The organism is Paenirhodobacter populi, from assembly GCF_004022215.1.
In the GTDB taxonomy this organism is placed as follows: Bacteria; Pseudomonadota; Alphaproteobacteria; order Rhodobacterales; family Rhodobacteraceae; genus Rhodobacter; species Rhodobacter populi.
In genome coordinates, this window is the sequence record NZ_SAUZ01000028.1 from 1 (window position 1) to 48,626 (window position 48,626).

Sequence of the window (48,626 nt, forward strand, 5' to 3'; positions counted from 1 at the left end):
TCAGCCTTTCGCGCATCGCGTCGATCAGATGTTCGTGCTCCCATCGGGTGATGCGGCGTTCCGTCCCGGTGGTGCACCGGCCCTGCAACGGGCAGGTCTGGCATTCGTTGATCCAGTATCGTCGGACTTGAACACCGCGCTCCTCGGTGGTGTAGCGGTAGATTGAGTTCCTCGCCCGCCGGGCAGACATAGACGTCGCGTGCAGCGTCATAGGCGAAATCGGCCTTCATATACATGCCCTTGGCCGCATTGCCCGAGGTGGCTGGGCGCGGCACGGTCGTGGTGATGCCTGCCTCATGGCAGGCGAGGATCCCGGGGCCGCTGAAGTAACCCTTGTCGGCGATGGCATGCAGGTCTTCGCGCCGAAGCGCATCCTTGGCCGCGATCGCCATCGGGCTGAGCTGGTCGCGGTCGAAGCCCTGATTGGTGACCTCGTGCGTGACGATGATATGGCTCCCGGTATCGACGGCGGTCTGCACATTGTAACCGACCATCCCGCTGTGCCGGGCGCTGGTCGCCATGGCGCGGGCGTCCGGATCGGTCAGGGAAATCTGCCCGTCCGGGGTATCCTCCAAGGCCCTGTCCACTGCCTTCAGCCGCGCGATCTCCTGCCGGATACGGCCATATCTGCGGGCCAGGTGCAGCACTTTCCCAATGCGGGCCTCGCCCTCTTCCTGCCGGTCAATGCGCACCATCTCGTTGATATAGCGCTCTACATCGGCCTCCAGATGGGCGAGGCGGCTGGCGATCTTGTTCTTCGTGAAGTTGCGGTCACGGTTGTTCACCGCTTTGAACTTGCTGCCGTCGATGGCGACGCAATCGCCCCGCAGCACGCCGATCCGGCGGCACAGCTCCACGAATTGCGCGCAGGTCCTGCGGATCGCGCGGCCATTCGTGCGGCGGAATTCGGCGATGGTCTTGTGGTCCGGCACCAGCCTGCCGATCAGCCACATCACCTCGACATTGCGCCCCGCCTCGCGTTCCAGCCTGCGGCTCGACGGGATCCGGTTCAGATAGTCATAGATGAACAACTTCAGCAAAATAGCAGGGTGATACCCAGGCCGACCGGTGCGTGCCGAGGTCGAGCGCACGAAACCGATGTCTGCCAGATCAAGCGCATCGACGAACAGATCGACGACGCGAACAAGATCTCCTCGCCGATCCAGTCTTCCAGGCGTTCCGGAAAAAGCACCGTCTGGCTGCGCTGGATGCCCTCGATGAAACCGGCCATGCTGATCTCCCGCTACCGAGAAAGCATAGCATGCCAACGAGTTTTGACACAGCCTCGGCCGCGCCTTCCGCTGCGCCCGCAAGGGCTGCTACATGCTGCGGCCCGCCTGAATGACTCAGATGGGCTCAAGGTAACGCAGTTGGACCTACGGACGCATCAGGAGGTCAGATATTACGCTGTCCTTTGCTGCTCTGCAGGATCATCTGGCGCAGCCGAGGATCGCGCTGACGTCCAGATGCGTCTCGATATGATCGGCGAGGGCGTCGAGTGTGTCTTCGACCAGCGCCGCATGCGCCAGCCCGGACAGGGGCACGCCGAGTGCGGCGAGATAGGCGCAGCGGAAGGTGTCGGCGGTGAAGAGGCCGTGGAGGTAGCTACCCTCGACCCGGCCATCGGGGGAGCGCGCGCCTTCGGGCATGGGGCCGATATGGGCGAAGGGACGGGCGCGGTCCGGGCCTTCGGTCTGGCCGATATGGATCTCGTAGCCTTCCACCGGCTCGCCGGTGGCGGCGTGGGTCGCGCGGGTCCGGGTCAGGCGCTTGTCGGGGGTCATCACCGTGGTCACGTCGAGAAGGCCGAGGCCGGGGCTTTCGCCGGGCGGGCCCTCGATCCCCTCGGGGTCGGCGATGGTGCGGCCGAGCATCTGGTAGCCGCCACAGATGCCCAGCACGCGCTCGCCGCGCCGGTGATGGGCGAGAATGTCGATGTCCCAGCCCTGCGCGCGCAGGAACGCCAGATCGCCGCGCGTCGATTTCGTGCCGGGCAGGATGACCAGCCGCGCATCGCCGGGCAGGGCATGGCCCGGCGGCACCATCACCAGCTCCACCCCCGGCTCCGCCCGCAGCGGGTCGAGATCGTCGAAATTCGCGATCCGCGACAGCATGGGCACGGCGATCTTCGCGCCGCCCGTGCGGGGACCGGAGGCGAGGTCGAGCGCATCCTCGGCCGGCAGCAGATGCGCCTGCGCGAACCACGGCAGGACGCCGAAGCCGCGCCAGCCGGTGCGGGCCTGAATGAAGCGGTAGCCGTCATCGAAGAGCCGCGGATCGCCGCGGAACTTGTTGATCAGGAACCCGGCCACCATCGCGGCATCCTCGGGCGCCAGAACCGCCTGCGTGCCGATCATCTGCGCGATGACGCCGCCCCGGTCGATGTCGCCCGCGAGGATCACCGGCACATGCGCCGCCCGCGCGAAGCCCATGTTGGCGATGTCGCCCGCCCGCAGGTTCACCTCGGCCGGCGATCCCGCGCCTTCGACGATCACCAGATCATGCCGGGCGGCGAGGCGGGCGAAACTCTCCAGAACCGCGCCCATCAGTTGCGGCTTCAGCGCCGCGTAATCGGCGGCGCGGGTGGTGGTCAGCCGCCGCCCCTGCACGATGACCTGCGCGCCGGTCTCGCTTTCCGGTTTCAGCAGCACGGGGTTCATGTCCGTCACGGGCATCAGCCCCGCCGCGCGGGCCTGCAGGGCCTGCGCGCGGCCGATCTCGCCCCCGTCCTCGGTCACGGCGGCGTTGTTCGACATGTTCTGCGGCTTGAACGGCGCGACCGACAGCCCGCGCCGCCGCGCCGCCCGGCACAGCCCCGCGACGAGCAGCGATTTCCCGACGTTCGAGCCGGTGCCCTGGATCATCAGCGCCGTCATGCCGTCCCTTTCCCGATGTTTCCGGAATAGCCGATGACGGCGGAACGGTCCATCGGGCTTGCCCGCCGGGCCGGGGAAAGATACCTCGGGGGAACACAAGCCGCAGGAAGGCGCGATGGGCGGATTCGTCTCCTTTGTATCCTCGGGTCCGGGCGATCCGGAGCTGATCACCCTGAAAGCGGTGGACAGGCTCGCGCGCGCCGATGTGGTGCTGTTCGACGATCTGGCCTCGGGTCCGGTGCTGGGGCATGCGGGGAGGGCGGCGGAGCTGATCGGCGTCGGCAAGCGGGCAGGGCGGCCCTCGGCCAAGCAGGACCATGTGAACGCCCTGCTGGTCGAACATGCCCGCGCCGGGCGACGGGTGGTGCGGCTGAAATCCGGCGATGCCGGGATCTTCGGCCGGCTGGAGGAGGAATTGCACGCCGTCACGGCGGCGGGCATCGCGCATGAGATCGTGCCCGGCGTGCCCTCGGCCTGCGCGGCGGCGGCGGCGGCCGGGATTCCGCTGACGCGGCGGATGACCTCGCGCCGGGTACAGTTCATCACCGGCGCCGATGTGACGGGCGGGCTGCCCGGCGACGTGAACTGGGCGGCGCTCGCCGATCCGGCGGCGACGACCGTGGTCTTCATGGGGCAGCGCACCTTCACCCGGCTGGCGGAGGGGCTGATCGCCCATGGCCTGTCGCCGGAAACCCCCGCGCTGCTGGCCGAGGCGGTGGGCCATCCCGAACAGGCGCTGATCCGCGCGACGATCGCCGGGCTGGCGCGCCGGCTGGATGGTGCGAAGGCCGAACATCCGGCGCTGATCCTCTATGGGGCGCTGGCCTTCGACGGGCTGGCCTGACGATTGGCAAAGCCTTGCCGATGCGCTCAGGGGCATGTGCATCGCCCCGCTTCCCCGTCGGCAAGATCGCGCGTATAGTCCGCCGCAAGAAAACCGAGGTGGGTGGGGACAGATGCGGAAATTCACCGGGGCGATCACCCTGGGGCTGGCCTTTGCGCTGGTCCCGGTCGCGGGGCTAGAGGCGCGGGCAGAGGGACTGGTCCTGTCTGGCGCCTCGAGCAAATCCCGCGCGACGCTGTTTCGCAATCAGACCAAGCTGTTGGATACGCGGTTCGCGCCGCAATACGATGCCTCGAACCGGCTGAAGCCGCCGTCGGACAAGGTCGAGCTTGCGACGGCGGTGCCCGCCGCGCGCTACAGCGGCAAATACAAGGGCAAATACCTTGGCACGGCGAAGACCGCGGCGGCAAAGCATGGCGTGCCCGAGGATCTGTTCCTGCGCCTCGTGCAACAGGAAAGCGGCTGGAATCCGGGCGCGGTCTCGCCCAAGGGCGCGCGGGGCCTTGCGCAGCTCATGCCGGAAACGGCGGCGCTTCTGGGCGTGGATCCCGGCGATCCGCTGCAGAACCTCGAAGGCGGGGCGCGCTACCTGCGGATGATGTATGAACGCTATGGCAACTGGCGGCTGGCGCTGGCGGCCTATAACGCCGGGCCGGGCGCGGTCGATCAGCACAACGGCGTGCCGCCCTATGCCGAGACGGTGAATTACGTGAAGGTCGTTTTCGGCGGCTGAGGGGGCGCTTGGCGCGCCCCCCGGCGCTCAGGGCAGGATGCGGGTGTATTTCGTCCCGGCCAGCGAGGCTCCCGCGATCAGCCCGGATTGCCCGAAGACCAGCGCGATCACCGGCGCCATCGTCGTCGTCGTATCGGTGCCGATCGCGCCACCCCGGTCGGGCAGGGCATAGCGCGCATCGGCGCCCAGTTGCCAGCCATCGGCGCGGCGGAAATCGGCCAGCGCATCGGGCGTCATGAAGAACAGCGCATGCGCATATTGCTGCGCGCCGATCTGGAACCCGATCGAGGCCGAGGCCGCCGAATAGTAATCCACCGTCACGTCGTTGATGCGCAGCGCGCCCTGCCCATAGGCACCGCCGATGCCAAAGCTCGCCTCGGTCATCAGCGGCATGTAAAGCACGCCCGACGCCTTGTTGATCAGATCCTGCGTGCCGGGATAGCGGCTCAGCAGGTAGCTGCGCGTCGCATCGACGCGGGCGTCGATCTGCGCGCCGCGTCCCGATCCAAGGCCGTTGCCGCAGGCCGCAAGACCAAGACCGGCACCGCCCAAGGCAAGAAGGGTTCGTCTGGAAATCTGTGTCATCCGCTCGCTCCGCACTGGGTTCGGGCCTTGTTCCGGCCCGTTACTCTCATCATGATCTATAGGCGGGGTTTTGCCACCTGTCACTTGTTCCCGCCCCACGCCGCGCCGTCGGCGGCGGTCTGCCGCCGATAGGACGCGCCGTCAGCCGAAGTCGCGGGCGATGAGGCGCGCGGCCTCCGGCGCGAAATAGGTCAGCACGCCGTCGCAGCCCGCCCGGCGGAAGGCCATCAGGCTTTCGAGGATCGTCTCCTCGCGCTTCAGCCAGCCGTTGTTGATCGCGCCCGCCAGCATCGCATATTCGCCGGACACCTGATAGGCATAGGTCGGCACGCCGAAGGCGTCCTTCACCCGGCGGCAGACATCCAGATAGGGCAGGCCGGGCTTCACCATCACCATGTCGGCGCCTTCCGAGAGGTCGCGCGCGACCAGACGCAACGCCTCGTCGCTGTTCGCGGGGTTCATCTGATAGGTCTTCTTGTCGCCGACGAGCTTGCCCGAGGCCCCCACCGCATCGCGGAACGGCCCATAGAAGACCGAGGCGTATTTGGCCGAATAGCTCATGATCGTGGTGTTCTGGAAGCCGTCGGTTTCCAGCATGTCGCGCAGCGCGGCGATGCGGCCGTCCATCATGTCGGAAGGCCCGAGGATATCGGCCCCCGCCTCCGCCTGCGCGCGGCCCATCTTCACCAGCGCCTCGACCGTCTCGTCGTTGACGATCACGCCGTCCCGCACCAGCCCGTCATGGCCATTGGCGTTGTAGGGGTCGAGCGCGATATCCGTCATGATCGCCACCTCGGGCACGGCGGCCTTGACGGCGCGGATCACCCGGTTGGTGATGTTGTCGGGGCTCCAGGCCTCGGCGCAATCCTCGGTCCGGCCGGCGGGATCGGTGAAGGGGAACAGGCAGATCGCCGGAATGCCGAGCGTCGCGGCCTCTTCGGCGGCGCGGACGGCGCCCTCGACGGTCTTGCGCACGACGCCGGGCATCGAGGCCACCTCGACATCCGCGCCCGGCACGTCGGTGACGAAGATCGGCCAGATCAGATCCTTGACCGAGAGCCGGTTTTCCTGTGCCAGATCGCGCAATGCCGCGGAGCTGCGCATCCGGCGCAGGCGGGTGACCGGAAAGGACGGGATGATCGGCTGCATGGCATATCTCCTTTGGCTGCCCTTCGATGCCACCGATCGGCACCGCGCTCAACCCTTCAAAATCCCGCGACGCGGCTTCCCCGCCCGCATCCTTCCCCGGATATCCCACCGCGCGCGGGCGGTTTCACCCCGGCGACCGATCGGCTAGGGTGCGCCAAAACGGACCGGGCCATGCTGAATTTCATCCTCGACCTCATCGACATGCGCTCGTTCTCGAGCCTCTGGTACTGGATCGCGGTCGTGGTGACCTGGTCCATGGCCTCGCATCGGGTGCTGGGCGTGCCCTGGGACGCGGTGCTGCGCGCGCGCCGCCGGGGCGGGGCGGCGGCGGATGACTTCGTGGCGCTGACGCGGCTGAACCTGCGCCGGCTCTCGGCGCTCGGGCGCGAGTCGGGCGTCGGGCTGACGGTGGCGGCAAGCGGCCTTGCGACGGCCCTGATCGTGCTGGGCTTCGGCTACGGGTTCGAGCTGGCGCAGGCGCTGGCCTTCCTCGTGCTGCCGAGGATGGCGGTCGCGGGGCTGAGCCTGCGGCGCGCCGCGCGCCTCGAGCGCGTGGCCGAGGCGGGGATCACCCCCTCCGATCTGGTCGCCGCGCTGATGCGGCACCGGCTGCTGGTGCAGGCGATCGGCTTCGTTTCGCTCGCGGTGACGGCGCTGTGGGGGATGGCGCATCTGATCCGTCCCTATCTGTGACGATCGGTCTCTCGCCAAAAACTCCGTTTCTGCCGTCGTTTTTCCCTAAATATCCCGGGGGAGCCCGGAACGGGCGGGGGCAGCGCCCCCTGCCACCCCATCCGCCCGCGCCCCCGGCCCTGAGTTCCGCACCCCAACCCGCCATCGGGGCTTGACAGCGCGGCCGGGCCGGATACCTCGGAACGCATGGATCACTTTCTTCTTTCCGGCGCCCCCGAGGGCTATGATGCGAAACTTCTGGGCAAGGAACTGGCGCGCGGGCGTCCGGTGATCCACATCGCCCGCGACGACCGGCGGCTGGAGGCGATGCGCGCCGCGCTGGCCTTCTTCGCGCCCGAGGCGGTGGTGCTGTCCTTCCCGGCCTGGGACTGCCTGCCCTATGATCGTGTCTCGCCGAACCCCGAGATCGCGGCGACGCGGATGGCGACGCTGGCGGCGCTCACGGCGGGTGTGCCGGGGCCGTTCGTGCTGCTGACCACGCTCAACGCCGCGATGCAGAAGGTGCCCGCCCGCGATGTCGTCGGCGCGTCGAGCTTCACCGCCAAGGTCGGCGGACCGATCCACGAAAAACGCCTGCGCGAGTTTCTGGCGCGGATGGGCTTCTCGCCGGTGTCGACGGTGGCGGAGCCCGGCGATTATGCGGTGCGTGGCGGCATCATCGACATCTATCCGCCGGGAGAGACGGGGCCGGTGCGGCTCGACCTGTTCGGCGACGTGCTGGATGGCGCGCGTCGGTTCGACCCGGAAACGCAGCGCACCACCGAAAAGCTGAAACATGTCGAATTCGCACCCGTCAGCGAGGTGATCCTCGACGAACCCTCGATCACCCGGTTCCGGCAGAATTACCGTATCGAATTCGGCGCGGGCGGGACGGACGATCCCTTGTATGAAGCCGTCTCGGCCGGGCGCAAGCATGCGGGGATGGAACACTGGCTGGGCTTTTTCCACGAACGGCTGGAAACGTTGTTCGATTATCTGCCCGACGCCTCGGTGATGATCGACGATCAGATCGAGCCGCAGCGGATTTCCCGCTGGGAAGGGATCGTCGATCAATACGACACGCGGCGCGAGGCGATGCTGCGCAAGGACCGGGTGGATACGGTCTACAAACCCGCGCCGCCCGGCCTGCTGTATCTGGACGAGGCGGGATGGAAAGCGGCGCTGGCGCCGCATCGGGTGCTGCGGTTGCAGGTCCTGCCAGCCCCCCCGGGCCCGGGTATCCTGAATGCCGAAGCCCGCATCGGCCGCAATTTCGCGCCGGAACGACAGCTTGAGAATGTGAGCCTTTTCGGCGCGTTGAGGGATCATATTCAGAAACGACTTGAACATGGACCGGTGGTGATCGCCAGCTGGTCCGAAGGCGCGCGCGAACGGTTGAAGGGGTTGCTTGAGGACGAAGGCATGACCTCGCCCCGGACGATCCGCGACGCGCGCGAGATCGGCGGGATCGGCCTTGCCATCTGGGCGCTGGACCACGGCTTCGAGGCCGAGGGGCTGACCGTCATTTCCGAACAGGACGTGCTGGGCGACCGGCTGATTTCGCGACCCAAGAAGAAGCGCAAGGCCGACAACTTCCTGACCGAGGCGCAAAGCCTGACCCCCGGCGATCTGGTGGTCCATGTCGATCACGGGGTCGGGCGTTACAAGGGGCTGGAGACGGTCGAGGCGCTTGGCGCGCCGCTCGATTGCGTTTTGTTGGAATATGCGGGCGGCGACCGGCTGTATCTGCCGGTGACGAACATCGAACTCCTCAGCCGTTACGGGCATGAGGAAGGGCTGCTCGACAAGCTTGGTGGCGGGGCGTGGCAGGCGAAGAAGGCGAAGCTGAAGGAACGCATCCGCCTGATCGCCGACAAGCTCATGCGGATCGCCGCCGAACGCCATCTGCGCGCCGCGCCGATCCTTGAGGCGCCGCATCACGAATGGGAATCCTTCGCCGCCCGCTTCCCCTATACGGAAACCGACGATCAGATGTCGGCGATCGAGGATGTGGTGAACGACCTTGCCTCGGGCACGCCGATGGATCGGCTGGTGGTGGGCGACGTGGGGTTCGGCAAGACCGAGGTGGCGATGCGCGCGGCCTTTGTCGCCGCCGTTTCCGGCATGCAGGTGGCGGTGATCGCGCCCACCACGCTGCTGGCGCGGCAGCACTACAAGACCTTCGCCGAACGTTTCCGCGGCACGGCGCTGAACGTGCGGCCGCTGTCGCGCTTCGTCTCGGCCAAGGATGCCGCGAAGACCCGCGAGGGGCTGGCCGACGGCACCGTCGATATCGTCATCGGCACCCATGCGGTGCTGGCGAAGTCGGTGCGGTTCCGCAACCTCGGCCTGCTGGTGATCGACGAGGAGCAGCATTTCGGCGTGAACCACAAGGAGCGGCTGAAGGAACTGCGTTCGGAAATCCACGTCCTCACGCTGACCGCGACGCCGATTCCGCGCACGCTCCAGCTCAGCCTGACCGGGGTGCGCGACCTGTCGATCATCGGCACGCCGCCCGTCGACCGGCTGGCGATCCGCACCTATGTCAGCGAATTCGACGCGGTGACGATCCGCGAGGCCTTGCTGCGCGAACGCTATCGCGGTGGGCAGTCCTTCTACGTCGTGCCGCGCATCACCGATCTGGCCGAGGTGGAGGCGTTCCTCAAAACCCATGTGCCCGAGGTCAGCTATGTCGTCGCCCATGGGCAGATGGCGGCGGGGGAACTCGATGACCGGATGAACGCCTTCTACGACGGCAAATACGATGTGCTGCTGGCCACCAGCATCGTCGAGTCGGGGCTGGATATTCCGACTGCCAACACGATGATCATCCATCGCGCCGATATGTTCGGGCTGAGCCAGCTTTACCAGATCCGGGGGCGCGTGGGCCGGTCCAAGGCGCGGGCCTATTGCTACCTGACGACCAAGCCGCGGATGCCGCTGACCCCGCAGGCGGTCAAGCGGCTGCGGCTTCTGGGCAGCCTCGACAATCTGGGGGCGGGGTTCAGCCTCGCCTCGCAGGATCTGGACCTGCGCGGCGCCGGAAACCTGCTGGGGGAGGAACAGTCGGGCCATATCCGCGAGGTCGGCTACGAACTCTATCAGGCGATGCTGGAAGAAACGATCGCCCGGCTGAGGTCCGGCGACCTGACCGATCTGGCCGAGGATGGCGAATGGTCGCCGCAGATCAACCTTGGCGTGCCGGTGATGATCCCCGAAAGCTATATCGCCGATCTGGATGTGCGGCTTGGCCTCTACCGGCGGCTGTCCGGGCTGGTGACGAAGGTCGAGCTGGAAGGCTTCGCGGCCGAGCTGATCGACCGCTTCGGCCCCTTGCCGAAAGAGGTGAACACCCTGCTGCTGGTGGTGCGGATCAAGGGGATGGCGAAGCGTGCCCATATCGCGCGGCTGGACGCCGGGCCGAAGGGCGCGACGATCCAGTTCCATCTGGACAAATTCCCGAATCCGGCCGGGCTTGTCGAATTCCTGCAGGCGCAGCGCGGGCAGGCGAAGATCAACGGTAACAAGGTCTTCGTCGCGCGCGACTGGGGATCCGATGCGGAACGGATCAAGGGCGCCTTCGCCATCGCCCGGGACCTTGCGGAAAAGGTGATCGAGGCGAAGAAGGCGAAGGCCTGAGGCCTATTCCTCGCCCGGTTGCGTGGTGCGGCCGAGGATCCACCAGGCGATGGTCGAACAGATCAGCGCGGCGACGACCAAAGGCATCGGCGTGCCCCGGAACATCAGCCCGACCGGCGCCGCGATCACCACGGCACCAATCGTCGAGATCGCCGCGATGACCGAGGCGGCCATTCCCGCCAGATGCCCCATCTTCTGCATCGCCATCGCGTTCAGGTTGCCGAAGGTGACCCCGGCCATGAAGAACACCGACACGTTCCACAGGAAGATCAGCCAGAACCAGCCCGGCCCGACGATATGGCCAAGCAGCAGCAGCGCCAGCATCCCGGCCGAGACGACCATCTGCATCAGATAGGCGGCGCGCGAAATCCGGTGCATGCCGAGCCGCATCACGAAGCGCGCGTTGAACGCCGAGGCGGAGCCCGCGAGGATCGCTCCGAAGCCGAACCAGTAGGGGAAGGTGTCCGTCACCCCGAAGGCCGCGAACAGCTGCGGCGCCGAGGACAGCAGCGCGAACATCTGCCCGAAGCCGAGCGCGATCACCAGCGTGTAGAGCACCACATCGCGGTTCGACAGGACCTCGCGCGCGCCGGCCAGAAGCTGCGCCGGGATCAGCGGGCGGCGGCGGGCGTCGGGCAGGGTCTCGGGCTGGCGCAGGCCCATCCAGCTGACCAGCACGATGCCGAACACCACGAAGGCGCCGAACACCCCGCGCCAGCCGAATTGCAGCGCCAGCAGGCCGCCGATCGTCGGCGCGATGGCCGGGATCAGGATGAAGAACATCATCACGAAGGAGGTGATCTTGGCCATGTCCGACCCCGCATACAGATCGCGGATCAGCGCCATGGAAACGATTCGCCCGGCCGAGGCGCCGATGCCCTGAATGAAACGGGCAAGGAGCAGCATCTCGAGGCTCTTCGACCAGACCGCCAGCAGCGCGCCCACGACATAGATCGCCAAGCCCCCGGCCAGCGTCGACTTGCGCCCGATCGCGTCCGAGACGGGACCGGCGAAGAAGGTACCGAGCCCCATCCCCATCATGAAAATGGTCAGCACGAGCTGCGCGCGGTTCACGTCCTGCGGCGAGAGTTCCCGCGCGATCACGGGCAGCGAGGGCAGCATCGCGTCGATGGAAAAGGCGACGAGCGCCATCATGAAAGCCAGAAGCGCCACGAATTCGGGAAGCGGCAGGCGCTTGGCCTCCGGCGGGTAGGTCGGTGGTGTCACGGGGATACAGCCTTCAGAGTTTCGGCGCGAACATATAGCTCCGGCGGCAAAATACCAGCGCCCTTAGCGGGCTTTGGCACACAGGGGGATGTTCACCGTTGCGAAGGATGCCGGGCCGGGGCGGTATCGGCGGGGGCGAAGGGGGGCGCTGCCCCCTCTTTGCGCTGGCGCGCAAATTCACCCCCGGGATATTTATGGAAAGATGATGGGAGAAGCAGTGTCTTGGGAGGGGTGTTCGGAACGCCGACGGGGCCGGGTCAGGGGGCGGGTGTGATGTCCGGTGGGCGCATGGGGGCGCCGCCGGTCCCCGCACCGCGCTGGCCGCGGTCTATATTCGCCGGCTTCTGCCGCAGGCGGGTGCCAGCCTTGCCGAGGCGCGCGAGGGCGCCGCGGAACTTTATGCCCTGACGGACGGGGAAACCGGATGTGCCGGTGTTCAGACCGGACAAGATCGACCCGTCGGCTGGCGGCGGCGCGGTCCGCAGCCATACTGCGGTGCTTGTCCCGGGGCGGATGCGGCGGGTGTCGCGGGATGTGGGAGGCGCTTTTCCCGCATTGGGAAAAGCGCCGTGGCGATGGGATGCGGGAAAGGATTCCGCGCGTTCAGTGCGTTGTCGGGGGCGGGGTTTGTGCCTGTGCTTGTGCCTGCGCCAGATCGTCGATCACCTGGAGCCAGAAATCCGTCGTCTGCGCGCCTTCGACCACATATTGGTTGCCGATGATGAAGGTCGGCACCGCCTTCAACCCGCGCGCGCGGGCATGGGCTTCGCGCTCGGCCACCGTGTCGCGGTCGGCGTCGGAGGCCAGAAGCCGCGCGACCAGCGCCCGGTCCATCCCCTGCGAGGCGCCGATATCGGCCAGAACCTCATGGTCTCCGATGTCGCGGCCTTCGCGCCAATAGGCGCGCAGCAGTGCCGAGACGACGGGGGTCTGCCGCCCCTCCAGCCCCGCCCAGTGGATCAGCCGGTGGGCGTCGAGCGTGTTCGGCATCCGCCGGATCGCGGCGAGGTCGAGCGTCAGCCCGGCGTCCCGCGCCGCCTCGATGACCGGGGCGTGGATGCGGTCGGCCTCGGCGCCGAAGCGGGCCTGCAGGAAGGCCTGCCGATCCATGCCCTCGGGTGGCAGGGTCGGGTTGAGCTGGAACGGATGCCAGGCGAGGACGAAGGGATGGCCGGGGCGCGCCTCAAGCGCGCGGTCGAGCCGCGCCTTGCCGATCAGGCACCAGGGACAGACGGGATCGGCGAAGATGTCGAGGGGTATCATGGGAACCTCCGGGGTCAGGGCGCGGGGACGGGCAGGGGACCGGCGTCCAGGAGCGGGGTGCCGGTCGCCTCGCGCCAGTCCCGGCGCAGGGTTTCGGGGACGGGGCCAAGGCAGACCGCATGGCGCAGCCGCGGCAGCGCCGGTTTCGGATGCGCGGCGAGGATGCGGAGCAGCACCGGGGCCGGCGCGCCAAGGACCGTGGCGTCGAAGCGGCGCAGCAGCAGGGGCAGCGCCTCGGCCGCGACGCCGGGCGCCGGGATCAGCGCCGTGGCCTCGGCGGTCCAGGGGGCAAGGAGCCCTGCCATCAGGGTCAGCGGATCATCGAAGGCGCCGACATGGAGAAGCCGGTCCCCGGGCCCGATCCCGGCATGTTCGCGCCAGTGCTCAAGCGCCGCGAAGGCCTTGTCTGGCGGCGCGGGTGAGGTCATGGGCGGCAGCGTCGCGAAGCCGCGCAGATCGGCGAGGGACAGATCCGCCGCGCCGATCACCGCCTTCACCGCCGGATGCGGTTCCCGGCACAGCACGGGCACCAGCCCGGCCGCCAGCGCGCCCAGCACGGCGACGGGCGTTTCCGGCACATCGCCGGTCGTCACCGCCACCCGGTCGCCAGCCGCCAGCCCCGATCGCAAAAGCCCCGATCGCAAAAGCCCGGTCGCGGTGCCGCCGATCGCCGCGTCGAGCCGCCCATAGGACCAGCGTTCCGCCCCGGTCGGGCGCAGGATCTGTAACGCCGACCGATCCGGATGCGCCCGGGCGACCTGCCCCAGCCGCGTCAGCGGGGCGGAGAGGATTTCGGCAAGATGGTCCATCGGTGGCATGGCCCCTGCTACGATGCGCCGGGGGCGGGCGCAACCCGCCACCCCGGCGCCGCCGGGTCAGCGCCCGAAATCAGCGGTCATCGCCGAACCGGCTGTCGTCGTCATATTCATCCTCGCCGTCGGGCAGGTATTTTTCCGACAGCGCGATCGAATGATTGTCGTGCTCGGGATCCATGACCACGTCCGAGGGCAGTTCGCCCGTCATCCAGTCGCGGACATCGTCGCGCGCATCGCCCGGTTCCTGATCGGTGATTCGGGCGATGTAATCGACGAAGGCACGCTGATCGCCGTCGATCTCGTCGAGTTCATCCTCGTCGGCATTCGGCCAGCGATCGGTGATCGCGTCGTAGAATGCTTTCCAGTTGTCCTGCACATGCTGCCATTTCATCTGACCCTCCTTTGCGGACAGAAGCCGGACGAAAACGTTCGCACGGCCCTTCCGTGGTGGAAAGGCATGAAATCGCGCCGGGTTCCGTGCGGATTTCACCGGCACGGCGTCAGGCGGGTGTCAGAACCAGCTCTGGACGGTCCGCGCCCCCCCGGAAATGTCGTCGCCGACCCCGGCGACGGTGTTGCATGCGCTCAGCGCCGCCGCGATGGCGGTCAGAATGATCAGTTTCTTCATTGCTGCTGCTCTGCCTCATACCACCAGACTTCGGGCTGAAAGCCCGGCCAATCCCCGTATAATGGAAGCCTTTCGGGAAAGTGAAGTTCACGAATATGCGCGATGCGCGAGATCGGCGCATACCAGATCGGAATCACATAGCGCCCCGCCGTCAGGATCCGGTCCAGCGCCTGCACGGCGGCGGTGAAATCCTCGGAGCTTTCGGCCTCCAGCATGGCGCGGATCATCGCTTCGGCGGCGGGCGATGCCATCCCCATCAGGTTGCGCGAGCCGGGTTCCGTCACCCCGCGCGATCCCCAGTAGAGCATCTGTTCGTTGCCCGGCGACAGCGACAGCGACAGCACCATCCATGTCATGCCGAAGTCGTAGCTGTTCTTGCGCATCTGGAACTGTGCGTCGTCGACCGTGGTCACCCGCGGCACGATGCCAAGGCGGCGCAGCGCCTCGGTGTAGATGTCGACGATGGCGCGGGTTTCCGAGGCGCCCTGCGGCAGGACGATCTCGAAGGTCAGGGGCACCCCCGCGCCATTGCGCAGGATGCCCGCGCCATCGACCTGCCAGCCCGCGTCCTCAAGCAGCCGGATCGCCTTGCGGTTGTTCGCGCGGTTGAGCGGGGTGCCGTCCGAGACGGGCAGGGCATAGCCCTCAATCGTGCCGGGGGGCAGCTCGGCGCGGAAAGGGTCCAGCAGCGCGGCGACCCGCCCCTCGGCCGGACCGGGGCGCATGGCGAGGTCGGAGTTCGCGAAGTATGAGGTGATCCGCGGCTCGGCCCCCCCGGTCAGCGTGCGGCTGATGAATTCGAAGTTGAAGGCAAGGGTCATCGCCTCGCGCACGCGCCAGTCCTGAAACACCGGCAGGCGGGTGTTCATGACGAGGCCGGCGATTCCCGAGGGGCGGTGATGGGGAATGTCTTCCTTCACCACGCGGCCATCGCGCACGGCGGGAAAATCATAATCGCGCGCCCATTTCGCCGCGTTGGTTTCGCGGAACGTGTCGATCTCGCCGCCCTTGAAGGCCTCGAACACCACGCCGCCGTCGCCGAAATAATCCCATCGCATGGTGTCGATGTTGTAGCGGCCGACATTGACGGGCAGATCCTTGCCCCACCAGTTTGGATTGCGCTTCAGCTCGATGAAGCGGCCCATGTCGATGCGGCTGACGGTATAGGGGCCGGAGCCAATGGGCACGGTCTGGGTATCGGCGCTGAAATCGCGGCCCTGCCATTGCGCCTTTTCCAGCACCGGCCGCATGCCCATCAGCAGCGCAAGCTCCCGGTCCGGTTCGGTGAAGGTGATGCGCAGACTGCGCGGGCCGGTCTGTTCGATCTTCGCCACCTTGCGCCAGGCGGTCTGGTAGCGCGGATGCCCCTGCGTCCCGAGGGTCTCATAGGACCAGATCACATCCTCGACCGTCACCGGATTGCCGTCCGAGAATCGCGCCCCGGGCCGCAGGGTGAACTCGACCCAGCTGCGCGCGTCATCCGTCTCGATGCTTTCGGCAAGCAGGCCATAGAGGGTGAAAGGCTCGTCGATCGACCGCGCCATGAGCGATTCCGCCACGTAAAGGGCGATTCCCTGCGCCGGGCGGCCGTTCAGGATCCAGGGGTTGAGGGAATCGAAACTGCCTGATTCGCCAAAGCGAATCTGCCCGCCCCTGGGGGCCGAGGGGTTGGCATAGGGCAGGTGGGTGAACCCGGAGGGCAGCGCCGGGTCGCCATACATGGCGATTCCCTGCTGCGGCGCGGCGTGGACGGCAGGGGCCAGAATCGCCGAAAACACCAGTGCGAGCACATGGAATCCGTGTTTCCAGATCGGTGACATGGGCCGCGGGCTCCTTGTTTTCCTCGTATTTTCAGCGTGCAAGCTATCGAGGCTCAGATGGTTAGGCAAACTTTTCCCTTGGACGAAGGCGATAAGCGGCTTATAAAGGGCTCACTGCTCGATAGGTTTCTTGCCTGTATGAAACCTGCCTCATGACTTGACGCCCGCTTCGCGCGGGCGTCTTTTTTTTATCCTGTCCTTTCGCCCCGCCGCAACGCACCGTCATCGCAGATGTGATGTGGACCTTGCCCCCGCGGCAGGTCATCATCCGCACGATCCGGTCCGGGAGGTCAGGGCCGGACGAGCGGAGGAAGACAGAATGAGTTTCTCGATCAATCTGGCCGGCAAGGTGGCGGTCGTCACCGGGTCCAATTCGGGCATCGGCCTTGGCATCGCGCGCGAACTGGCGAAGGCGGGGGCGGATGTCGTCCTCAATTCCTTCACCGACCGCGACGAGGATCACCGGCTGGCCGAGGATCTGGGCCGCGAAACCGGCGTGTCGGCGCGCTATATCAAGGCCGACATGTCGAAAGGCGCGGAATGCCGGGCGCTGATCGAACAGGCGGGCCGGGTGGATATTCTGGTGAACAACGCCGGCATCCAGCATGTCGCGGCGATCGACGAATTTCCGGTCGACAAATGGGATGCGATCATCGCGATCAACCTGTCGTCGGCCTTTCACACCACGGCGGCGGCGCTGCCCGGCATGCGGGCGGCGGGATGGGGGCGGATCATCAACATCGCCTCGGCGCATGGGCTGACCGCCTCGCCGTTCAAATCGGCCTATGTGGCGGCGAAACACGGGATCGTCGGCTTCACCAAGGTGACCGCGCTGGAAACCGCGGAACAGCCGATCACCTGCAACGCCATCTGCCCGGGCTATGTGCTGACGCCGCTGGTCGAGGCGCAGATCCCCGATCAGATGAAGACGCACAACATGGGCCGCGAGGACGTGATCCGCAAGGTCATGCTGGAACGCCAGCCCTCGCGCGAATTCGCCACGGTCGAGGAACTGGGCGGCACGGCGGTGTTCCTGTGCTCGGACGCGGCGGCGCAGATCACCGGGACGACGATTTCGGTGGACGGAGGCTGGACGGCGCTCTGACGGCGGGCGCGCAGGGGGCGCTGCCCCCTCGGCCGCGGGCGCGGCCTCACCCCCGGGATATTTGAGGAAAGATGAAGATCCCTTTCTGCTTTCATTCTTCCATAAATATCCCGGGGTGAATTGGCCGCAAGGCCAAGAGGGGCAGCGCCCCTGCCGCAACGGAAGACAGGGGAGGGACGGAGATGCGCAGGAAACGGATCAATCTGGCCCTTCAGGGCGGCGGGGCGCATGGCGCCTTCACCTGGGGCGTGCTGGAGCGGCTGCTGGACGAGGACTGGCTTGAGATCGCGGCGATTTCCGGCACATCGGCCGGGGCGCTGAACGGCGCGGCGCTGAAGGCGGGGCTGGTGCGGGGCGGCGCGAAGGACGGGCGGCGTCTCGCGCGCGAGAACCTCGGCTGGCTCTGGTCGCAGGTCGAGGAGATCAACGACCTTCAGATCGGCCGCTGGGTCGCGGCGCTGTTTCCCTTCCCCGACCGGATCAACCGCTGGATCGAGATGTTCACCCCCGCCGCCTGGGTCGATCAGGTGACGCGGGTGGTGTCGCCCTACGATTCCGGGCCGTTCTACGTGAATCCCCTCGCGCGGATCGTCGAGCGGTTCGAGTATGATCACGTCTGTTCGGCGCGCGGGCCGGCGTTCTTCGTCGCCGCGACCAATGTGCGAACCGGCAAGGTGCGGGTGTTTTCCGGCAAGGAGATCAACTCGGACGCCATCCTCGCCTCGGCCTGTCTGCCGAACCTGTTCCGCGCGGTGGAGATTTTCGACGAACAGACCGGCAAGGTGGAGGCCTTCTGGGATGGCGGGTTCAGCGGCAACCCGCCGCTGTTTCCGCTCTACCGCGAGGATTTCCCGCGCGACATCGTCATCGTCACCATCAATCCGATGCTGAACGACCATGTGCCGCAATCGCCGGTGGGCATCGCCGAGCGGATCAACGAGATCTCGTTCAACGCCTCGCTCTTGCGGGAATTGCGGGCGATCCAGTTCGTGCGCCGGCTGCTGGCGGACAAGCGCCTGCCCGAGGGGACGATGAAGGACGTGCTGATCCACATGGTCTCGGATGACGAGATCATGAACGAGATGGCGGCGAATTCGAAGATGACGCCAAGCGTCGGCACGCTCGGCCGGCTCAGGACGGCGGGGCAGGCGGCGGCCGACCGCTTCCTGAGCGAGCATGGCGCGAATATCGGCGAGCGCGCCTCGATCGACCTCGGCGCGCTCTTTCAGTAGTCAGGCTTTCGCGATCTCGGTGGCGATCGCGGCGGCGAGCCGGGCGTTGTTCAGCACGAGTGCGATATTGGCTTCGAGCGACCGCCCCTGCGTGATTTCAAAGATCCGCGACAGCAAGAAGGGCGTGACCTCCTTCGCGGAAACATGACCCTCCGCCGCCTCGCGCAGCGCCTGTTCGATCGCGGGGATGATCTCGGCGCGCGGGATCTCGGCCTCCTCGGGGATCGGATTGGCGACGAGCTGGCCGCCCGACAGGCCAAGGCGGGCGCGCATGATCTGAGCCTGCGCGATCTCGGCCGCGCTGTCCATGCGCAGGGGCGCCTTCAGCCCCGAGGAGCGTGACCAGAAGGCGGGGAATTCATCCTGCCCGAAGGCGATCACCGGCACGCCGTCGGTTTCCAGCACCTCCAGCGTCTTCGGAATGTCGAGGATCGCTTTCGCCCCCGCCGCGACCACGGTGACCGGCGTGATGCCCAGCTCGGCCAGATCGGCGGAAATGTCGAAGGAGCTTTCGGCCCCGCGGTGCACGCCGCCGATGCCGCCGGTCGCAAAGACGCGGATCCCCGCCAGATCGGCGCAGATCATCGTCGCGGCGACGGTCGTGGCGCCATAGGCCCCGCGGGCGAGGCAGACGGCCAGATCGGCGCGCGAGACCTTCATCACGCCCTTCGCCTGTGCCAGATCGTCCAGCTCGGCCTCGGTCAGGCCGATGTGGATCTGCCCGCCGATCACCGCGATCGTCGCCGGGGTGGCGCCATGGGCGCGGATCTCGGCCTCGACGCGGCGGGCGGTTTCCACATTCTGCGGGAAGGGCATGCCGTGGGTGATGATCGTCGATTCAAGCGCGACGACGGGCTGGCCCGCGTCCAGCGCTGCGCGGACTTCGGGGGCGAATACGAGAGGGGCGTTCATGTGGCGATATCTCCGGAAACGTGACGCGCGGCGGCGGCCAGCGCGCGGGAAAGGGCGGCGGCGCGGGGGGCGCCTTCGCGCTCCGCGACGATGTGGGCGGCCATGAAGGTGTCGCCCGCGCCGGTGACACGGGTGACCATCACCGGCGGCGGGGCTTCGCACAGGATGTCACCCCCTGCAAGGCCGTCGGCGGCGGCACGGCCGCCATCGGTGACAAGGACGCGGGCGGCGCCGCGGGCAAGCAGCCCCGCAGCCGCGTCGCGGGCGGTGGCGAAGGGGCTCTGGCACAGGATGCCGGCCTCTTCGAGGTTGAGGTAGAGCGTTGCGCCCGGATGGGCCAGGAGCGGCACCAGCCGTTCTGCCTTCCCGGGGCTTGCCGGCGCGACGCAGAGCCGCGCCCGCGCGAACAGCGGCGAAAGCGCGATATCGGCGAGCAGCGCCGTGGTCAGGTTGCCGTCCAGCGCGACCGGCCCCGCCCAGGGGTGATGCACCGATCCGAGCCGCCCGTCCGCAAGCGGGCGCAGGATCTTGTCCCCGGCGGCTTCCAGCGAATGGGCGTCGGCGATCGCGGCGATCAGGCCGTTCGCCCCCTCGACGGCCATGTAGCGGTCGGTCGGCAGGTCGTCCGACAAATAGGCATGGGCGCAATCCACCCCCATCCGTTCCGCCGCGGCGATCAGCTCGACCCCCTGCGGATCGCGCCCGACCGCCGTCAGCACGCCGGGCCGCAGCCCGAAGCGCGCGAAGGTCATGGCGATGTTCATCGCCACGCCCCCGGGGACGCGGGTGATCCGCCCGGGCACGTCCGCGCCGATCAGCATATGCTGCGGCGCGCGTCCGATGATGTCCCAAAGGACGGAGCCGATACAGAGAATGTCGGGTTTCGTGAGCATGGCCACTTGGTGCATGGTTGCACGGGCCCGCGCAAGAGGCTTCAAGCGGGAATTGACCGGATGGTCAGGCAACGCCCGCCGCTTGGTGCTTGCAATCCCCGCGTGAACCGGCTAAAGGGCGCGCACTTCACAGGCGGAGGCGGGCCTTCGGGGGAGACATCCCCGCAGGTCCACCGGTTGGGGGCAACCCCTGGGTCCTCCGCTCAGGCGCAAACCGGAAAAGGATTGGAACATGGCGCTTCCCGAATTCTCGATGCGTCAGCTTCTTGAAGCTGGCGTTCACTACGGCCACCAGACGCAACGCTGGAACCCGCGCATGGCGGAGTTCATCTATGGCGAGCGCAACGGCATCCATATCATCGACCTGACCCAGACCGTGCCGATGCTGGACGCGGCGCTGCAGGTCGTGCGCGACACCGTGGCCCGTGGCGGCCGCGTGCTGTTCGTCGGCACCAAGCGTCAGGCCTCGAAGGCCGTGGCCGAAGCCGCTGAAAAGTCGGCGCAATACTACATGAACCACCGCTGGCTCGGCGGCACGCTGACCAACTGGAAGACCGTGTCGCAGTCGATCGCCCGGCTGAAGAACATCGACGAGGTGCTCGCCTCGGGCGCCGAGGGCCTGACCAAGAAGGAACGGCTCCACATGGAACGCGAACAGGCGAAGCTGCAGGCCTCGCTCGGCGGGATCCGTGAAATGGGCGGCCTGCCGGACCTGCTGTTCGTCATCGACGTCAACAAGGAAGACCTCGCCATCCTCGAAGCGCAGAAGCTGGGCATCCCGGTCGTGGCCGTGGTCGATACCAACTGCTCGCCCAAGGGCGTGGACTACATCATCCCCGGCAACGACGACGCGGCGCGGGCGATCTCGCTCTACTGCGATCTGGCCAGCCGTGCGGCGCTGGACGGCATGACCGCGCAGATGGGCGCGGCGGGCGTCGATCTTGGCGCTCTGGAAGAGACCCCGGTCGAAGAAGCCGTCGAGGCCTGAGGCTTCGACCTGCGGCCCCGCGGCACACGCGGGGCCCAGTCCATGTCATTTGACTGACATCCGGGCGTGATTGAAACGCCCTGACCCCAATTTCGAGGAGGCCGATATGGCGATCACCGCTGCTCTGGTGAAAGAACTGCGCGAACTGACCGGCGCAGGCATGATGGATGCGAAGAAGGCCCTGACCGAAGTCGAAGGCGATATCGAAGCCGCGATCGACTGGCTGCGCACGAAGGGTCTGGCGAAAGCCGCGAAGAAGGCCGACCGCGTTGCGGCCGAAGGTCTGGTCGGTGTGGCGGTGGACGGCGGCAAGGGTGTCGCGGTCGAAGTGAACTCGGAAACCGATTTCGTCGCCAAGAACGCCGATTTCCAGAAGCTGGTCGCGGGCATCGCCAAGGCGGCACTGAACGTCGATGATGTCGAGGCGCTGAAGGCCGCCGATCTGGACGGCAAGTCCGTCGCCGATGCGATCACCAATGCCATCGCCGTGATCGGCGAGAACATGACCCTGCGCCGCATGGCGAAGGTCGAGGGCGATGTCGTCGTCTCCTACGTCCACAACGCCGCCGCGCCCGATATGGGCCGCATCGGCGTTCTGGTCGCGCTGAAGGGCGCGGACAACGGCATCGGCAAGCAGATCGCCATGCACATCGCCGCGACCTCGCCGCTGGCGCTGAATGAAGCGGCGCTGGATCCGGCGGTCGTCGCGCACGAACTGGAAGTGCAGACCGCGAAGGCGCTGGAAGAAAACGCCAATTCGGCGAAGCCGAAGCCCGAGCAGGTGATCCACAACAACATCATCCCGGGTCGGATGCGCAAGTTCCTTGAGGAAGTGACGCTTCTGAACCAGAAGTTCGTCATCAACCCCGACATCACCGTGGAACAGGCCGCGAAGGATGCGGGCGTCGAGGTTCTGGCCTATCAGCGCGTCGCCGTGGGCGAAGGCATCGAGAAGAAGGAAGAGGACTTCGCCGCCGAAGTCGCCAAGACCATGGCCGGCGGAAACTGAGCCATCTTCCTGCGGCTGGCAACGGCCATCGATCGGAATGCCGCCTTCGGGCGGCATTTCCTTTTCCGGGCGTGTGTTTCGCCGCGGCCGGGTATCGTGTTCGGGTTGGGGCACGTTTCAATCGTGGCGCGCATTGGATGGGGCGCAAGGGGCGCTGCCCCTCGGCGCAAGCGCCTCACCCCGGGATATTTGTGGAAAGATGAATGGGAGAAGGTTCGCCGGTGGATCTGATCGTCTGGCGGATCTGAAATGCGCTCTTCCGCGGGCCGCATGAAACGGCCCGGACGGAGGATGAATAACCCCGCCCGGACCGAACCGGAAAACCGGCTGGGCGAGGAACCGTATCAATACTCGGCACTCAACCCTGTTCCTGGCCGAAGCCACCACTCACGGAACGCCCCGAGCTAACTCCATTTACGCAGATTCTGGCAGTATGGTTTTCCTTACCCGAGGAGATGAATCTGCGAAATCAGTCTTCTTTTAACAGGTTCCATGACGTCGGGATGCGATTGCTGAACAATTGTTTCTGTAATGTCGCCTTGACCACGGCCTGGGCGGTGGTTTCGACGTCAAGCGCCTCGCGCGCAAGACGCAGGTGCTTTTCGACGGTGGCATTGGTCAGGCCCATGATCGTGGCGATATCCGCCGTGGTCTTGCCGTCGGCCACCCATTCCAGCACCTGACGCTGGCGGTCGGTCAGCGCGCGGCGCGCGGTCATCACCGGCATGGTCGAGATCCGCAGATGCAGGATCGAGTTCAGCACGATCAGCTCGCGTCCGTGGCGTTCCCACAGCTCGTCGACCTCTTCCTGGCTCAGCCCGCGTTCGGCGCACAGGCCGATGCCGCCCTTGGCGCGCCGGGAACTGTCTGAAAAGGCGATGGAAACACCCGCCTTCACGTCATAGCGCTGGTTCAGCTCCAGCACCTTCAGCTCACCGGGGGTCAGCAGGCCCTTGCGTTTGCGCTCCTGCACCCAGCTCCAGGAACAGGCGCCGACATTGCGGGTCGTCCAGCGCACCATCGGCGCGTGGATGAAGAGGTTGCCCTTGATGAATTCCTTCAGATATTCGGGATCGTGGTTCGACAGCACGAAGGCATCGGCGGGGTCTTCATGGCCCGGGGTGGAGGTGAAGGGCATGAAGCCGTAGATCAGCCGGTCGAAACCATACTGCGCCATCAGATCGCAATGCAGTTCCCAGATCTTTTCGATGTCATCCTGCAACAGGATGTTTTCCAGATATCCAAGCATTTCTTCTCCATGGGAGAGACAATCCGGGCTGACACCCACCCGGATCCCGGGCGGGGCATCCGGCATTCCCGCGGAAATCGGCACGGGCTGTCCGGGTGCAGCCGGAATGCCGTGGGTGAAATTGATCCTCGGCAATCCGGGTGCAAATGAGAGTCATTGCAAAATTCCCGCCTCCGGCGGGCGGAGACGGGAGCGCATAAGATAGAAGTCCTGATTCCTATAACGAAATCAGCGCGTTGTTGCAAGACTTTCGAGCAGCGCGACAAGACCGGAATGATCGTAGCCCGCCCGGGCCGCCAGTTCGACGATCTCGGGAACCGGCCGCGTTTCGGCCTGGCTCAGCGCCCACAGATGCGAGGAGCGCGTTCCCGACCGGCAATAGGCCAGCACCGGCTTTTCCGCGGCGGCATAGGCGGCGTTGAAGGCCTCCGAAAGCTCGGCGGTCAGTTCGCCCGGGGTGTAGGGCAGGTAATGGAAGGCAAGGCCCGCCTCCTCCGCCGCGCGGGCCATGACGGTGCTGTCGAGGTCGGAGCCCGCCTCGCCGTCCGGCCGGTTGTCGATCAGGGTGCGGAAGCCCATTTTCGCCGCGAGCGCGACATCTTCGGGGGTGATCTGCGGGGTGACGGAAAGCTCCGAGGTGATCTGGCGCACGTCCATGGGTTTCTCCTGCGGTCCGGTGGGTGTGTTTCGACGCGGCAGGATGATCCTTCCGCGGCATATGTGCAAGGCGCTCAGCGCGCGTCCCACGGCCAGCCGGCGACGATGCCGGGCAGGACCGCGAAATCGGAAAAGGCCCGCGCATGCGGCAGGGTCTCGACCGGCGTCTTGCGATAGCCTTCGGTGAACAGCACGAAGGGCAGGGCGGCGCGCTGCGCGGTTTCGGCATCCACCTCGCTGTCGCCGATATAGAGCGCGGGACCGCCGCCCAGATCGGCCAGCGCCTGCCGCAGCGGCGCGGGATCCGGCTTGCGCGTGGGCAGGCTGTCGCCGCCGATGACGGTATCGAACAGCGGCGTCAGCCCGAAATTGCCGAGCGTCGAACGCGCGGGACCCATCGGCTTGTTGGTGCAGATCGCCAGCGGATGGCCCGCCGCGCGGAGCGTTTCCAGCGCCGCATGCACGCCGGGAAAGGGCACGGTCAGGGTCACCGCCTCTTCATAGATGCGATTGAAATCGGGGATCATCCGCTCTGCCAGCCCGTCTTTAGGATCCGCGCCCGAGGCCTTTATCAGGCAATCCACCAGATGCGGCACGCCGTGGCCGATGAAGCTGCGCACCTGGTCGAAGCTCAGCGGCGCATATCCGTATTGTTCCAGAACGGCGTTCGAGACGGCATGGATGTCCGGGGCGGAATCCAGCAGCGTGCCGTCCAGGTCGAAGATCAGGGCTGCGGGCTGCATCGGAAACTCCTTTTCATGCCTCGGATTTTGCCGGCACAGTAGTGAAGGGGGCTGGAATGGCAAGTGGCCCCGTGGCGCGGAATGGGGAATGGGCGCGCGGCTGGATGGGGGGCTAGGGGGCCAGCCCCCTCGCGCGTTCCGCGCTCACCCCCGGGATATTTATGGAAACACGAAAAGGGGATGGAACGTTCAGAGGGGGCGGCGATCCGGGGTCAAAGGGCGGCTTCCGCCGCAGTGCGGATCGCGCGGATATTTTCGCCGTAGGGCGCGGGATCGGCGACCGAGCCGCCCTTGAACACCGCCGAGCCCGCGACCAGCACATCCGCCCCGGCGGCGGTCATCAGCGGCGCGGTTTCGGGGGTGATGCCGCCGTCGATCTCGATATGGATCGGGCGGTCGCCGATCATGTCGCGCAGCTGTTTCACCTTGCCGATCTGCGAATGGATGAATTTCTGTCCGCCGAAGCCGGGGTTCACCGTCATCACGCAGACGAGGTCCACCAGATCGAGCAGATAGTCGATCCCGTCGAGCCCGGTGCCCGGATTGATCGCCAGCCCGGCCTTGCAGCCCGCGGCGCGGATCGCCTGAAGCGTGCGGTGGATATGCGGCCCCGCCTCGGGATGGACCGAGATGATGTCGGCCCCGGCGGCGGCGAAGGCCTCGATATAGGGATCGACCGGGGCGATCATCAGATGGACGTCCATGACCGTGGTGATATGCGGCCGGATCGCCTTCACCACCGGCGGGCCGAAGGTCAGGTTCGGCACGAAATGCCCGTCCATCACATCGACATGGACCCAGTCGGCGCCCTGCGCCTCGATCGCGCGGATTTCCTGGCCAAGGTCGGCGAAATCGGCGGAAAGGATGGATGGCGCGATCTTGATCGAGCGGTCGAAGGTCATGGCGGGCTCCTGTCTGGCGCGGCGGATATGGCGGCGGGAGGCCCGGCAGTCAAGCCGCCCGCCGCCGGGCTGTCAGAGCTGGTCGTCCGCTGCCTGCGCAGCGCGCGCGGGATCGGTGAAGTAGAGCGCCACGCGCTTCACCTCGGCCACCGGACCGAAGACGAGCGGCGTGCGTTCGTGCAGCTTCGTCGGCACCTCGTCGAGGATCGGGTTCACCCCATCCGTCGCGGCGCCGCCCGCCTGTTCGATCAGCATCGCGATCGGCGCGCATTCGTAGAGGTGGCGCAGGCGGCCGCGCGCATAGCCCTCGCGGCCGTCGCCGGGATAGAGGAACACGCCGCCGCGATGCAGGATCCGGTAGGTTTCCGCAACCAGCGAGGCGACCCAGCGGGCATTGTAGTTCTTGCCGCGCGGACCGGTCTCGCCTGCCAGAAGATCGTCGATATAGGCCTTGACCGGCGCCGGCCAGTGCCGCGCGTTCGAGGCGTTGATGGCGAATTCCGCCTTGCCCGCGGGGATCTTGCCCAGATCGGCCAGACGCTCGAAGCGGCCGGTATCGGGGTCGAACACCCATTTGTGCACGCCGTCGCCGAAGGAGGCGATCAGCGCGAGCTGCGGCCCGTAGATAATGAAACCGCCGGCGATCTGTTCGCGGCCCTTGCGCAGGAAGCTCGCCTCCGGGGTCGCCGCGGCGGGGAAGACGGAAAAGATCGTGCCGATGGTCACGTTCACGTCGATGTTCGACGATCCGTCCAGCGGGTCGATCGCCAGCGCCAGATTGCCGCCGTCGAAGGTGATGTAGTCGTCATCCTCTTCGGATGCGTAATAGAGCACCGCCGAATCCTTCAGTGCATCCTTGAACGCCTCGTCCGCGATCACGTCGAGCGCCTTTTGTCCGTCGCCGCCGGCGTTCACCCCCTGGGCCGCCGAAAGATCTTCGGTGATTCCGTTGCGGGCGATGATGCGTTGCAGCGTGGTCGCCGTGTCGGTCAGCCTTTGCATCAGATCGGCCAGCTCGGGCGAAAGCGTCAATCCGTCGAGATCAAGTGACATTCCTACCTCCGTCACGCGCCCCGCAGGGCCTTTCGGGTTGATTGCGCGATTCCCCGCGTTGTGGCAATGGAAAACGAACCGGCGGGCAGCAGGGTTGCGGTCCGGCGGGCGTTTCCGGCCCGATTCCGCCGCGCGGGCGACATGCGACGGAAACGCGGCGGCGCGGCGTAAAATCGCCTATACGCACAGGATGCGACAGGCAGAGAGACCGGGGAAGAGATGATGAAACGGAAAACCGCAGCCCTGATCGGGGCGGTGGTCCTGGCGGCCCTCGGCTATTGGGGTTGGCAGACCTACGGCAGGTCCGACCGGACCGCGGCGCCGGCGACGGTGTCCGTTGCCCGCGGCTCTGTGTCGCAGACCGTTCTGGCCACCGGGCAGGTGGAGGCCAAGCAGCTTGTCAGCGTCGGCGGCCGGGTTTCGGGGCAGATCGAGACGCTGGCGGTCGTGCTCGGGCAGGATGTGAAGAAAGACGACCTGATCGTGCAGATCGATTCGAACGACCAGGAAAACGCCGTCGCGCAGGCCCGGGCCAATCTGGCGAATATCGCCGCGCAGATTTCCGCGACCACCGCCAATCTGTCGAAGGCGGAACTGGAATACGCCCGCCAGCAAAAGCTCGCCCGGTCGGATTACAGCTCGCAGCAGACGCTGGAAACCGCCGCCGCCGATGTCGAGGTCTACAAGGCCAATATCGCGGCGCTCGAGGCGCAGAAATCCAGCGCCGAGATCAATGTGAAAACCGCGCAGACCGCGCTGAGCCGCACCACGATCGTGGCGCCGATTTCCGGCACGGTGGTGGCGGTGAACGTGCAGCAGGGCCAGACGGTGAACGCCACGCAAAGCGCGCCGACGATGGTCAAGCTGGCCGATCTGGACACCGTCGTCATCAAGGCCGAGATTTCCGAGGCCGATGTGGTCAGCCTCCGCCCCGGCCAGCATGCGAGCTTCACCATCCTCGGCGCGCCGAACCGGCGTTTCTCCACCACCGTGCGCGAGGTGGAACCCGCGCCCTCGGCGCTGAAGGACAGCGACACGATCTCGACCGACAGCGCGATCTATTACAATGCCATCCTCGAACTGCCGAATGAGGATCGCACCCTCCGGATCGGCATGACCACGCAGGTGACGATCACGCTGGCCGAGGCGAAGGACGTGCTGACCGTTCCCGCGGGCGCGCTGCGCCGCAAGGGGCGGGACTATTTCGTCACCGTCGTCGGGCCGATGGGCGGGTTGACCGAGCAGCAGGTCGAGGTCGGCCTGAACAACAAGGTCACCGCCGAGATCAAGGCCGGCCTGACCGAGGGGCAGCAGGTCGTCTCCGCCGGGCAGGGCGCGATGGGGCTGGGACCGGGCGCCGGACAGGCGGGATCGGCAAGCCGCCGCATCGGCCCGCCGATGGGGTTCTGACATGACCGGGCCCGACACGACCCAACCGCTGATCTCCATCCGCGACGTCACCCGCAGCTTTCAGGCGGGGGAGGAAACGATCACCGTCCTGCATGGCGTGTCGCTCGACATCCGCGCGGGCGAGATGGTGGCGATCATCGGCCAGTCGGGCTCGGGCAAATCGACGCTGATGAACATCCTCGGCTGTCTCGACCGGCCGACCTCGGGCACCTACCGCTTTGCCGGGCGCGACGTCGAGGCGCTGGACCCCGATCAGCTGGCCCAGCTCCGGCGCGAACATTTCGGCTTCATCTTCCAGCGCTATCAGTTGCTGGGCGATCTCGACGCGGTGGAAAACGTCGAGGTGCCGGCGGTCTATGCGGGCGAGGCCGGCCGGGCGCGGCGTCTGCGCGCCGAGGAGCTGCTGCAACAGCTTGGCCTTGGCGAAAGGCTGGACCACCGGCCGAGCGAGCTTTCCGGCGGTCAGCAGCAGCGCGTTTCCGTGGCCCGTGCGCTGATGAACGGCGGCGAGGTAATCCTGGCGGACGAACCGACCGGCGCGCTTGATACCAAAAGCGGCGAGGACCTGATCGCGCTGCTGCTGGAACTGAACCGGCAGGGCCATACGATCATCGTCGTCACCCATGACCCGAAGGTCGCGGCCCATGCCCGCCGGGTGATCGAGATCCGCGACGGCGCCATCCTGTCGGACAAGAGCACCGGCCCCGCCGAACCCGCCCCCGTGGCCTCGGCCACCCCGCGCCGCCGGGCGACGCTGTCGGGCGCCGCCGCGGGGATCCGCCGCTTCACCGAGGCCTTCCATTCCGCGACCAAGGCGATGCTGGCGCACCGGCTGCGCAGCTTCCTGACGATGCTCGGGATCATCATCGGTATCGCCTCGGTCGTGCTGGTGGTGGCGCTTGGCAACGGCACGCAGCAGAAGGTGCTGGACAATATCTCGTCGCTCGGGACCAACACGATCACCGTGCGGGCGGGGTCGGGCTTCGGGCGGCGGGACGCGAACCGGATCCAGACGCTGGTCCCCTCGGATGCCGAAGCGATCGCGGCGCAGGATTATGCCGTCGGCGCCTCGCCCGCGGTAAGCACGTCGAAGACCGTGGTCTCCGCCTCGAACAGCGCCAGCGTGTCGATCAACGGTGTCAGCGGCGATTATTTCGGCGTCCACAACTACGCCACGGTCTACGGCAGCACCTTTGACGAAACGGATGTCGAGGGGCTGGCGCAGGTCGCCGTGCTGGACGAGGATACGCTGTCCACCTTCTTCCCAAGCGGCAATGCCATCGGGCAGGTGCTGATGATCGGACAGGTGCCGGTGCGGGTGATCGGCGTGGTGCGGTCGAGCGGCGCGACCTTCGGGCCGTCCTCGCTGAACCTCTGGGTGCCCTATACCACCGCCATGTCGCGCATCACCGGCCAGACCTACCTGAGCAGCATCGGCGTGCGCGTGGCCGACGACCACGACATGACCGAGGCGCAGGAGCGCATCACCGAACTGCTGACCCTGCGCCACGGCACGCAGGATTTCTGGTTGCAGAACAGCGACACGATCCGCTCGACCATCACCTCGACGACGCAGACGATGACCTGGCTGGTGGCGGCGATCGCGCTGATCTCGCTGGTCGTCGGCGGGATCGGGGTGATGAACATCATGCTGGTGTCGGTGACCGAGCGCACGCGCGAGATCGGCGTGCGGGTGGCTGTCGGCGCACGGCGCAGCGACATCGTCAGCCAGTTCCTGATCGAGGCGGTGCTGGTCTGCCTTGTCGGCGGTGTGCTGGGCATTCTCACGGCGGTCGGGGCGGGGGCGCTGATCTCCTCGCTGTCGGCGGATACGCGGCTGGCCTTTTCGCCGCTGGCGATCGCGCTGGCGTTCTTTTCCTCGACGCTGATCGGGATCACTTTCGGTTTCCTGCCGGCGCGGTCGGCGGCGAAGCTCGACCCGGTGGTGGCGCTGAACCGGGAGTGACCTCGGGTTCAGGGTTGGGTCCATGCGGAGAGGGCGCAGGGGGCCAGCCCCCTCTTTGCGCTGACGCGCAAATTCACCCCCGGGATATTTATGGAAACACGAAGAGGGGATGAGCGGCGGCTTTGGAAGCGTTCTCCCTGCCTGATTTTCGGGCATCCGTCGCGGAACCGGGCGGCGCTTCGGGATTTATCCCGAAACCGGGTGGTGGCGGTCGGCGGGATCAGCGAAAATCCCGCTGAAACCGGAGCAGGTGGGATATGTCGGTCTATTCTCATGTCGTGGCGGGGCAGCGTCATGTGTTCGCGAGCCTCGCCGATCTTCTGGCGAAGGCGAGCCCGGAACGGTCGGGCGACCAGCTTGCCGGGCTTGCCGCAGCCGATGCCGAGGAACGGGTCGCCGCGCAGATGGCGCTGGCCGACCTGCCGCTGTCGGTCTTTCTGCAGGAAGCCATCGTGCCCTATGAGATCGACGAGGTGACGCGGCTGATCCTCGACACCCATGACGCGCGCGCCTTCGCGCCCGTCGCGCATCTGACGGTGGGCGGGTTCCGCGACTGGCTGCTGTCGGATCTGGCGACGGCGGAAACGCTGGCGGCGCTGGCCCCGGGCCTGACGCCCGAGATGGTGGCCGCGGTATCCAAGATCTGCCGCAATCAGGACCTGATCCTGATCGCCTCAAAGGCCCGCGTGGTGACGCGGTTCCGCAATACGATCGGGCTGGCGGGGCGGCTGTCGACGCGGTTGCAGCCGAACCATCCGACCGACGATCCGGCGGGGATCGCGGCCTCGATCCTCGACGGGCTGATGTATGGCAATGGCGATGCGGTGATCGGCATCAATCCCGCGACCGACAGCATTCCCGGCGCGGAAACCCTGCTGCACATGCTGGACGAGGTGATCCGCCGCTATGACATCCCGACCCAGTCCTGCGTGCTGACCCATGTGACGAACACCATCGCGCTGGTCGAACGCGGCGCGCCGGTCGATCTGGTGTTTCAGTCGATCGCCGGGACCGAGGCGGCGAACCGATCCTTCGGCGTCGATCTGAAGCTTTTGGACGAGGGCAGGGAGGCGGGGCTGTCGCTTGGCCGCGGCACGGTGGGCGACAATGTGATGTATTGCGAGACGGGGCAGGGTTCGGCCCTGTCCGCGAATGCGCACCACGGCTGCGATCAGCAGACATTGGAGGCCCGCGCCTATGCCGTCGCGCGGCATCTGAAACCGCTGCTGGTCAATACCGTGGTCGGCTTCATCGGACCGGAATATCTGTATGACGGCAAGCAGATCATCCGCGCGGGGCTTGAGGATCATTTCTGCGGCAAGCTGCTGGGTGTGCCGATGGGCTGCGACATCTGCTACACCAACCACGCCGAGGCCGATCAGAACGACATGGATGATCTGCTAACGCTGCTGGGTGTCGCGGGGATCAATTTCATCATGGGCATTCCGGGGTCGGATGACGTGATGCTGAACTATCAGACCACCTCGTTCCATGATGCTCTCTATTTGCGAAAGGTGCTGGGCCGCCGCCCGGCGCCCGAATTCGAGGACTGGCTGACCCGCATCGGCATTTTCGAGGGCGCCGGGTTGCTGGCCGAGGGCGTGCCCTCTGCCTTCCGCAAGGCGATCGAAGGGGGGGCCGCGGCATGAGCGATCCCCTGACGCCGAACGGCTGGCAACGGCTGCGCGCGCTGACGCCCGCCCGGATCGCGCTTGGCCGCGCCGGGGTGAGCCTGCCCACCGCGCCGCATCTGGAATTCCAGCTCTCGCATGCGCGGGCGCGCAAGGCGGTGCATCACCCGCTGGACGTGGAGGCGCTGGAACGGGGGATCGCGGGGCTGGGGCTGGAAAGCATCGTGCTGGATTCCGCGGCGCCGACGCGGGCGGTCTATCTGCAACGCCCGGATCTGGGGCGCAAGCTGTCCGAGGCATCGCGCCAGCGGCTGGCTGCGCGGGGCGCGCCGGTGCCCTGCGACGTGGCCTTCGTCGTCGCCGACGGGCTTTCGGCTCTGGCGATTGAGGCGAATGCGGTGGGCTTCCTCGGCACGGTGGTGCCGATGCTGCGGGCCTCGGGCTGGACGGTCGGGCCGGTGCCGGTGGTGACGCAGGCGCGGGTGGCGATCGGGGACGAGATCGGCGCGGCGCTGGCGGCCTCGCTGGTCGTGGTGCTGATCGGCGAAAGGCCGGGGCTGTCCTCGCCCGACAGCATGGGGCTTTACCTGACATGGGCGCCGAAGCCCGGCCTGACGGACGAGGCGCGCAACTGCATCTCCAACGTCCGCGCGGCGGGCCTGTCCTACGCGGCTGCGGCGCACAAGCTGATGTTCCTGATGAACGAGGCGCGCCGGCGCAGGCTGACCGGCGTCGCCCTGAAGGACGAGGCCGAGACGCTGGCCGGCCCCGATACCGCGCCGCACCGGAATTTCCTTCTGGGGGACTGATCGGGGCGCAGTTGCCGCCGAGGGGCACCGGCCCTGACCCGTCCCGATGCGGTTGACGGGATCATGGGCGGGCGGGCGGCGCATCTGAATCACCCCGCCCGGAAACGGATATGCCCGGAAGATGGGCTCTGCGCTCAGGGGATGGGAATCGGCCGGATTATCCCCATCGGAACGCCGCAGGGATGACCTGCATCAAAGACATGCAGATCAGACTCATATTATGATCTTTTCATTCAGTGGTGGAATTTCAGTATGAGTTGGCAGCCGCCCGAGGTGAGTGGCGGGCGGCTGCCGTTTCCGGGGAGGCGCGACTCTTCCATCGGATCGGCGCGGGCTTTGCCGCCTGCACCCATCCGCGGTTTGCGGGGAAATGGTCCCGATGCGATCCCTGATCCGGTTGCCCGGGATTTTCATGCAGAAGAACAGATATCGGAATCACATCGCCCAACCGGCGATCAATCCCTTGAAATCAAAAATGGAATTTTGTTTTGGCTGCCCCCCATGGATTCGAACCATAGTTTCCTGAGTCAGAGTCAGGCGTCCTGCCGCTAGACGAGGGGGCATCCGTTGCGCAGCGGGCAAGGCCCGCATCCGCGATGTGTGGCGGGTGTTACCCCAGCGAAGAACGGAGGTCAAGGGCACCAGAGGTGCCGAAAGCGACTTTTCGATCCGCCGCAAAGCGCCGCGAAAGGAACGGGCGCAGGTTGCGCCGGGGCGACGGGCGCCTGCCGTGGATATGCGCCACGATTCCCGCATCCCCATGCGAAATTCCGATCCGATCGCGGATCGCGCGCCGCGAAATGCCGGGATGGCGTCAGTCCCGGGCTCTGCCGGAGGCGCGATCAGGTCTTGCCGACCGGGCCATAGATCCCGCTCATCACCGCGTCGTAGTGCTGCGCGATCACCTCGGAACAGTCGCAGCAGCGCTTTTGCAGGCCCTCGGTGTCGCGCAGCACGATCCGCCCGCGCTGCGTTGCGATCAGGCCCTCGGCCCGCATCGCGCCGACGACGCGGGTGACGAAGGTGCGCCCGACGCCCAGAATCGCGGCAAGCTGTTCTTGCGTCATCGCGATGTCGGGCGCCCCGGTGCGGCTCGATTCCGCCAGCAGCCAGCGCGCGCAGCGTTGCGTGATGGTGTGGCGGGCGTTGCAAGCGGAATTCTGCAAAAGCTGCGCCACCAGGCAATCGGAATAGCGCGACAGCCAGTGGCGCAGCGCGAGCGATTCCATCTTGGCATCCTCGAGCTGCTCGATCCGGATCATCAGGAACCAGCCGGGCGCGCGCACCTCGGCGGTGGCATAGGCGGGGACCCGGCCGTTCGAGACGATGCCCCCGATCGCCCCCTCGCGCCCGATACAGGCGACCTCGACCGGGTTGCCGCCATCCTCGGCCGCGACGCGAAAGCCGCCGCAGGCCGCGCCGCAGGGGAACCACGTGTGCTGAACGTCGTCGCCGCTTTTCTGCAACGTATCACCGGGTTGCATCTGCCGCGCGACAAGATGCCGTGCCAGACGCTGCCTGTCTTCGGGCACAAGCCGCCCCAAAAGCAGGTTGTCCCCGATCAGGTCCGAAGATGCGGCCATTGCGCCTTCCTTTCGTAGGAATTAATTCGTCGCCTGTGTGCAGAAGTGGACAGAAGACCCTCAAGGGGTATGTTACTCGTGAACACAGAGCCCAAGCAGTGCCCTTTCAACTTCAGGATGATCCGCCGGCATGATGTCTATTTCGCACGATGATGGAGCGGCCTTCCGGCATCCGCGCCTGTATCCGGGGATGCGGTCGCATGGATGAGCGTTCGTCCGGCGAGGATCCCTGCGCGCGGGAACCCATCCACATCCCCGGGGCGATCCAGCCCCATGGGGCCATGCTGGTCTGCGATCCTGTCACCTTCTCGATCCTTCACGTTTCGCGCAACTTCGCCGGGATAACGGGTGGCGGGGCCATCCCGTTCCCCGGCCAGCCGGTTTCCGAGGTTCTTGGCCGGCAACACCTGCACGATCTGCGCAACGCCAGCGCCCGGGCCGGGCACCGGGGCGGGGTCGGCATCCTTGCCGGACTGGTCCTGCCGGGGGGCACGCGCCGGTTTGACGCGACGATCCATGTCCATGCCGGGCGCTGCATCATCGAGCTGGAACCTGCGCCGCCGGAGGAACAGACCTCCAGTCAGGCGCTGGAGCTGACCCGGCAACTGATCGCGCGGCTCGACGGCGTGACCGACACGCGCCGGCTGCTGACGGTGGGGGCGCGGCTGGTGCAGGCGCTGCTGGGCTATGACAGGGTGATGATCTACCGTTTCGGCGATGACGGTGCGGGTCAGGTGATGGCCGAGGCCGCCGCGCAGGAGCTGGGCAGTTTCCTTGGCCATCGGTTCCCGGCCAGCGACATTCCCGAACAGGCGCGGCGGCTGTATCTGCAAAACCCGATCCGGATGATCGCCGATTCCGCCTATGAGCCGGTGCCGCTCGACCCGCCGCTGGCACCCGGAGAGGCGCCGGTGGACATGTCGCACGCGCATCTGCGCAGCGTCTCGCCCGTGCATTGCCAGTATCTGCGCAACATGGATGTGGGGGCCTCGCTGTCGATCTCGCTGATCGTGGAGGGGAAGCTCTGGGGGCTGATCCCCTGCCACCACCGCACGGCGCGGGTGACGCCGCTGGCGCTGCGCATGGCGGCGGAGCTGTTCGGCCACTACTTCGCCATGCAGATCGCCGCGACCGAGCGGCGCGAGGCGATGCTGGCCTCTGCCGGCGCGCGGCGCCAGCTCGACCTGATGATCGCCGAGTCGGGAACCGACCAGCCGCTGGATCAGGCGCTGCGCGGGCGGTTGCCGGGGCTGGCGGCGCTGGCGGGCTGTCACGGTGCCGCGCTGCTGAACGGCGAGGACTGGCTTGCGACCGGGGCCGCGCTGTCGCACGAAGACGGCCTGCGCCTGCTGGATCTGCTCTCGCGGGAGGCGACGCGCGGCATCTGGCACACGCAGGCGCTTGGCACCCTGTTGCGGGGGCCGGCGCTGCCGGTCGCGGGGGCGATGGTGCTGCGACTGTCGGACAAGTCGAACATCGCGCTGTTCCTGTTCCGGCGGGAAGAGGCGCATGACCTCAACTGGGCCGGCCCGCCCGAAAAGAGCGTGACCGACACCCCGGACGGCCCGCGCCTGTTCCCGCGCAAGAGCTTCGATCTGTGGCGCGAGCGGGTGCACGGGCGTTGCCTGCCGTGGGACGAGCAGACCCTTGCCATCGCCGAGGCGCTGCGGTCCTGGCTGCGCGACGTGATGTTGTCGCAAAGCGAGGCGGCGGCCGAGGAACGCGCGCGGACCGCGCATCGGCGCAACATCGTCAATCAGGAACTGAACCATCGGGTGAAGAACGTGCTGGCGCTGGTGCGCTCGATCGTCCTTCAGACCGGGGCGAGTGCGACCAGCGTGGATCAGTATACCCAGGCGCTGGAGGGGCGGCTGCATGCGCTGGCGACGGCGCATGACAATTCGCTGCGCGAGGGCAGCGGCAGTCTGGGCGCGCTGATCGAGACCGAGGCGATGCTGTTTCGCGGCGACGACGATCCCGGCCGCGTGACCGCGCAGGGGCCGGAGCTGCGGCTCGACGATACGGCCTTCGGGGTCTTTGCGCTGGTCCTGCATGAAATGATGACCAATGCAGCCAAATACGGTGCCCTTTCGGTGCCGGGCGGGCAATTGTCGATTTCATGGTCCTTCGACGGGATCGAGGGGCTGGTGCTGAACTGGCGCGAAAGCGGCGGGCCGGCGGTCGTGGTGCCGCACGAGTCGGGCTTTGGGTCGCGGCTGATCCGCGGGTCGATGGAATATGACCTGCAGGGCCGGGCCGAGATCGAATTCGCCGCGGGCGGCCTGCTGGCGCGGTTCGTCATTCCGGCCCTGCACGTCACCGATGCCGATACTCAGGAAGTGCTGGCGATCGGCACGGTGCAGGGGACGCTTGACGGCCAGTCGGTCCTGATCGTCGAGGATCAGGCGCTGATCGCGCTCGACACGCAGGAAACGTTGCGCCATCTGGGCGCGGGCGAGATCCGCATCGCGGGCGGTCTGGCGCAGGCGCAGGCGGTGCTGCAGGACTTTTCGCCCGATCTCGCGGTGCTGGATTTTGAGCTGGGGGGCGAGACGTCGGAAAGCCTCGCCCACGCGCTGATCGCGCGGCACTGTCCCGTGGTCTTCGCGACGGGCTATGGCGACAGGCTGATGCTGCCCGAGGGATTGCGCCATGTGCCGGTGGTCAGCAAGCCGATCGGGTCCGCCGCGATCGCGTTGCAGATCGCCGCGGCGCGGGCCGTGGTGACCGCCGCGGAGTGACTGCCCGGGATCGTTCATCCGCGCTGCCATTCGACAGGTTGCGCCCCATCGACAGGCTTTGAGACCGGGATGAGACAGACACGGGCATGAGACAGATCTGGGCATGACGCAGAGCTGGGGAGGCAGTTGGTCGGCGGAAGGCTGGACCGTGCGGCTCTGGGCGCCCGAGGCGCTTTGCGTGGATCTGATCCTTGCCGGGCGCGACCATCCGATGACGGCGCAGGCGGGCGGTTTCTGGGCGGCGACGGTGCCCGCCCGGCCCGGCATGGACTATCGCTTCCGGGTGGACGGCGAGGCCTTCCCCGATCCGGCAAGCCGGTGTCAGGCGGGCGGCGTCCACGATGCCTCGCGCGTGACCGGCCCCGACGATTTCCCCTGGCAGGCCGACTGGCGCGGCCGGGACTGGTCCGGGGCGGTGCTGTATGAGCTTCACCTTGGCGCCTTCACCGGCGAAGGCACCCTGTCCGCCGCGACGGAAAAGCTTGCCGAACTGGCGGAACTCGGGTTCACGGCGGTCGAGTTGATGCCCGTGGGTCAGTGGGCGGGCGCGCGGGGATGGGGATATGACGGCGTGCTGCCCTTCGCGCTGCATCCGGCCTATAGCCAGCCGGACGATCTGCGCCGCTTCGTCGACCGGGCGCATGGGCTTGGTCTGATGGTGATCCTCGATCTGGTGATGAACCATTTCGGCCCGGAGGGCGCCTGCCTGCACCGCATCGCGCCCGCATTCTTCGACCGGGCACGGCATACGCCCTGGGGCGCGGCCTTCGATTTCGCGCAGGCGCCCGTGCGGGATTACTGGATCGAATGCGCCGAATACTGGCTGGGGTCGTTCCGGCTGGACGGACTCAGGCTGGATGCGGTCCATCAGATCGCCGGACCGGGGGCGGAGACATTCCTGCGAAGGCTTGCGCAGCGGGCACGGGCGGTCGATCCGGGCCGCGCCATCCACCTGATCGTCGAGGATGAGCGCAACGAGCCCACCCTGCGCGAGACCGGCTATGACGCCGCATGGAACGACGATTTCCACCATGCCGTCCATTGCCTGCTGACCGGCGAGTCGCATGGCTACTACGCCAGCTTTGCCCGCGATCCGATGGACGATCTGGCGCGGGCGCTACTGCGCGGCCATGTCGAGGAAGGCCAGCCCCGACCCGGCCAGCCTCGTCCCGGCCTGACCCGGCCGCGCGGGCATCCCTGCGCCCATCTGCCGACCACCGCCTTCGTCAATGCGACGCAGACCCACGACCAGATCGGCAACCGCGCCCGGGGCGAGCGGCTGCTGACGCTTGCCGATCCGCAGAGCGTGCGCACGGCCTATGCGCTGCTCCTGCTGGCGCCCTATATCCCGATGGTCTTCATGGGCGAGGAACGGGGCGCCATCACCCCCTTCCTGTTCTTCGCCGATTACGCGGGCGAGCTGGCCGAAGCCGTCCGCAAGGGCCGCGCCGCCGCATTCAGCGAGATCGCCGCCTTGGGCGCCTCGGCGCCGGATCCGCTGGCGGAGGGAAGCTTTGCGCGTTCCCACCTCGATTGGTGCGACAATGCCCGGGCGCGGGACTGGCTGGATCTCACGCGCCGGGCGCTGGCCTTTCGCGCGGCGCGCGTGGTACCGCTTCTGGCCAGCGGTCCGCGCCTTGAGGCGCAGGTCGAGCGGCAGGGCGCCGCCGCGCTTCGCGCCGTCTGGCGCTTCCCTGCCGGCACCCTGCGCCTTGCGCTGAGCATGGGCACGCCGGATCCCGCCCCATGCCCGCCCCGCGGCACGCGGTTCGACCTCGGCCGCCCCGGTATCGACCGGTTCGCCCTGTCCGTGAGCGTGGAGCCGCGCTAGGCGCCGATCAGAAGGTCAGCGCGAAATGCTCGCCCAGATCCGGTTTCTCGCCGGTCAGGCGGGCCTTTGCGATCTGGTAGAGGAAGCCGGGGCCGCCCGTCGTCGTCCAGACCTCGGCCTGTTCGAGCGACAGTTTCAGCAGCCGCACGTCGGGGTCGCGCTCACCGCCCTCGAACCAGGCGGCGGCGACCGCGTTCCAGATCTCGTCGAGCTTGGCGCGATCCTGCGAGAGGTCGAGCTGCCCCTCGATGCGCGCCCAGAGCTTGCCCCCGCCGTCACCGATGACATGCACCGCCTCCACCGGACCGGAGCGGAGCTGATCGACCAGATCGGTCCCCTCCGCCGCGATGAACCACAGCGCATCCCGCGCCGGGTCGGCGTAATGCGACATCGGCACCAGCTTCAGCCGGTCCACCGTGCCGAGCATCCCGGCATTGATGCCTTCAAGCCGCTTCCAGAAGGTTTCGCGCAGATCGGTCATCGTCATTCTCCCTTTCATGGCCTTGCGTGGCCGTCGGGGGATCAACGGCGCCCGGCCGGTGCGGGTTCCGGCAGCGGGGGGAAACCGCCGACGGCTGGACCCGCCGGGAACTGCGCCCGGCGCGGGACGTTGAAAAGGCATGCCACGTCAGATCCAGCAAGACAGGAAACCGCATGGATGACCTGAACCAAGATCCCGTGACCCTGCATGTCGACGACCGGGGCGGCAGCGGCCGTCCGGTCGTGCTGATCCACGGCTGGCCCCTGTCCGGCGAGGCCTGGGCGCATCAGGTGCCGGCGCTGATGGGGGTGGGATACCGCGTGATCACCTACGACCGGCGCGGCTTCGGCCGCTCGGACAAGACCGGCACGCGCTATGACTACGATGTGCTGGCCGATGATCTGGCGGGGATTCTCGACCGGCTCGATCTGCGCGATGTCACCTTGGTGGGCTTTTCGATGGGCGGCGGCGAGGTGGCCCGCTACATCTCGCGCCACGGGCAAGACCGGCTGCGCAGCATCGTCTTCGCCGCCGCGGTGCCGCCCTTCATGCTGCGCACCCCGGACAATCCCGAGGGGCCACTGACGCAGGCGGCCGTGGCCGACATGGAACAGTCCCTGCGCGAGGATCGCACCGCCTTTTTCGAGGAGTTCACCACCGGCTTCTTCAGCACCGACGAAGGCCTGATGGTGGGCGAACAGGACCTGCAGGACGCCGTCGCCCTGTGCCACCAGTCGGATCAGGCGGCGGCGCTTGGCTGCATGAAGGCCTTCGGCACGACCGATTTCCGCGAAGACCTGCCCGGCATCGCGGTGCCGGTGCTGGTGCTGCATGGCAGCGGCGACCGGACCGTGCCGTTCGAGGGCTCCGGCGCGCGCACCCACAGGGCGGTGGCGGGCAGCGAGCTGGTGGTGATCGGCGGGGCGCCGCATGGCCTCAATGTCAGCCATGCGCAGGCATTCAACGCGGCGCTGATCGCCTTTTTGGCGAAATAGGCCCGCATCAGGGGTGCAATGGCGCCCGTAACCGGAAAGGAGAAAACATGAAACTCACAGGCAAGAAAGTGGCCATCCTGATCGCTCCGCGCGGCACCGAGGATTCTGAGTTCACCAAGCCGAAGCAGGCGCTGGAGGCGGCGGGCGCATCTGTCACCGTCGTCGGGCTGCAAAAGGGCCGGGCGCAGACCGTCCGGAACGATCTGGACCCGGTCGCGGAATATGCGGTGGACAAGACGATCACCGAGGTTTCGGCCCGGGATTTCGATGCGCTGGTCATTCCCGGCGGCAGCGTCGGCGCCGACAAGCTGCGGGCGAGCCCCGACACGGTCTCCTTCGTGCGCGCCTTCTTTGAACAGGAAAAGCCCGTGGCCGCGATCTGCCATGCGCCTTGGGTACTGGCCGAGGCCGATGTGATCCGGGGGCGCGACCTGACCTCTTACGCCAGTATCCGCACGGATCTGGTCAATGCCGGGGCCAACTGGACGGATGAGGAGGTCGTGGTCGATCAGGGGCTGGTGACCAGCCGCTCGCCCGACGATCTGCCCGCCTTCAACGCCAAGCTGGTCGAGGAAGTGGCCGAGGGCAAGCATCCGGAACAGGCCGCAAGCGTCTGATATTCCCGCATTCTCCGGCCAAGGCCCGTCGCCCCGCGCGGCGGGCCTTGGCATGTCTGCCTGCGGGAAAGACTCGAATGAACCGCGTCAACCATTTCTAAGGGGAGCCTGCGTAGGTTTGGAAACAACGAGGTCGTTTCGCGGGGAGGGCGGCGATTCCTTCGCCTGACTCGCGGCCCTCCGGTTGAAGCCGGGCGGCCATAACCTTTCCAATGCCGTGAGGGCCGATGATGCGTTTCCGGATATCTGCCGCTGTTGTCTCTCTTTCGGCCGACGAAGACAGAAGATGATCGGGCGTTCCCTCAACGCGCGCGGCAAGGCGGAACTCCGGACGGCCTGGGGGCGGCTCAGGCCGCTGTTCTGGGCGGTGGTGCTGTTCTCGGCCTTCGTCAACCTGCTGATGCTGACCGGCCCGTTGTTCATGATGCAGGTCTATGACCGGGTGCTGGCCAGCGGATCCGAGGCGACGCTGACCGCGCTTTTCGCGCTGGTGGCGTTTCTTTTCGGGGCGATGGCGGTGCTGGACGTGGTGCGCAACCAGATCATGTCGCGCGCGGGCTCGCGGTTTCAGGCGACGATGGACCGACGGGTGTTCGACGCGGCGCTGCGCCGGCAGGCGGTGAAGCCCGACGATCCCGCCGCCGCGGCGGCCGAGCGCGACGTGGATACCATGCGCCAGTTCGCCGCCTCGCCGGTGTTCTTCGCGCTGATCGACCTGCCCTGGGCGCCGGTGTTTCTGGGCGGCATCTTCTTCTTTCACCCGCTGATGGGGGGGCTCGCCATCGCGGGCGGGGGCGTGTTGCTGGCGATGGCGATCCTCAACCAGATGCTGACCGGCCGCATACGGGCCGAGGCGGCGGGTGCGGGGCTGTCCACCGACCGGCTCGGCGCGCAGTTCCGGGCCGAGGCGGGGCCGCTTGCCGCGCTCGGCATGCGCGGCGCGGCACAGGCCCGGTGGGAGGCCGCACGCGGACGCATGCTGGAACGCGCGGTGACGGCGGGGGATCTGGGCTCGGTCTTCGGCTCGGCCACCCGGACCTTTCGGCAGTTCCTGCAATCGGCGATGCTGGCGCTTGGCGCCTGGCTGGCGCTGGAACAGCAGATTTCCGCCGGGGTGATGATCGCCTGTTCGGTGTTGCTTGGCCGGGCGCTTGCGCCGGTCGAGACGCTGGTGGGCCAGTGGTCCTTCCTGCAATCGGCGCGGCTCGCACGCGAACGGCTGGCAACGCTGCTGACCGTCGCGCCGCCTTTGCCGGAGCGCATGCCGCTCGCCCGGCCCGAGGCGCGGTTGCAGGTTGAGGGGCTGGCCGTCGCCCCCCCCGGCGAGCGGCGGCTGACGTTGCAGAAGGTCTCCTTCACGCTGGAACCCGGGCAGGCGGTGGGGGTGATAGGTCCTTCGGCTGCGGGCAAATCCTCGCTCGCGCGCGCGGTATCCGGGATCTGGCCGGTGGTGGCCGGAAGCGTGCGGCTGGGGGGTGTTTCGATCGGGCAATATGGCGAAGACATGCTCGGCCGCCTGATCGGCTACCTGCCGCAGCGGGTGACGCTGTTCGATGGCACCGTGGCCGAAAACATCGCCCGCCTGACCCCCGGTTTCCGCTCCGAGGACGTGCTGCGCGCCGCCGCCCGCGCCGGGGCGCATGAGATGATCCTGAGCCTGCCCGACGGCTACGACACCCGCGTCACGGTCGAGGGCGGCGGGCTGTCGGGCGGACAGGTGCAGCGCATCGGGCTTGCCCGCGCGCTGTACGGTGATCCGGTGCTGCTGGTGCTGGACGAGCCGAACGCGAACCTCGACAACGACGGATTGGCGGCGGTGAATGCGGCGATCCACGCCACCCGCGCGGCGGGTGGCATCGTGATGGTCATGGCGCACCGGCCGGCGGCCTTGCAGGAATGCGACCTGATCCTGATGCTGGACGGCGGGCGGCAGGTGGCCTTCGGCCCGCGCGACGCGGTGCTGCGCGACAGGCTGCGCAACACGGCGCAGGTGCTGCGCACCGCAAGGGCGGGAGGCGGGGCATGACTCACAGCGCGAAAACCCCGATCATCGCAGGGTTCATGACGCTCGCGGTGCTGGTCTTCGGCTTCGGCGGCTGGGGCGCCTTCGCCTCGATCATGGGGGCGGTGATCGCCACCGGCAGGGTCGAGGTGCAGGATCAGCGCCGCATCGTCCAGCACCCCGACGGCGGCGTGGTGGACCGGGTGCTGGTCCGCGAAGGCGACGCCGTGACGGCGGGGCAGGTGATGCTGGTTCTTGACGGCGACAGGCTCCGCGCCGAACTGGCGATGGCCGAGGCGCAATATTACGAAATCCTCGCCCGCAGCGGCAGGCTCGAGGCCGAGCGCGACGGCAGCGCCATCACCTTCCGCCCGGAACTGACGGAGCGCGCGGCACGGGACGCCCCGGTCGCGGCGCTGATGCGCGGGCAGGAGGGGTTGTTCACCGCCCGCGCCGCGACCCTTGCCGGCCAGCGCGCGCAATTGGGCGAACGGATCACCCAGATCGAAAGCCAGATCACCGGCCTTGACGCGCAGATCGCGGCGCTGGAACGGCAATCGGCGCTGATCGCGCAGGAGGTGTCGGACAAGCGCCGGCTGCTGGACCTTGGCCTCGTGCCGAGCGCGACGGTGATGGCGCTGGACCGCGAGGCCGCGCGCCTCGACGGCGAGCGGGGATCGCTGATCGCCGCGCAGGCCGAGGCACGCGGCAGGATCGTCGAGACGCGGCTGGAGATCCTCGCGCTCGACAGCCGGCGGCGCGAGGATGCGACGAAGGAGCTGCGCGACCTCGGCTTGCAGGAGCTGCAACTGACGGAGCAGCGCACCGTGCTGCGCGAGCAGATCTCGCGGCTCGAGGTGCGGGCGCCGGTGGCGGGGCTGGTCCACGGATTGCAGGTGGCGGGGCCGCGGGCGGTGCTGCGGGCGGCGGATACGGTGGCCTATGTCGTGCCGCAGGACCGGCCGCTGATCGTGGCGGCGCGGGTCTCGCCCGGTGACGTCGACAATGTGCATCCGGGGCAGGCGGCAACGCTGCGCTTCACCGCCTTTTCCAGCCGCACCACGCCCGAACTGACCGGGCGGGTGACGCTGGTCTCGGCCGATTCCTTCGAGGATGCCGAAACCCGGCAGAGCTATTTCCGCGCCGAGGTGACGATCGATCCCGAAGAGATGCGCAAGCTCGGTGCGGCGCAGGTCCTGCCCGGGATGCCGGTCGAGGTCATGCTCACCACCGGCGCACGGCCGGCGATGACCTATCTGCTCAAACCCGTCACGGATTATTTCGCCCGCGCCTTTCGCGAAACGTGATGGGCGCCGGGTGCCCGATGCCGCGATCAGTCTCGCCAGCGGAAGAATTCGGTGAAGGCGCGGAACGCCGGACGCATCTGCCGCCGTGACGGATAGTAGCCGTCGAAGGGAGGGCCCCAGTCCCGCCTGACCGCGATCAGGCGACCGGCGCGGGGCGGGACTGCCGCGCAGGTCGCGTTGCTTCAGCCTTTTGCCCGGGCGCTGATGCCGCGCGGTATCCGGTGAACAACTCGGCCCCGGTTCGATCGGGAGGGGTTTCCCCGACTTCCTGCCTGACTTGGCCCAGCATCTTCGTCACCGCGCAGGTGCCTTTGGCCGCGTTGGAACGAGGCAGCCTTGGTCGCGCCGGTTCTGCTTTCGGGCGGGGGCTTCCTACGTCACCGGCAGTCTGATCATGCGGTGATCGCGCGTTGCAAAGGCGAGATCCCTCATACGGCCTCGCACAGCTTCCAGTTGCGATGTCCGGAAACCGGGACTACAGAACAGGGTGTTCTCAGGGCGGGGTGAAATTCCCCACCGGCGGTAAGCGGTCAGCCGCAAGCCCGCGAGCGCCTTCCACCGAAGGGTCAGCAGATCAGGTGCGAGTCCTGAGCCGACGGTCACAGTCCGGATGAAAGAGAACATGCCCCTTCCGCCCCGCAGGCGAAAGGGATCGCATGTGATCGCCTTGGGTGACGTGTCGTTACGAAAGGAGATCACGATGGCACACACCCGTTACGCTTTTATCAAGGCCAACTGGCATTCCGAGATCGTCGACCAGGCTCTGGAAGGGTTCCTTCAGGTCGTTCCCGCCGATCAGGTCGATGTGTTCGATGTTCCTGGCGCCTTTGAACTTCCGCTCATGGCGCGGGATCTGGCGCGCAGCGGGCGGTATGGCGCCGTCGCGGCGGCGGCCTTCGTCGTCGATGGCGGGATCTACCGGCATGAATTCGTCGCGCAGGCAGTGGTCAACGGGCTGATGCAGGCGGGGCTCGAAACCGATGTGCCGGTGCTGTCGGTGTCGCTGACGCCCCATCAGTATCAGGAAACCGGCCATCACAGGGCGATCTACTGCGCGCATTTCATCCAGAAGGGCCGCGAGGCGGGCGAGGCCGCTCTGGCCGTGACAAAGCTGCGGCGCGATCTCGCGGCCTGATGACCACGACGGACGGTCCACGGGCCGTCCGTCAGGCGGAGGCAATATAAAGGGCGTTGGCGCGCTCTTGCCTTTGCGTCACGCTGTTGTGGCGGCCCAGAGAGCTTGCAGGTTGTTCCAATCGAAGATTAGAGGCGCGTCGCCGTGGTGGCGCTTAATATGGTCAACATACTCGGCGCTGTTCCCGCATATTTTGCAGAATGGATGCAGACGCAGAAACTCGGCCAGGAGTTTCCGCCAGCCGCCGTTATAGCCGCGTTGCGAGGATGAAGGCCGGTTGTCGGCATAACGCTTCCGAGCGCGTGTGGCGTCACGCTGGCAAGCGCAGATCTCACCAGCGGGAACGATATTGCCACAACGGCAGAGACGGGGCGGGGGCAGCCATGGGATTGTCTCAGGGCGGTGCCCATAAAAGCGCTGCCGCCAGTCATTGCGGACAGGCCAGTCAAAACCACGTCTGCGATCACCTTGCCGACGTCGCCATCTTTCCGGCCCTTGGTGACGGGAATGATGTAGATCGTCCTCATAGCCAGGTTGAAAGCTGGCATTTCCGTTTCATCGAGCGGCAGTCCGGTCTTGCGGTCATTTCCGACAATGACACGGTGGTGACCATGACGGATCGCATTGAAGAAACGCGGGTACCCACGTTTGAAATCCCCGAAGATGACCGGCGTGGCATCCGCAATGTCGGGCATATCCGCGGCTTCCATGACAGGACGTCCGAGGATGGTCTCCTGCTGCACGGCCTGATAGGACGGCTGTCAGTGGTAATTGGTTGTCTTTAAGGGTGCGGATCATGGCGAGGGTCTTGCCGTTCATCACCCATGTGCCGGTCGCGCGATAGGTGGCGGGCAGGGAATACATTCAGTGCAATCAGTGCATCCGGCGAAAGTGCGGTCTTGCTGCCGTTCGCCGTGGTGGCGATGTTCGCGTCCTCCATGAAGCCCGAGGGTTCCAGCGCGATCGAGCCGTTCACAAAGGCGAGGCTTTCCTTTCGCCCGAAGTCCTGGGCCAGCGCGGTGGTGGCTTCGGAAAGCACGTTGGCGCTGTCCTCGGCCAGTTGGAGCAACAGGTCCACATAGGTCGCCAGTTCCTTCATGGCGATTTCCGCCTGATCGAACGTCGGCCGACTGCCGGTGCGCGCGGTGACTTCGGAACATGCGACCGGAAGGCCCGCAACACCGCGACGGCCTCGGCATCAGTATACCCGCGCTCACGCACCTGCACCTTGCGCGGCTTCGGCTGCCGGACGGTCGCGGCCACGTTCTCAGGAAGCCGTTCGTTCTCATGTGCCCACCCGAACAGCGAGCGCACAGTCGAGAGGTAAATGTCGCTGACGGTCTTGGCGCTAAGCCCATCCATGTTCAGAAGATGGTCGCGCCATTCCAGAAGGTCTTTCTTTGTCACCTTGCGCGCGTCGTGATGCTTGAGGAAGGCGCGCAGATTTTTGATCACCGGAGCCTGACGCTTGCCACCGTCTTTCACAAAACCAATCTGCATCCGGGATGCGAGGTAGTCGTTCCACAGCTTGGACAGGCTGACAGGATCGGCGGCACGTTCAGGGGCAGGCGGCTTGGCCGCCGGGTCGGAGGGTTGGCCGCGATAGTCACCGCCATCGCGCTCAATAGTCCGTTCCAAGGCTTCAATCTCGGCGCTGCATCGTCTTGCTTCGCCAGAACCGCGCGCTCTGGCGTTCCACGCTCTGCGGTCAGGTGCAGCCGGTCGAGATAGGCGTCGATTTCGTGTTCGACCTGATGCGTTTCCCCCGCTGCCAGTTCGCGCTTGAGGGCTTGGAGCCGTGCCCTGCGTGTATGCTGGTCAATAGCGCGCGCTTCCTTGAGCCGAAGGATGTCAAGAGAGGCATCGAGAACCACCAGAGGATCGGTTGTTCTGATTGCCCCGGTCTACGCCTTTTGAACCAGCGTTGTGCGTTCAACCGCCAGTTCGGCTTCGGTCGGATATGCTGCTCGTGCAGCCTCATCCGCGTTGATCGCGCTCGTGTAGCGCTGCCAGACAGCACGCGCAAAATCGGCGGTCGTCAGGGGAAAGCGTTCGTCGACCGGCTCAGAGCCATCGCCCTTTGCCTTATGCGCGGCAACGGCCAGTTCACGTTGCAGCCGTGCGACAGCCGCAGAGTGAAGCCGTATCGCTACACGGCGGTCCCCCGGAGTGCTTCGACCAGTTCAGAGCGGGGTCGGTCAAGGATCGGTCGCAGCTTGGACGGAACCGCGATCCGCGCATGGAATCGACCGTCCTTCTCTTTCCAGTGTCGCAGTTTTCCCGCCATCGCTCACCCCAATTCTGGCACGGCCCCTGGCACGAGAAACGGCACAATCGCCAATGAATCAAGGGTTTTATTTGAGATCTGCCGACACGGCATAAGGCTGCACACCCGAATCGATCGCCTGAATTTTGATCGGTAGACTCAGTTTGAATTCAATGGCTTACCGGCCGCCTTTGCGGGCCGAAAAGCATAAGCATGCACACTTCGGCCCGACAGGGCTTTTCTGTCCTTAGATCTTCCAAATTTTTAGTGGTGAATTTTATTGCCAGTGTAAATTGGCAACAGCCAGCCTTACGTGTTTCGCAGCCACATTTACGGCCTTCGGGTTTCCATTCCCAAAGCCGGCTTCCGCCAACTCTGCAGTGAACTTTTCCGTTTCCAGTCGTTCAAAAATCTGCTTCGTTGACCAATGATCCCAGCCCATTTTACCTGCCACTGGTGCCCAACGATAACCACCCCCTCTCTCACTCATTAACGTATTCTCCAAATCGGAAAGTTCGAACTGATCCAAGTGAGCGAGCGCTGGAAGTATTTCACTTAGGAGATATGCTTCCTTAATGTCTTTCTTTAAGCCTAAGAAGGCTGACGAGTTCGCGCTGAAATAGTCGAAGACGTGATCTGATAATGGAGCGTATCTATGTTCAAATCCTGGAAGGTTCTGCCAAATTTCTTTTTTCGAACCTTTCCAAACTATAGGTAGCATATAGCGGCTCTGTTGTACAAATCCGGTGACGGATTCACCTTGTGAATTCAGCGTGATAGCTGGGTAGCATGAGCAGACCGACACCTCCGCCCTACAAGACCCGGAACTGGCCCAGCTACAACCAAGCGCTGAAGCGC

40 protein-coding genes, 1 tRNA gene, 3 pseudogenes and 1 riboswitch are annotated in these 48,626 nt (G+C 66.7%); of the genes and pseudogenes, 19 read left to right on the forward strand and 25 right to left on the reverse strand.

The annotated features are described in order from the left end of the window. Together D2T30_RS19065 and D2T30_RS19070 are read right to left on the reverse strand one after the other, a co-directional pair. A pseudogene (locus D2T30_RS19065) lies at positions 1 to 1,231 on the reverse strand (IS1182 family transposase); the annotation flags it as partial. 199 nt (positions 1,232 to 1,430) lie between these two features. Next, positions 1,431 to 2,876, reverse strand: coding sequence for a cobyric acid synthase (locus tag D2T30_RS19070; RefSeq protein ID WP_128210165.1), 1,446 nt, complete (start codon positions 2,874 to 2,876; stop codon positions 1,431 to 1,433). Between the two features lie 115 nt (positions 2,877 to 2,991). Here D2T30_RS19070 and cobA point away from each other — a divergent pair, with 115 nt between their 5' ends. Together cobA and D2T30_RS19080 are read left to right on the forward strand one after the other, a co-directional pair. Beyond that, on the forward strand, positions 2,992 to 3,720 hold the full coding sequence (gene cobA / locus D2T30_RS19075) for a uroporphyrinogen-III C-methyltransferase (RefSeq protein WP_128210166.1): 729 nt from the start codon (positions 2,992 to 2,994) through the stop codon (positions 3,718 to 3,720). A gap of 112 nt (positions 3,721 to 3,832) precedes the next feature. Next, on the forward strand, positions 3,833 to 4,453 hold the full coding sequence (locus tag D2T30_RS19080) for a lytic transglycosylase domain-containing protein (RefSeq protein ID WP_128210167.1): 621 nt from the start codon (positions 3,833 to 3,835) through the stop codon (positions 4,451 to 4,453). Positions 4,454 to 4,480: 27 nt separating this feature from the next. On the opposite strand, the gene D2T30_RS19085 is transcribed toward D2T30_RS19080, so the two are convergent. Together D2T30_RS19085 and hemB are read right to left on the reverse strand one after the other, a co-directional pair. Then, positions 4,481 to 5,038, reverse strand: coding sequence for a lipid-binding SYLF domain-containing protein (locus tag D2T30_RS19085; RefSeq protein ID WP_128210168.1), 558 nt, complete (start codon positions 5,036 to 5,038; stop codon positions 4,481 to 4,483). Between the two features lie 141 nt (positions 5,039 to 5,179). Beyond that, entirely contained in the window at positions 5,180 to 6,187 is a 1,008-nt protein-coding gene (gene hemB / locus D2T30_RS19090; RefSeq protein ID WP_128210169.1) for a porphobilinogen synthase, read from the reverse strand. 171 nt (positions 6,188 to 6,358) lie between these two features. Here hemB and D2T30_RS19095 point away from each other — a divergent pair, with 171 nt between their 5' ends. Together D2T30_RS19095 and mfd are read left to right on the forward strand one after the other, a co-directional pair. Next, entirely contained in the window at positions 6,359 to 6,880 is a 522-nt protein-coding gene (locus tag D2T30_RS19095; protein ID WP_128210170.1) for a component of SufBCD complex, read from the forward strand. Between the two features lie 186 nt (positions 6,881 to 7,066). Beyond that, positions 7,067 to 10,498, forward strand: a complete 3,432-nt coding sequence (mfd, locus tag D2T30_RS19100; protein ID WP_128210171.1) for a transcription-repair coupling factor — start codon at positions 7,067 to 7,069, stop codon at positions 10,496 to 10,498. A gap of 3 nt (positions 10,499 to 10,501) precedes the next feature. On the opposite strand, the gene D2T30_RS19105 is transcribed toward mfd, so the two are convergent. The 6 genes from D2T30_RS19105 to D2T30_RS19130 all read right to left on the reverse strand — a co-directional run bounded on the left by D2T30_RS19105 (position 10,502) and on the right by D2T30_RS19130 (position 16,251). Then, a complete protein-coding gene (locus D2T30_RS19105) occupies positions 10,502 to 11,725 on the reverse strand; it encodes a multidrug effflux MFS transporter (RefSeq protein WP_241560763.1) in 1,224 nt (407 codons plus the stop codon). A 603-nt stretch (positions 11,726 to 12,328) separates the two neighbouring features. Next, positions 12,329 to 12,988, reverse strand: coding sequence for a DsbA family oxidoreductase (locus D2T30_RS19110; protein ID WP_128210172.1), 660 nt, complete (start codon positions 12,986 to 12,988; stop codon positions 12,329 to 12,331). 14 nt (positions 12,989 to 13,002) lie between these two features. Next, positions 13,003 to 13,806 (reverse strand): AMP-binding protein, encoded by an 804-nt coding sequence (locus tag D2T30_RS19115; RefSeq protein WP_128210173.1) that lies wholly within the window; start codon positions 13,804 to 13,806, stop codon positions 13,003 to 13,005. Positions 13,807 to 13,876: 70 nt separating this feature from the next. After that, complete coding sequence (locus D2T30_RS19120; RefSeq protein WP_128187186.1) at positions 13,877 to 14,194, reverse strand: hypothetical protein; 318 nt, start codon at positions 14,192 to 14,194, stop codon at positions 13,877 to 13,879. Positions 14,195 to 14,314: 120 nt separating this feature from the next. Next, positions 14,315 to 14,431: a lipoprotein gene (locus D2T30_RS19125; RefSeq protein WP_128187188.1), complete on the reverse strand. Its 117-nt coding sequence runs from the start codon at positions 14,429 to 14,431 to the stop codon at positions 14,315 to 14,317. After that, entirely contained in the window at positions 14,428 to 16,251 is a 1,824-nt protein-coding gene (locus D2T30_RS19130; RefSeq protein ID WP_128210174.1) for an extracellular solute-binding protein, read from the reverse strand. The genes D2T30_RS19125 and D2T30_RS19130 overlap by 4 nt, the downstream gene beginning before the upstream one ends. A 331-nt stretch (positions 16,252 to 16,582) precedes the next feature. On the opposite strand from D2T30_RS19130, the gene D2T30_RS19135 reads away from it, so the two are divergent. Together D2T30_RS19135 and D2T30_RS19140 are read left to right on the forward strand one after the other, a co-directional pair. Beyond that, positions 16,583 to 17,356 carry a 3-hydroxybutyrate dehydrogenase gene (locus D2T30_RS19135; protein ID WP_128187250.1) on the forward strand — a complete coding sequence of 258 codons (774 nt, stop codon included), beginning with the start codon at positions 16,583 to 16,585 and terminating at the stop codon, positions 17,354 to 17,356. Positions 17,357 to 17,538: 182 nt separating this feature from the next. Further along, positions 17,539 to 18,588 carry a patatin-like phospholipase family protein gene (locus D2T30_RS19140; RefSeq protein WP_128187192.1) on the forward strand — a complete coding sequence of 350 codons (1,050 nt, stop codon included), beginning with the start codon at positions 17,539 to 17,541 and terminating at the stop codon, positions 18,586 to 18,588. On the opposite strand, the gene D2T30_RS19145 is transcribed toward D2T30_RS19140, so the two are convergent. Both D2T30_RS19145 and D2T30_RS19150 read right to left on the reverse strand, forming a co-directional pair. Next, entirely contained in the window at positions 18,589 to 19,500 is a 912-nt protein-coding gene (locus tag D2T30_RS19145; RefSeq protein ID WP_128187194.1) for a pseudouridine-5'-phosphate glycosidase, read from the reverse strand. It abuts the gene before it with no gap. Next, on the reverse strand, positions 19,497 to 20,393 hold the full coding sequence (locus D2T30_RS19150) for a PfkB family carbohydrate kinase (protein ID WP_128210175.1): 897 nt from the start codon (positions 20,391 to 20,393) through the stop codon (positions 19,497 to 19,499). The genes D2T30_RS19145 and D2T30_RS19150 overlap by 4 nt, the downstream gene beginning before the upstream one ends. Before the next feature lie 232 nt (positions 20,394 to 20,625). On the opposite strand from D2T30_RS19150, the gene rpsB reads away from it, so the two are divergent. Both rpsB and tsf read left to right on the forward strand, forming a co-directional pair. After that, positions 20,626 to 21,381: a 30S ribosomal protein S2 gene (gene rpsB, locus D2T30_RS19155; RefSeq protein WP_128187198.1), complete on the forward strand. Its 756-nt coding sequence runs from the start codon at positions 20,626 to 20,628 to the stop codon at positions 21,379 to 21,381. 106 nt (positions 21,382 to 21,487) lie between these two features. Further along, a complete protein-coding gene (gene tsf, locus D2T30_RS19160; RefSeq protein ID WP_128210176.1) occupies positions 21,488 to 22,390 on the forward strand; it encodes a translation elongation factor Ts in 903 nt (300 codons plus the stop codon). A gap of 469 nt (positions 22,391 to 22,859) precedes the next feature. Here the strand turns inward: tsf and D2T30_RS19165 are convergent, their stop codons facing one another. The 5 genes from D2T30_RS19165 to D2T30_RS19185 form a co-directional block, all read right to left on the reverse strand. After that, positions 22,860 to 23,639: a helix-turn-helix transcriptional regulator gene (locus D2T30_RS19165; RefSeq protein ID WP_128210177.1), complete on the reverse strand. Its 780-nt coding sequence runs from the start codon at positions 23,637 to 23,639 to the stop codon at positions 22,860 to 22,862. Positions 23,640 to 23,867: 228 nt separating this feature from the next. Next, positions 23,868 to 24,296 carry a protein tyrosine phosphatase family protein gene (locus D2T30_RS19170; RefSeq protein ID WP_128187204.1) on the reverse strand — a complete coding sequence of 143 codons (429 nt, stop codon included), beginning with the start codon at positions 24,294 to 24,296 and terminating at the stop codon, positions 23,868 to 23,870. Positions 24,297 to 24,370: 74 nt separating this feature from the next. Beyond that, entirely contained in the window at positions 24,371 to 25,039 is a 669-nt protein-coding gene (gph, locus tag D2T30_RS19175) for a phosphoglycolate phosphatase (protein ID WP_128210178.1), read from the reverse strand. A 212-nt stretch (positions 25,040 to 25,251) separates the two neighbouring features. Next, complete coding sequence (gene rpe / locus D2T30_RS19180) at positions 25,252 to 25,941, reverse strand: ribulose-phosphate 3-epimerase (protein ID WP_128210179.1); 690 nt, start codon at positions 25,939 to 25,941, stop codon at positions 25,252 to 25,254. A gap of 72 nt (positions 25,942 to 26,013) precedes the next feature. Continuing rightward, positions 26,014 to 26,994 (reverse strand): class 1 fructose-bisphosphatase, encoded by a 981-nt coding sequence (locus tag D2T30_RS19185; RefSeq protein WP_128210180.1) that lies wholly within the window; start codon positions 26,992 to 26,994, stop codon positions 26,014 to 26,016. Positions 26,995 to 27,216: 222 nt separating this feature from the next. Here D2T30_RS19185 and D2T30_RS19190 point away from each other — a divergent pair, with 222 nt between their 5' ends. From D2T30_RS19190 to eutC, 4 genes are all read left to right on the forward strand, one after another. Next, entirely contained in the window at positions 27,217 to 28,404 is a 1,188-nt protein-coding gene (locus D2T30_RS19190; protein WP_164884366.1) for an efflux RND transporter periplasmic adaptor subunit, read from the forward strand. Between the two features lies 1 nt (position 28,405). Then, entirely contained in the window at positions 28,406 to 30,370 is a 1,965-nt protein-coding gene (locus D2T30_RS19195; RefSeq protein WP_128210182.1) for a MacB family efflux pump subunit, read from the forward strand. 257 nt (positions 30,371 to 30,627) lie between these two features. Then, complete coding sequence (locus D2T30_RS19200) at positions 30,628 to 32,019, forward strand: ethanolamine ammonia-lyase subunit EutB (protein WP_128210183.1); 1,392 nt, start codon at positions 30,628 to 30,630, stop codon at positions 32,017 to 32,019. Next, the gene (eutC, locus tag D2T30_RS19205; protein ID WP_128210184.1) at positions 32,016 to 32,810 is read left to right on the forward strand and encodes an ethanolamine ammonia-lyase subunit EutC; all 795 of its coding nucleotides are present in this window, start codon (positions 32,016 to 32,018) and stop codon (positions 32,808 to 32,810) included. The genes D2T30_RS19200 and eutC overlap by 4 nt, the downstream gene beginning before the upstream one ends. A gap of 489 nt (positions 32,811 to 33,299) precedes the next feature. On the opposite strand, the gene D2T30_RS19210 is transcribed toward eutC, so the two are convergent. Both D2T30_RS19210 and D2T30_RS19215 read right to left on the reverse strand, forming a co-directional pair. Beyond that, positions 33,300 to 33,373, reverse strand: a tRNA-Gln gene (locus tag D2T30_RS19210). Between the two features lie 279 nt (positions 33,374 to 33,652). Then, positions 33,653 to 34,393, reverse strand: a complete 741-nt coding sequence (locus D2T30_RS19215; RefSeq protein WP_128210185.1) for a Crp/Fnr family transcriptional regulator — start codon at positions 34,391 to 34,393, stop codon at positions 33,653 to 33,655. Positions 34,394 to 34,593: 200 nt separating this feature from the next. On the opposite strand from D2T30_RS19215, the gene D2T30_RS19220 reads away from it, so the two are divergent. Both D2T30_RS19220 and treZ read left to right on the forward strand, forming a co-directional pair. Then, the gene (locus D2T30_RS19220; RefSeq protein WP_128210186.1) at positions 34,594 to 37,134 is read left to right on the forward strand and encodes an HWE histidine kinase domain-containing protein; all 2,541 of its coding nucleotides are present in this window, start codon (positions 34,594 to 34,596) and stop codon (positions 37,132 to 37,134) included. A gap of 103 nt (positions 37,135 to 37,237) precedes the next feature. Next, entirely contained in the window at positions 37,238 to 38,965 is a 1,728-nt protein-coding gene (treZ, locus tag D2T30_RS19225) for a malto-oligosyltrehalose trehalohydrolase (protein ID WP_241651338.1), read from the forward strand. A gap of 7 nt (positions 38,966 to 38,972) precedes the next feature. On the opposite strand, the gene D2T30_RS19230 is transcribed toward treZ, so the two are convergent. Next, positions 38,973 to 39,452: a pyridoxamine 5'-phosphate oxidase family protein gene (locus D2T30_RS19230; protein WP_241651339.1), complete on the reverse strand. Its 480-nt coding sequence runs from the start codon at positions 39,450 to 39,452 to the stop codon at positions 38,973 to 38,975. A gap of 167 nt (positions 39,453 to 39,619) precedes the next feature. Here D2T30_RS19230 and D2T30_RS19235 point away from each other — a divergent pair, with 167 nt between their 5' ends. The 5 genes from D2T30_RS19235 to D2T30_RS19260 all read left to right on the forward strand — a co-directional run bounded on the left by D2T30_RS19235 (position 39,620) and on the right by D2T30_RS19260 (position 45,502). Next, positions 39,620 to 40,441, forward strand: coding sequence for an alpha/beta fold hydrolase (locus D2T30_RS19235; RefSeq protein WP_128210188.1), 822 nt, complete (start codon positions 39,620 to 39,622; stop codon positions 40,439 to 40,441). 47 nt (positions 40,442 to 40,488) lie between these two features. Then, a complete protein-coding gene (locus tag D2T30_RS19240) occupies positions 40,489 to 41,058 on the forward strand; it encodes a type 1 glutamine amidotransferase domain-containing protein (RefSeq protein WP_128187228.1) in 570 nt (189 codons plus the stop codon). A 286-nt stretch (positions 41,059 to 41,344) separates the two neighbouring features. Next, a complete protein-coding gene (locus D2T30_RS19245; RefSeq protein WP_241651340.1) occupies positions 41,345 to 43,084 on the forward strand; it encodes a type I secretion system permease/ATPase in 1,740 nt (579 codons plus the stop codon). Next, positions 43,081 to 44,367, forward strand: coding sequence for an HlyD family type I secretion periplasmic adaptor subunit (locus tag D2T30_RS19250; RefSeq protein ID WP_128210189.1), 1,287 nt, complete (start codon positions 43,081 to 43,083; stop codon positions 44,365 to 44,367). The genes D2T30_RS19245 and D2T30_RS19250 overlap by 4 nt, the downstream gene beginning before the upstream one ends. Before the next feature lie 485 nt (positions 44,368 to 44,852). After that, positions 44,853 to 44,993, forward strand: a riboswitch (FMN riboswitch). Positions 44,994 to 45,067: 74 nt separating this feature from the next. Further along, positions 45,068 to 45,502: a 6,7-dimethyl-8-ribityllumazine synthase gene (locus D2T30_RS19260; protein ID WP_128210190.1), complete on the forward strand. Its 435-nt coding sequence runs from the start codon at positions 45,068 to 45,070 to the stop codon at positions 45,500 to 45,502. A 128-nt stretch (positions 45,503 to 45,630) separates the two neighbouring features. Here D2T30_RS19260 and D2T30_RS23955 read toward each other — a convergent pair whose 3' ends face one another. The 5 genes and pseudogenes from D2T30_RS23955 to D2T30_RS19280 form a co-directional block, all read right to left on the reverse strand. Beyond that, positions 45,631 to 46,212 (reverse strand): hypothetical protein, encoded by a 582-nt coding sequence (locus tag D2T30_RS23955; RefSeq protein ID WP_277749566.1) that lies wholly within the window; start codon positions 46,210 to 46,212, stop codon positions 45,631 to 45,633. Between the two features lie 103 nt (positions 46,213 to 46,315). Continuing rightward, positions 46,316 to 46,366: pseudogene (locus D2T30_RS24185) on the reverse strand (hypothetical protein); the annotation flags it as partial. 58 nt (positions 46,367 to 46,424) lie between these two features. Further along, positions 46,425 to 46,601: pseudogene (locus D2T30_RS24190) on the reverse strand (phage major capsid protein); the annotation flags it as partial. Next, the gene (locus D2T30_RS19275; RefSeq protein WP_128210191.1) at positions 46,598 to 47,140 is read right to left on the reverse strand and encodes a hypothetical protein; all 543 of its coding nucleotides are present in this window, start codon (positions 47,138 to 47,140) and stop codon (positions 46,598 to 46,600) included. The gene D2T30_RS19275 and the pseudogene D2T30_RS24190, both read right to left, overlap by 4 nt. Positions 47,141 to 48,045: 905 nt before the next feature. Beyond that, the coding region (locus D2T30_RS19280) for a hypothetical protein (RefSeq protein ID WP_206613012.1) at positions 48,046 to 48,626 on the reverse strand (581 nt) is incomplete at its 5' end.

What these genes read in the sequence shown, in the direction of transcription:
- D2T30_RS19070 (WP_128210165.1), bottom strand. Translation starts at nt 2,876, where the DNA reads ATGACGGCGCTGATGATCCAGGGCACCGGCTCGAACGTCGGGAAATCG.
- cobA (WP_128210166.1), top strand. Translation starts at nt 2,992, where the DNA reads ATGGGCGGATTCGTCTCCTTTGTATCCTCGGGTCCGGGCGATCCGGAG.
- D2T30_RS19080 (WP_128210167.1), top strand. Translation starts at nt 3,833, where the DNA reads ATGCGGAAATTCACCGGGGCGATCACCCTGGGGCTGGCCTTTGCGCTG.
- D2T30_RS19085 (WP_128210168.1), bottom strand. Translation starts at nt 5,038, where the DNA reads ATGACACAGATTTCCAGACGAACCCTTCTTGCCTTGGGCGGTGCCGGT.
- hemB (WP_128210169.1), bottom strand. Translation starts at nt 6,187, where the DNA reads ATGCAGCCGATCATCCCGTCCTTTCCGGTCACCCGCCTGCGCCGGATG.
- D2T30_RS19095 (WP_128210170.1), top strand. Translation starts at nt 6,359, where the DNA reads ATGCTGAATTTCATCCTCGACCTCATCGACATGCGCTCGTTCTCGAGC.
- mfd (WP_128210171.1), top strand. Translation starts at nt 7,067, where the DNA reads ATGGATCACTTTCTTCTTTCCGGCGCCCCCGAGGGCTATGATGCGAAA.
- D2T30_RS19110 (WP_128210172.1), bottom strand. Translation starts at nt 12,988, where the DNA reads ATGATACCCCTCGACATCTTCGCCGATCCCGTCTGTCCCTGGTGCCTG.
- D2T30_RS19115 (WP_128210173.1), bottom strand. Translation starts at nt 13,806, where the DNA reads ATGCCACCGATGGACCATCTTGCCGAAATCCTCTCCGCCCCGCTGACG.
- D2T30_RS19120 (WP_128187186.1), bottom strand. Translation starts at nt 14,194, where the DNA reads ATGAAATGGCAGCATGTGCAGGACAACTGGAAAGCATTCTACGACGCG.
- D2T30_RS19125 (WP_128187188.1), bottom strand. Translation starts at nt 14,431, where the DNA reads ATGAAGAAACTGATCATTCTGACCGCCATCGCGGCGGCGCTGAGCGCA.
- D2T30_RS19130 (WP_128210174.1), bottom strand. Translation starts at nt 16,251, where the DNA reads ATGTCACCGATCTGGAAACACGGATTCCATGTGCTCGCACTGGTGTTT.
- D2T30_RS19140 (WP_128187192.1), top strand. Translation starts at nt 17,539, where the DNA reads ATGCGCAGGAAACGGATCAATCTGGCCCTTCAGGGCGGCGGGGCGCAT.
- D2T30_RS19145 (WP_128187194.1), bottom strand. Translation starts at nt 19,500, where the DNA reads ATGAACGCCCCTCTCGTATTCGCCCCCGAAGTCCGCGCAGCGCTGGAC.
- D2T30_RS19150 (WP_128210175.1), bottom strand. Translation starts at nt 20,393, where the DNA reads ATGCTCACGAAACCCGACATTCTCTGTATCGGCTCCGTCCTTTGGGAC.
- rpsB (WP_128187198.1), top strand. Translation starts at nt 20,626, where the DNA reads ATGGCGCTTCCCGAATTCTCGATGCGTCAGCTTCTTGAAGCTGGCGTT.
- tsf (WP_128210176.1), top strand. Translation starts at nt 21,488, where the DNA reads ATGGCGATCACCGCTGCTCTGGTGAAAGAACTGCGCGAACTGACCGGC.
- D2T30_RS19165 (WP_128210177.1), bottom strand. Translation starts at nt 23,639, where the DNA reads ATGCTTGGATATCTGGAAAACATCCTGTTGCAGGATGACATCGAAAAG.
- D2T30_RS19170 (WP_128187204.1), bottom strand. Translation starts at nt 24,296, where the DNA reads ATGGACGTGCGCCAGATCACCTCGGAGCTTTCCGTCACCCCGCAGATC.
- gph (WP_128210178.1), bottom strand. Translation starts at nt 25,039, where the DNA reads ATGCAGCCCGCAGCCCTGATCTTCGACCTGGACGGCACGCTGCTGGAT.
- rpe (WP_128210179.1), bottom strand. Translation starts at nt 25,941, where the DNA reads ATGACCTTCGACCGCTCGATCAAGATCGCGCCATCCATCCTTTCCGCC.
- D2T30_RS19185 (WP_128210180.1), bottom strand. Translation starts at nt 26,994, where the DNA reads ATGTCACTTGATCTCGACGGATTGACGCTTTCGCCCGAGCTGGCCGAT.
- D2T30_RS19190 (WP_164884366.1), top strand. Translation starts at nt 27,217, where the DNA reads ATGAAACGGAAAACCGCAGCCCTGATCGGGGCGGTGGTCCTGGCGGCC.
- D2T30_RS19195 (WP_128210182.1), top strand. Translation starts at nt 28,406, where the DNA reads ATGACCGGGCCCGACACGACCCAACCGCTGATCTCCATCCGCGACGTC.
- D2T30_RS19200 (WP_128210183.1), top strand. Translation starts at nt 30,628, where the DNA reads ATGTCGGTCTATTCTCATGTCGTGGCGGGGCAGCGTCATGTGTTCGCG.
- eutC (WP_128210184.1), top strand. Translation starts at nt 32,016, where the DNA reads ATGAGCGATCCCCTGACGCCGAACGGCTGGCAACGGCTGCGCGCGCTG.
- D2T30_RS19215 (WP_128210185.1), bottom strand. Translation starts at nt 34,393, where the DNA reads ATGGCCGCATCTTCGGACCTGATCGGGGACAACCTGCTTTTGGGGCGG.
- D2T30_RS19220 (WP_128210186.1), top strand. Translation starts at nt 34,594, where the DNA reads ATGGATGAGCGTTCGTCCGGCGAGGATCCCTGCGCGCGGGAACCCATC.
- treZ (WP_241651338.1), top strand. Translation starts at nt 37,238, where the DNA reads ATGACGCAGAGCTGGGGAGGCAGTTGGTCGGCGGAAGGCTGGACCGTG.
- D2T30_RS19230 (WP_241651339.1), bottom strand. Translation starts at nt 39,452, where the DNA reads ATGACGATGACCGATCTGCGCGAAACCTTCTGGAAGCGGCTTGAAGGC.
- D2T30_RS19235 (WP_128210188.1), top strand. Translation starts at nt 39,620, where the DNA reads ATGGATGACCTGAACCAAGATCCCGTGACCCTGCATGTCGACGACCGG.
- D2T30_RS19240 (WP_128187228.1), top strand. Translation starts at nt 40,489, where the DNA reads ATGAAACTCACAGGCAAGAAAGTGGCCATCCTGATCGCTCCGCGCGGC.
- D2T30_RS19245 (WP_241651340.1), top strand. Translation starts at nt 41,345, where the DNA reads ATGATCGGGCGTTCCCTCAACGCGCGCGGCAAGGCGGAACTCCGGACG.
- D2T30_RS19250 (WP_128210189.1), top strand. Translation starts at nt 43,081, where the DNA reads ATGACTCACAGCGCGAAAACCCCGATCATCGCAGGGTTCATGACGCTC.
- D2T30_RS19260 (WP_128210190.1), top strand. Translation starts at nt 45,068, where the DNA reads ATGGCACACACCCGTTACGCTTTTATCAAGGCCAACTGGCATTCCGAG.
- D2T30_RS23955 (WP_277749566.1), bottom strand. Translation starts at nt 46,212, where the DNA reads ATGGAAGCCGCGGATATGCCCGACATTGCGGATGCCACGCCGGTCATC.